The sequence below is a fragment of the Sphingobacterium sp. R2 genome (assembly GCF_040760075.1).
Taxonomy (GTDB): Bacteria; Bacteroidota; Bacteroidia; order Sphingobacteriales; family Sphingobacteriaceae; genus Sphingobacterium.
Genome location: NZ_CP142884.1, coordinates 865,072 through 922,742, shown reverse-complemented (window position 1 = coordinate 922,742; position 57,671 = coordinate 865,072). Strand labels below are relative to the sequence as shown.

At 40.4% G+C, this 57,671-nt stretch carries 41 protein-coding genes, 4 tRNA genes and 1 pseudogene (2 of these 46 only partly in view); 29 read left to right on the top strand and 17 right to left on the bottom strand.

Features of this window, described 5'->3' with window-relative positions:
* The 4 genes from VXM68_RS03795 to VXM68_RS03780 form a co-directional block, all read right to left on the bottom strand.
* Positions 1-51, bottom strand: the 5' portion of a protein-coding gene (locus VXM68_RS03795) for a SusC/RagA family TonB-linked outer membrane protein (protein WP_367210498.1). 3,009 nt of this gene lie to the left of the window's left edge; 51 of the gene's 3,060 nt are visible here — the first part of the coding sequence; the start codon lies at positions 49-51; the stop codon falls past the left edge of the window.
* A 393-nt stretch (positions 52-444) separates the two neighbouring features.
* Positions 445-1,368, bottom strand: a complete 924-nt coding sequence (locus tag VXM68_RS03790) for an EamA family transporter (protein ID WP_367210497.1) — start codon at positions 1,366-1,368, stop codon at positions 445-447.
* Positions 1,369-1,371: 3 nt separating this feature from the next.
* Entirely contained in the window at positions 1,372-1,758 is a 387-nt protein-coding gene (locus VXM68_RS03785) for a RidA family protein (protein WP_367210496.1), read from the bottom strand.
* Between the two features lie 13 nt (positions 1,759-1,771).
* Complete coding sequence (locus tag VXM68_RS03780) at positions 1,772-1,903, bottom strand: DUF6728 family protein (RefSeq protein WP_367210495.1); 132 nt, start codon at positions 1,901-1,903, stop codon at positions 1,772-1,774.
* Between the two features lie 147 nt (positions 1,904-2,050).
* Between VXM68_RS03780 and nagA the strand changes: the two genes are divergently transcribed.
* The 3 genes from nagA (at position 2,051) to VXM68_RS03765 (ending at position 5,579) form a co-directional block, all read left to right on the top strand.
* The gene (gene nagA, locus VXM68_RS03775; RefSeq protein WP_294348398.1) at positions 2,051-3,169 is read left to right on the top strand and encodes an N-acetylglucosamine-6-phosphate deacetylase; all 1,119 of its coding nucleotides are present in this window, start codon (positions 2,051-2,053) and stop codon (positions 3,167-3,169) included.
* A gap of 82 nt (positions 3,170-3,251) precedes the next feature.
* Entirely contained in the window at positions 3,252-4,877 is a 1,626-nt protein-coding gene (locus VXM68_RS03770; RefSeq protein WP_367210494.1) for a glycoside hydrolase family 10 protein, read from the top strand.
* Positions 4,878-5,024: 147 nt separating this feature from the next.
* Positions 5,025-5,579 carry an acyl-CoA thioesterase gene (locus VXM68_RS03765; protein WP_367210493.1) on the top strand — a complete coding sequence of 185 codons (555 nt, stop codon included), beginning with the start codon at positions 5,025-5,027 and terminating at the stop codon, positions 5,577-5,579.
* 18 nt (positions 5,580-5,597) lie between these two features.
* Here VXM68_RS03765 and VXM68_RS03760 read toward each other — a convergent pair.
* Positions 5,598-6,197, bottom strand: a pseudogene (locus tag VXM68_RS03760) (DUF6266 family protein); the annotation flags it as partial.
* 428 nt (positions 6,198-6,625) lie between these two features.
* Between VXM68_RS03760 and VXM68_RS03755 the strand changes: the two are divergent.
* From VXM68_RS03755 to VXM68_RS03675, 17 genes are all read left to right on the top strand, one after another.
* Entirely contained in the window at positions 6,626-9,712 is a 3,087-nt protein-coding gene (locus VXM68_RS03755) for a SusC/RagA family TonB-linked outer membrane protein (protein ID WP_367210492.1), read from the top strand.
* Between the two features lie 3 nt (positions 9,713-9,715).
* A complete protein-coding gene (locus VXM68_RS03750) occupies positions 9,716-11,353 on the top strand; it encodes a SusD/RagB family nutrient-binding outer membrane lipoprotein (protein ID WP_367210491.1) in 1,638 nt (545 codons plus the stop codon).
* 102 nt (positions 11,354-11,455) lie between these two features.
* Positions 11,456-12,103 carry an N-acetylmuramoyl-L-alanine amidase gene (locus VXM68_RS03745; RefSeq protein WP_367210490.1) on the top strand — a complete coding sequence of 216 codons (648 nt, stop codon included), beginning with the start codon at positions 11,456-11,458 and terminating at the stop codon, positions 12,101-12,103.
* A gap of 428 nt (positions 12,104-12,531) precedes the next feature.
* Positions 12,532-13,773, top strand: a complete 1,242-nt coding sequence (locus VXM68_RS03740) for an exo-beta-N-acetylmuramidase NamZ domain-containing protein (RefSeq protein ID WP_367210489.1) — start codon at positions 12,532-12,534, stop codon at positions 13,771-13,773.
* A 52-nt stretch (positions 13,774-13,825) separates the two neighbouring features.
* Positions 13,826-17,317 (top strand): SusC/RagA family TonB-linked outer membrane protein, encoded by a 3,492-nt coding sequence (locus VXM68_RS03735; protein WP_367210488.1) that lies wholly within the window; start codon positions 13,826-13,828, stop codon positions 17,315-17,317.
* 13 nt (positions 17,318-17,330) lie between these two features.
* Positions 17,331-19,172 carry a RagB/SusD family nutrient uptake outer membrane protein gene (locus VXM68_RS03730; protein ID WP_367210487.1) on the top strand — a complete coding sequence of 614 codons (1,842 nt, stop codon included), beginning with the start codon at positions 17,331-17,333 and terminating at the stop codon, positions 19,170-19,172.
* A gap of 172 nt (positions 19,173-19,344) precedes the next feature.
* The gene (locus VXM68_RS03725; RefSeq protein ID WP_367210486.1) at positions 19,345-21,204 is read left to right on the top strand and encodes a PQQ-binding-like beta-propeller repeat protein; all 1,860 of its coding nucleotides are present in this window, start codon (positions 19,345-19,347) and stop codon (positions 21,202-21,204) included.
* A gap of 42 nt (positions 21,205-21,246) precedes the next feature.
* On the top strand, positions 21,247-23,073 hold the full coding sequence (locus tag VXM68_RS03720; protein ID WP_367210485.1) for a glycoside hydrolase family 9 protein: 1,827 nt from the start codon (positions 21,247-21,249) through the stop codon (positions 23,071-23,073).
* Between the two features lie 50 nt (positions 23,074-23,123).
* Positions 23,124-23,768: a polysaccharide deacetylase family protein gene (locus VXM68_RS03715; protein ID WP_367210484.1), complete on the top strand. Its 645-nt coding sequence runs from the start codon at positions 23,124-23,126 to the stop codon at positions 23,766-23,768.
* A gap of 22 nt (positions 23,769-23,790) precedes the next feature.
* Positions 23,791-24,603: an N-acetylmuramic acid 6-phosphate etherase gene (murQ, locus tag VXM68_RS03710; RefSeq protein WP_312330025.1), complete on the top strand. Its 813-nt coding sequence runs from the start codon at positions 23,791-23,793 to the stop codon at positions 24,601-24,603.
* A gap of 39 nt (positions 24,604-24,642) precedes the next feature.
* Entirely contained in the window at positions 24,643-26,133 is a 1,491-nt protein-coding gene (locus VXM68_RS03705; RefSeq protein WP_367210483.1) for a sodium:solute symporter, read from the top strand.
* 118 nt (positions 26,134-26,251) lie between these two features.
* Positions 26,252-27,067: a purine-nucleoside phosphorylase gene (locus tag VXM68_RS03700; protein ID WP_367210482.1), complete on the top strand. Its 816-nt coding sequence runs from the start codon at positions 26,252-26,254 to the stop codon at positions 27,065-27,067.
* A gap of 111 nt (positions 27,068-27,178) precedes the next feature.
* Positions 27,179-29,248: a putative porin gene (locus tag VXM68_RS03695; RefSeq protein WP_367210481.1), complete on the top strand. Its 2,070-nt coding sequence runs from the start codon at positions 27,179-27,181 to the stop codon at positions 29,246-29,248.
* 130 nt (positions 29,249-29,378) lie between these two features.
* A tRNA-Val gene (locus tag VXM68_RS03690) sits at positions 29,379-29,456 on the top strand.
* Positions 29,457-29,465: 9 nt separating this feature from the next.
* Positions 29,466-29,543, top strand: a tRNA-Val gene (locus VXM68_RS03685).
* A gap of 9 nt (positions 29,544-29,552) precedes the next feature.
* A tRNA-Val gene (locus VXM68_RS03680) sits at positions 29,553-29,627 on the top strand.
* A 35-nt stretch (positions 29,628-29,662) separates the two neighbouring features.
* Positions 29,663-29,737: transfer RNA gene (locus VXM68_RS03675), tRNA-Val, on the top strand.
* Between the two features lie 1,556 nt (positions 29,738-31,293).
* On the opposite strand, the gene VXM68_RS03670 is transcribed toward VXM68_RS03675, so the two are convergent.
* On the bottom strand, positions 31,294-32,475 hold the full coding sequence (locus tag VXM68_RS03670; protein ID WP_367210480.1) for an acyloxyacyl hydrolase: 1,182 nt from the start codon (positions 32,473-32,475) through the stop codon (positions 31,294-31,296).
* 262 nt (positions 32,476-32,737) lie between these two features.
* Between VXM68_RS03670 and VXM68_RS03665 the strand changes: the two genes are divergently transcribed.
* Positions 32,738-35,683, top strand: a complete 2,946-nt coding sequence (locus VXM68_RS03665; RefSeq protein WP_367210479.1) for an insulinase family protein — start codon at positions 32,738-32,740, stop codon at positions 35,681-35,683.
* Positions 35,684-35,764: 81 nt separating this feature from the next.
* Here the strand turns inward: VXM68_RS03665 and VXM68_RS03660 are convergent, their stop codons facing one another.
* Entirely contained in the window at positions 35,765-36,286 is a 522-nt protein-coding gene (locus tag VXM68_RS03660) for an NADPH-dependent FMN reductase (protein WP_293957157.1), read from the bottom strand.
* A gap of 226 nt (positions 36,287-36,512) precedes the next feature.
* Between VXM68_RS03660 and VXM68_RS03655 the strand changes: the two genes are divergently transcribed.
* The 5 genes from VXM68_RS03655 to lepB all read left to right on the top strand — a co-directional run bounded on the left by VXM68_RS03655 (position 36,513) and on the right by lepB (position 41,482).
* Positions 36,513-37,310: a ParA family protein gene (locus VXM68_RS03655; RefSeq protein ID WP_367210478.1), complete on the top strand. Its 798-nt coding sequence runs from the start codon at positions 36,513-36,515 to the stop codon at positions 37,308-37,310.
* Between the two features lies 1 nt (position 37,311).
* Positions 37,312-38,247, top strand: coding sequence for a ParB/RepB/Spo0J family partition protein (locus tag VXM68_RS03650; RefSeq protein WP_294185245.1), 936 nt, complete (start codon positions 37,312-37,314; stop codon positions 38,245-38,247).
* A 1-nt stretch (position 38,248) separates the two neighbouring features.
* Positions 38,249-38,971 carry a DUF5683 domain-containing protein gene (locus tag VXM68_RS03645; protein WP_367210477.1) on the top strand — a complete coding sequence of 241 codons (723 nt, stop codon included), beginning with the start codon at positions 38,249-38,251 and terminating at the stop codon, positions 38,969-38,971.
* 182 nt (positions 38,972-39,153) lie between these two features.
* Entirely contained in the window at positions 39,154-39,897 is a 744-nt protein-coding gene (gene dapB, locus VXM68_RS03640; protein ID WP_312330035.1) for a 4-hydroxy-tetrahydrodipicolinate reductase, read from the top strand.
* 16 nt (positions 39,898-39,913) lie between these two features.
* On the top strand, positions 39,914-41,482 hold the full coding sequence (lepB, locus tag VXM68_RS03635) for a signal peptidase I (RefSeq protein ID WP_367210476.1): 1,569 nt from the start codon (positions 39,914-39,916) through the stop codon (positions 41,480-41,482).
* 175 nt (positions 41,483-41,657) lie between these two features.
* Here lepB and VXM68_RS03630 read toward each other — a convergent pair whose 3' ends face one another.
* Positions 41,658-43,193: an IS1182 family transposase gene (locus VXM68_RS03630; protein WP_367210475.1), complete on the bottom strand. Its 1,536-nt coding sequence runs from the start codon at positions 43,191-43,193 to the stop codon at positions 41,658-41,660.
* A 163-nt stretch (positions 43,194-43,356) separates the two neighbouring features.
* Positions 43,357-44,073: a pyridoxine 5'-phosphate synthase gene (locus VXM68_RS03625; protein ID WP_294348332.1), complete on the bottom strand. Its 717-nt coding sequence runs from the start codon at positions 44,071-44,073 to the stop codon at positions 43,357-43,359.
* 60 nt (positions 44,074-44,133) lie between these two features.
* Between VXM68_RS03625 and cdaA the strand changes: the two genes are divergently transcribed.
* Complete coding sequence (gene cdaA / locus VXM68_RS03620) at positions 44,134-44,928, top strand: diadenylate cyclase CdaA (protein WP_209578522.1); 795 nt, start codon at positions 44,134-44,136, stop codon at positions 44,926-44,928.
* Positions 44,929-44,996: 68 nt separating this feature from the next.
* Here the strand turns inward: cdaA and VXM68_RS03615 are convergent, their stop codons facing one another.
* The 5 genes from VXM68_RS03615 to VXM68_RS03595 all read right to left on the bottom strand — a co-directional run bounded on the left by VXM68_RS03615 (position 44,997) and on the right by VXM68_RS03595 (position 49,720).
* Positions 44,997-45,842 (bottom strand): DUF2911 domain-containing protein, encoded by an 846-nt coding sequence (locus tag VXM68_RS03615; RefSeq protein WP_209578523.1) that lies wholly within the window; start codon positions 45,840-45,842, stop codon positions 44,997-44,999.
* A gap of 139 nt (positions 45,843-45,981) precedes the next feature.
* Entirely contained in the window at positions 45,982-47,277 is a 1,296-nt protein-coding gene (locus VXM68_RS03610; protein ID WP_367210474.1) for a sugar MFS transporter, read from the bottom strand.
* A 293-nt stretch (positions 47,278-47,570) separates the two neighbouring features.
* On the bottom strand, positions 47,571-47,996 hold the full coding sequence (locus VXM68_RS03605) for a hotdog fold thioesterase (RefSeq protein WP_293957148.1): 426 nt from the start codon (positions 47,994-47,996) through the stop codon (positions 47,571-47,573).
* Positions 47,962-48,510 (bottom strand): DinB family protein, encoded by a 549-nt coding sequence (locus VXM68_RS03600; RefSeq protein WP_294185259.1) that lies wholly within the window; start codon positions 48,508-48,510, stop codon positions 47,962-47,964. The genes VXM68_RS03605 and VXM68_RS03600 overlap by 35 nt, the downstream gene beginning before the upstream one ends.
* Positions 48,491-49,720 (bottom strand): HAMP domain-containing sensor histidine kinase, encoded by a 1,230-nt coding sequence (locus VXM68_RS03595; RefSeq protein WP_209578562.1) that lies wholly within the window; start codon positions 49,718-49,720, stop codon positions 48,491-48,493. The genes VXM68_RS03600 and VXM68_RS03595 overlap by 20 nt, the downstream gene beginning before the upstream one ends.
* A 120-nt stretch (positions 49,721-49,840) precedes the next feature.
* Between VXM68_RS03595 and gltX the strand changes: the two genes are divergently transcribed.
* A complete protein-coding gene (gltX, locus tag VXM68_RS03590; protein WP_367210473.1) occupies positions 49,841-51,361 on the top strand; it encodes a glutamate--tRNA ligase in 1,521 nt (506 codons plus the stop codon).
* Between the two features lie 177 nt (positions 51,362-51,538).
* On the opposite strand, the gene VXM68_RS03585 is transcribed toward gltX, so the two are convergent.
* Both VXM68_RS03585 and VXM68_RS03580 read right to left on the bottom strand, forming a co-directional pair.
* Positions 51,539-53,116, bottom strand: a complete 1,578-nt coding sequence (locus VXM68_RS03585; protein ID WP_367210472.1) for a hypothetical protein — start codon at positions 53,114-53,116, stop codon at positions 51,539-51,541.
* A 7-nt stretch (positions 53,117-53,123) separates the two neighbouring features.
* Positions 53,124-54,179 (bottom strand): HlyD family secretion protein, encoded by a 1,056-nt coding sequence (locus tag VXM68_RS03580; RefSeq protein ID WP_367210471.1) that lies wholly within the window; start codon positions 54,177-54,179, stop codon positions 53,124-53,126.
* Positions 54,180-54,426: 247 nt separating this feature from the next.
* Here VXM68_RS03580 and VXM68_RS03575 point away from each other — a divergent pair, with 247 nt between their 5' ends.
* Positions 54,427-55,233 carry an AraC family transcriptional regulator gene (locus tag VXM68_RS03575; protein ID WP_293957141.1) on the top strand — a complete coding sequence of 269 codons (807 nt, stop codon included), beginning with the start codon at positions 54,427-54,429 and terminating at the stop codon, positions 55,231-55,233.
* A 14-nt stretch (positions 55,234-55,247) separates the two neighbouring features.
* Here VXM68_RS03575 and VXM68_RS03570 read toward each other — a convergent pair whose 3' ends face one another.
* Positions 55,248-57,671: the 3' portion of a DEAD/DEAH box helicase gene (locus VXM68_RS03570; protein WP_294348314.1), read on the bottom strand. The gene runs 462 nt beyond the window's last position; the window shows 2,424 of its 2,886 coding nt (coding positions 463-2,886); the start codon falls outside the window, past its right edge; its stop codon occupies positions 55,248-55,250.

Genomic DNA, 57,671 nt, shown 5'->3' with positions numbered 1-57,671 from the left:
TGTCGGAACAATACCCAACACTCTCAAAGTAGAGTATAATTTGTTATTCATATAGTATATGTGTTATATTCAGTTTTTTATATACGTATTTTCATAACGGTGAAGTTCTAATGGAGTGGGCTAATTCCATTTAGCATTTTGGTTAGAAGAAGAGATATTGAATAATCGAGGGGCGAAATAAATGATTATTTTTTAATAGTATAAGCTATTCAATACCTAATTTATAGGAAGAAAAAGCGGTGTGATTTCCCTTAATAAAAGTCTAATTTACTATTGTTGGACAAAATTCAAAAATTTTATGCGATGCAAATGTTTCGTATGAACGTTTTTTTGTTTGTAATTTTCTATTAGTCAGTGTTATGTGTGGTTTGTCATTTTTTTTGTGTCTATACCATCTGGCATCCCTTCCATAGCCAAAAATGTGTATTTAGTGGGGCGTTGTGCTTAAACTCGGGATGGTCTGGTAAAAGCCTGTTTAATGTTTGCAGCATTAAATAGGATGATAGCAATAAAGATGATACCGTATGCGATATATTTTATTGGCTGTACAGGTTCTTGAAAGTAGGTCGCTGCCAAAGTAAATGCGATTAGTGGATTAATATACAAAAGAACGCCAGTCGTGGTGGATGAAATCCCTATGAGGGCATACATACTCAAAAAAAGAGGGATGACCGTAAACAGAGATGCGATAAGCACTATGGTGCCCCAAAACAGGGGCTCGTTAGGGATGGTGTGATGATTATAGATGAGTTTGGGTATCACACACAATGCACATATACTGAGTTGAAGAACCAATTGATTGAGCTTGTCAAAGCCTGTCGATACCCGTTGCACGATCAGATAAAATGCGTAACAGGATGCGATAGTAATAGCCCATAGCACATCATTCAATGAACCTCTTGCCAGTAGACATACGCTGCTGAAAGCAATGAAAAGTGCAATTTTTTGCCATCCAGTCAATTTCTCCTTGAGCATGAGATAGGCTCCTGCCGCGGTAATTAGGGGGCAGGTCAGATAGGCCAATGCGGCGGATTGAATGCTGACATGGTTTACTGCATAGATGTAAGTAAACCAGTTCCCAAAGATCAGCGCGGAGGCGAGAATCATAAGTCCCGTTTGACGGAGCTTGTCTGCCCGTGATAGAAGTCCAAATTTACGAATATCAGCTACAAGCATTTTTCTTCGGAAAATAAGCAGGTATACCCAAAGGACCAATAGGGCGGTAATAATTCTAAAATACAGGATATCTTCGGCAGGATAGCCGCGTATCCACCGTACAGGTATGGACATAAATCCCCAAATAAAGGGAGCCAAAAAAGCCGCGAAAAGATATTTTCCGCGGCTTGCTGTTTCGTTGCTATTTTCCACGGACTAATCTTTCCACGCAATGACTGAAATCTCGACATTTACATGCTTTGGCAATGTTTTTACCGCAACACATTCCCGGGCTGGCTGGGCTTCTTTAAAATATTCCGCATAGACTTCATTGACTAAGGCAAAATTGTCCATATCGCTTAGGAAAATGGATGCTTTGACAACATCTTTAAAAGTATATCCAGCATTTGTCAGGATAGCTTCGATATTTTTCAGTACCTGATGCGCCTCGTCTTTTATACCAGATACAATTAACTCCATTGTTTCAGGAACCAGTGGGATTTGCCCAGAGACATATAATGTATTGCCAGCTTTAATTGCCTGATTATAGGGTCCTATTGCAGCCGGAGCTTTGTCCGTATTTAAGATTTCTTTTTTTGACATGGAATTACAGTGTTTAGGAAGTAAAAAATATTTTGTAGATCAGTCCCAATAAAAAGACAATAATGGCCGTTGCATTAACAATATGCATGGCTTTTATATTCCCATTCGTCGGGCGTTCTGCATTGCGCTTTCTAAATAAGTACATGGAACTAAGTTACAACAGTAATTTAGAAAGTTAAAATGAAAAAATCAAAAACTTTGAGCTTACTTTTTTTTAGACTGTGAAACAAATCGTTTACAAGGGACAGTATATTTTCGAATTTTGGTAATTTGGTAAACGAAATAAAAATCTATGAATAAGCTAGCGTTAATTGGAGGTAAGATATATACTGGTGAGGCGATCGTTGAAGAAAAAGCATTACTGATTAATGAAGGTAAAATTGCCGCAATTGTTGATAAGCATGACGTGCCTCTGGATTATACCAGTTATCCAGTCAATGGGTGTAATATTTGTGCAGGACTGATCGATCTGCAACTCTATGGCGACGGATCGGACTTGTATTCCGCCGAGCGTAGTGTAGCCTCTTTGGAACGCATCGCAGAGGGCTTGGTCGGTAAAGGCACGACTTCTTTTATGATGACCCTGGCGACGAATACCATTCCTATATTTAAGGATGCCATTCGGGTGGCAGAAGGCTTCCGGCACGATGCATTTTTAGGGCTACATCTAGAAGGTCCTTTCTTGAATCCTAAAAAACGGGGTGCGCATCCTGCGGAATTAATTATCGAGCCTACGAAGGAAAAGATTGACGATCTTTTGGCAGGAAATCAGGTTGTCAAGATGATGACCATAGCACCTGAATGTATAGCGGACGATGTGTTACAGCACTTACAGAGCTACGATTTGCTGCTCAGTGCTGGACATAGTGATGCTACTTCTAAGGAAGGTACCCATGGTTATGATTTGGGGATTCCAACAAGCACCCACCTGTTTAATGCCATGTCGCCCTTGCATCATCGCGAAGTAGGTTTGGTCGGCGCAATTTTTAATCATCCGACTGCCAAAGCAAGTATTATTGTCGACGGACATCACGTAAGCTTTGAAGCCGTGAAAATTGCAAAGAGTCAGATGGGAGCCCGTCTGTTTATGATTACAGATGCTGTAGCCGCTTGTGATAAAGATATATACCAGCATGTATTGAACGACGGGTATTATTCATTGCCGGACGGGACCATTTCAGGGGCTGCAATCTCCTTGCTGGAGGGGGTAAAAAATGCCGTGCAAAAGGTGGGTATACCACTCGATGAAGCGATCCGAATGGCTACGGTGTATCCGGCAAACCTGCTAAAGCGAGCGGATATCGGAAATCTAAATGCAGGAAGCATAGCAAATGTCATTGTCTTTAATGACGACTTTCAGCTGAAAAAGGTGATCTTTAAAGGCGAGTTAAAGCGCTCATCCATTTCGTAGAAGATTGGCCGATTGTCCAAGATTGACTAATATTATATGTATCTTCGTTCGTTATTTTGAAAAAACACTATTCTATAGATTGATGAAACGTTCCCTATTATTTTTAGCGACAGCACTTTTTGTTTTATCTTCTTGTTCATCCAAGAAAAATAAGAAACACGAGCCTGTCAACACCACAACGACCAATGTCGAAATTGTAAAAAAGGATCCTCCCACATTACCTAAGCGCGAACGGGTGAAAAATACAGTTGAGACAAAAGCGCAGCCAGTTGCAGAGAAAAAGAAGGAAATTGTCGTCAATCTCCCAGCTTTACCCCGTGAGTTTCGTGCAGCTTGGGTGGCCTCTGTTGCCAATATCAATTGGCCGAGCAAAAATAACCTGAGTACAGCACAGCAGCAACAGGAAGCGATCGGCATTTTAGATTTCTTGAAAAATAATAATTTTAATGCAGTAATTTTTCAGGTGCGTCCATCAGCAGATGCATTTTATAAAAGTGATTTAGAGCCTTGGTCATATTTTTTGACAGGAACAGAAGGGCAGGCGCCATCCCCTTATTATGATCCTCTTGATTTCTGGGTAGAACAGGCTCATAAAAGAGGGATCGAGCTTCACGTTTGGCTAAACCCTTACCGCGCGCACCATACTGCTGGTGGCCCTGTTACCTCAGCCTCTATGGCGCGCAAAATGCCCGAATCTGTTGTCAAACTGAAACAAGGATATTACTGGTTTGACCCATCCAAACAATCTACGCAGGACCATGCTGCTCGCGTGGTAATGGATATTGTTAAACGTTATGATATCGATGGCGTACATTTTGACGATTACTTCTATCCTTATGCTGAATATAATGGTGGGCAGGATTTTCCAGATATGGATAGTTACAATGAATACAAACGTAATGGGGGCACGCTTTCCCGAGGTGACTTCCGGAGAAATAGTGTAAACACCTTTATCGAGCGTATCTATAGAGATATTAAAAAGGAGAAGAATTTTGTCAAATTTGGGATCAGCCCGTTCGGCATCTGGAAACCAGGCTATCCGGCAGGAATCCAAGGATCGAGTCAGTATGATATGCTTTATGCGGATGCTAAATTATGGTTGAACAAAGGTTGGATCGACTATTTTGCACCCCAATTGTATTGGCCAATACAACCCGCTAAGCAGAGTTATACCGCGCTGTTAAAATGGTGGGAAAGTGAAAATACCTTGGGACGCCACCTTTGGCCTGGTATCAATACTGTGGGCAAGCGCGGGACAGAATATGTTCAAGAAATTGTGAATCAAGTAGAGGCTGCACGTACACTATTGCCTGATAATCGGGAGGGTGTGATCCACTGGAGTTTGGCAGGACTGACCAAAAACCCGGCCATGACACAGGCTTTGGTTAATGGACCCTACCAGGTGAAAGCGCTGGTGCCAACAAGTCCTTGGTTGAATGCAAATCCTTTGTTGAAACCGACTTTGCTACTGACTCCTCAAGGGGGCAATATCTTTGCGAAATGGCAGCATCAGCAAATTGATCAGGTTGCAAAATGGGTGTTGTATCTTAACTATGGAGGGGTATGGCAATACGAGATTTTGGATCCTGGAGTCACGAGTAAAGAGATCCCAATGACATCGAACAACAAAAAGCTTCAGTATGTTGCGGTAAAAGCTGTCGATCGTCTGAGTAATGAAGGACCGTATGCTGCTGAGCATATAAAATAAGTGGTTTCCATACCATCAGGATTAAAGAAAAGGGATATCTGTATTACGGATATCCCTTTTTTGAGAAATTAACTATCGCTACCTGTGTTTACGAAGTTGTCAATGTTTTGCTTTGAATTGTAACCGATCCGAGTTACATTTATAGGTATGGAAGAGATCTATAAAACCGTAAGCGACTCGGTGATTCGGATGTCACAGCTGATGTTGCCATCCAATGCTAATTTTGGCGGTAAAATTCACGGGGGCTATATTTTGTCCTTGATGGATCAGATCGCTTTTGCTGTCGCTTCTAAATTTTCAGCGCACTATTGTGTAACAGCTTCGGTTGGCAAAGTGGATTTTTTGAAGCCTATTGAAGTGGGCGAACTCGTCACCTTGATCGCTTCAGTGAATTATGTGGGCAACTCTTCTATGGAAGGTGGTATTCGAGTAGAAGCGATGAACATTCAGACGGGCGAAACCAAACATTGTAATTCCTCCTACTTTACGATGGTGGCCAAAGATGAAACAGGAAGGCCAGCCCGCGTACCGAGGTTAATACTGGAGACTGAAAAAGACATATTTCGGTTCTACCGCTGTGTGGTGAAGATGGAAGTTGACAAAGAACGAGATCGTGCCATTCACGACATGGAAACAGACTCTGCTGAGCAACAAGCTTATATTCAGAAGCACTTTGATGTACAGATCAATCTTGCTCCGTAACAGATTGAAGGCTCTTCGCTACCATTCGATAGTACCCAGGTATTTGCTGTCTGTACATTCGTCGCTTCCGTCTGATTTATGGAAGAACACATAGATGTGGTAGGTGCCGATATGCTCTTGTCGTTGAAGTTTTAACGTTTGTGTTTGTTGGAGAAGCGTATTCATGCCCTCATTGGAAAATGCAAGTTCTTCTGGACCAGATAGAATTACTCGACAACTGCTTGTATTGAGGCCAGATGCTGCGCTCAGCTTTGTGTCATAATCCCAGAAGAGGGTGAATGTTTCTGTCTCTTTATCTATCTCAAATCTATAGGAGATAATCGGATTAAGGATTCCTTTACTAATACGGAAGTTTTCAAAGTTGATGGCATAGCCCGTTGCGGTTTTTTCTATAGCATTATTAAGATTGTAGGACATGGCGCTGCTATAAGCATTTTTATTAGGGTTATAGTTTTTAAATCCGATCCGTAATAAATAGAGCATTGAGGGGCTAAATTTTTGGATGAGAGAAAACCGTAAACGAGATTGGATTTGATCCACAGTAGGCTTTTTTGTGCTTTTCTTTGGTAAGCCCCTTGCATAGTTTTTGTTTCCATTTGTAACAAAAACTATCGATCCTGCTTTCCCCGAAACTGGTTTCTATTAGTTATGCAAAATTAGGTAGATACGGAGCGTTTGCGTACGGAAGCTGGTATTATTGGATGACGCATGCTATTGTCGATTTTGTTGTGTTTATGTGTGTATTTTTGTTGTTAAATACAGTTAAAGGGGGCTAATGGATGTTTTTAATAAATGTTTTAGGAGTTTTTAATAGCTATTTTGCTTTTATTTTGCTAAGCTGTGCGTTTTTGTGTCTATTTTGCGGCTCATTTCTAACATTTTTGTTATTGTATTGTGCTTTAATATGATTGTTGGTCTTTATTTTTTAAATAATTGCGCATAAACTTGCATAAATACGATGCTTTTCATACTATTGTGTAGCAATTGAAGAAACCGATGACTGGAACCTCCTGTCACGGGCAATTATTAACAACTAACTAAAAACCATGAATAAAAAATTTCTCTTATTCTGTTCAGGGGTGATGCTGTCAACGAGCTTGTGGGCGCAAACCAAAACTGTAACAGGTAAAGTGACGAATGCTTCTGATGGAGGTAACATGGCCAATGTCACTGTGAGCATCAAAGGTAAAGCTGTCAGTACACAAACGAAGCCCGATGGCAGTTTTACGATCAGTGCAGAACCAGGTGATATTTTAATTTTTAGAGCAGTGGGTTCTCAAGAAAGGCAACAATTAGTTGGCACAAATGCGACGATCAATGTTGCACTTTCTGGTAGTGAGGAAGCTCTCGAAGAAGTTGTTGTGACGGCAATGGGAATCAAGAAGGAAAAGAAGGCGCTGGGCTATGCTGTCCAAGATATTAAATCGGATGAGTTGATGAAGAATAAAAATCCGAATATAATCAATTCATTAAATGGCAAGATTGCTGGTGTAAATGTGACCAATTCGGGAGGAGCGCCAGGAGCATCTGCTTCCATCGTTATTCGTGGCGGTACCTCCCTCGAACGGGATAATCAACCCTTATTTGTTATCGATGGTATGCCAATGGATAATTCCACTGGCCAAGGTGATAATTCCGCTTTTGACGGCAATACGAATATCTCCACCACGAATGGTAATCGTGCGTTAGATTTAAATCCAGAGGATATTGAATCTATATCGGTTTTGAAAGGGCCTGCGGCTGCGGCACTGTATGGATTGCGGGCGGCAGCGGGTGCTATTGTCGTAACCACCAAAAAAGGGAAAGATGGGGCTACTTCGATAGGAATAAATTCACGCTTTGGTGTGAATTGGGTAAATCGCCTGCCGAAGTTACAAGATAAATTTAAGCAGGGTTCTAATTATAAAGGGAATAGGATTACTGATAATACGTATCTGTCTTGGGGAGATGCTTTTCAGCCTGTAGAAACTGTTTATGATAATTTAGGGGACTTCTATCAAAATGCAACAACTTTTGATAACTCATTTAATGTGTCAGGGGGTAATGCAAAGGGTAATTTTTATTTATCTGGCTCGAATTTGGACCAATCAGGTATTGTGCCGACCACCGATTTTAAACGTACTACTTTCCGATTTAATGGCGAACAAAAAGTAGGTGTTTTTACATTTGGCGCAAACGCATCCTACTCGCATAGTACCACGCAGAAAACCTTAACTGGATCTGGTCTTTGGGGAGGTTCGGGGTTGGGGTATATGGAATCCATTCTAGCTTTTCCGCGCAATGTGGACATGAAAAAATGGATAGATCCTAGTGGCAAACAGATTTTACTACTACCGAACGTGGCGCTTCAAGATAATGTTGATAATCCGTATTGGACAATCCATAAAAACCCTCAAAATGACAAGACAAACCGTTTTCTAGGGAATGTATATACGAATGTGAAGATTACGGATTGGTTAGATGCAACTTACAAGTTAGGTGTTGATAATTACACTACGAATTTCAGATCAATTATAACGCCTGGCTCTGCGGTAAAGGAGGCCTGGCAAAATGGTATGCTTTCGGAAAATATTCGTCAATATAATTACATCAATTCCAATTTTATGTTGAATTTCCATAAGCAATTTAAACAGGATTGGGATGTCAATTTCTTATTGGGGACAACAGCTGAGGATACATATCTTCAAGCAAATTCCATGCGTGCCGAGAAATTCTCTATTCCGAATTTTGAAAGCATAAACAATGCGGATGCAAAGAATAAGTATTTCAATGAATCCATCACCAAAAAAAGATTGCTAGGTGTCTATGGGGATTTGCGTATCGGTTATAAAAACCTATTATTCCTAAGTGCTACAGGTCGTAATGATTGGTCTTCTACCTTGCCGATACAAAATCGTTCTTTCTTTTATCCTTCATTTTCTGGGAGTTTAATCTTCACGGAACTCATGGAGAAAAGCGATATTTTGAATTATGGTAAGTTGCGAGCTTCATGGGCACAGGTCGGTAAAGATGCGCCTGCTTATCAAACAGCAACCTATTTGTTTGAACCTCAATTGACCGTTGGAGGTGGGTTTAGAAATTATTGGACGAGGGGTAATGATCAATTGAAACCTGAGACAACGACCTCTTTTGAAGTTGGTACTGATCTGAAGTTATTCAAAAACAAGTTAGGTTTAGAATTTACGTATTATAAAAACAATTCTAAAGATCAAATCTTGCAACCTCGTGTTTCAAATGCAACAGGATATATATTAAGTTTTGTCAATACGGGCGAGATTGAAAATAAGGGAATAGAGGTGTCTATTAATACCTCTCCAATTAAAAAAGAAGATTTTAGATGGGATTTGGCTTTGAATTTCTCTCATAACAAAGGCGTGGTGAAATCATTGCCAGCTTCTCTACCCATTCTGTATGTTACTGACGTGCAGGTAGGAAATGGAAAAGCGGCTTCTTTTGGCAATGGAAATTTCATGGGTATAAGTGGTTCAACCTGGCAACGCGATGCTGACGGGAATTTGTTGTTGGATTGGAAAACAGGATACCCATTGACATCGACAGATGCGACAAAGCCTATTGGTAATAGAGAACCGAGTTTCCTCGGTGGTCTAAATAATACTTTTGTCTATAAAAACTGGGAGCTATCATTCTTATTTGATTTTAGAAAAGGTGGAGATATCTTAAATGGCACAGAGTATCTTTTGGCCTATAATGGCTTAAGTAAAGTAACGGAAAACAGAGGTGATAAACTTTCCTTTACAGGCATGGCGCTTAATCCAGAGACGAAAGCATATGAAATGATTACTAAGGAAGTTGTTGCAACAGAGGAGTATTATCGAGATATTTATGCCTTGCATACACCTCATTTCGTTGAAAATGTAAATTGGTTGCGTCTCCGTTCCTTAAGTTTGACGTATAGCTTGCCTCCTGATTTTTTGAAGCGTTCTAAAATATTTAAAGCGGCATCAGTCACAGCGACAGGAACAAATCTCTGGTTGTGGACAAATTATTCTGGTATGGATCCTGAGGTGAGTGCTGCTGGAGCAGGCGTGATTGGTTCTGGTTCTGTAGGTGTGGATTATGCTGGCGTACCGGCAACTGCTGGAGTAACCTTTGGTTTAAATCTAAAGTTTTAAAAAATGAAAAAGTTTATTTATATAGTAGCTGCAGCCTCAACACTCGCTTTGGGTTCGTGTAGCAAATGGCTTGATGTAAATGAAAACCCTAATTCGGCGAATACGACTGTTCCGACAGCTGTGCAGCGTTTGCCCCCTATACTGGCTCAATTTGCTGATGGGTATGAAAGCGCCGGCACAAGGGCTTCTTTTATTACACAGCAACTGGCTGTGGTAAATGCAAATAGCAATAACTGGAATTTGACAAGATGGAATTTGACCAATGCCGCCGTGGGATGGCCGTGGCAAGCTTGGTATGTCAATACTGCTGTAAATATTCAGCCGATGATTGATGCCGCCGATAAGGTTGGCGCAAATCATTATGTGGGTGTTGGTAAGATTATAAAGGCATGGGGCTTTGGATATATGGTCGACTGTTATGGAATTTTGCCTTATGATGAATTTGATAATAAAGATATTCTTACCCCTAAGTTTGATGACGGAGAATATATCTATGGGAAAGTGTTGCCACTACTTGATGAAGCAATTTTAGATCTTAGTAAAGCACAAGATCAGTATGCACCCTCTTTGAAAGAAGGCGATACCTATAACGGTGGTGATGTACAAAAGTGGATAAAATTGGCCTATGGTCTAAAGGCACGTTTTTTAAACCATTATAGTAAAAAAGCAAATTATAATCCGGATGAAATTCTGTCTTTATTGGCTAAGGCTCCTTCTTCAAGTATTGATGGTACTACGTATCAGTATGTGGATGAAGGTAAAGATGTCAGTGATAATTCTAAAGCTGCACTGCAATGGGCTAATACCGGTACTACTGCAAGAATAACGAAACTGTATTACGACTATATCACCAATAATTATACAGGTGCTCCTACAGGAGGGAATAATATGGTAGACCCTCGCTTGGATCTATTGGTTCCTAGTATGGATAATGGTAAAGGAGTGTTGGTGCGTTCAAAAGTAGTGGATATGCAATCTTCTTTGCCCGCTACAGGTCCTGTAGCAGTGACTTTCAACGAAAAAAATAATCAGTTTTCCCATGCTGATTCTGTTTATGTATCCTTACGAAGCAATACAGCGGCTTCTACTGGACGTGTTTTGTCAACCGGAACATGGTATACGCGAAAAGGAGGAAAAGGTTTATTGTTAACTGGTGCCGAAATGAAATTTATAGAAGCAGAGATACGTTTCAAAAAAGGACAGCTTGCTCTGGCTCTCCAGGCGTATAAAGATGGAATTAAAATTCATATGGAAATAATGGGAGTGGCTAGTGGAGATCTGACAAAGTTCTTGGAGAGTACATCTGTTGTTCAGGATGCTTCCAAGCTGACGTTAAGCCAAATTATGATTCAAAAATATATAGCGCTTTCTTATTCGCAAGAGCAATGGGCAGACTTGCGTAGAATGGATTTTTGCACCGATGCGTCTGGTAATTATAACGAGACAATCGGTATCTATAAAGGTTTCAATCGTCCTAGTCATGTTTTTGCGAATTCTTTTCCTAATCCAACTGATTGGCCAAGGAGATTTGCAATAGCTTCTTACGAAAACAGCTATAATCTTGACCAAGTGAAAAAGGCCGATCCCGATGCAGGTTCGCCAACATATATCACTAAACCCGTATTTTGGGATAAAAAGTAAGTGTATTTACTGATATTATTTTAAGGCTTGAAGGTATATCCTTCAGGCCTTTTTCAATAGCATAATTACTGGCCTAAATTTTTAATTTGTTAGATTTGTATAATGAAATCTATTCTGTTAGTTGTTAATTGCCTTTTGGCGACGATGTTGTTCGCCCAATCTCCCAAGATTATTCAGAAACCAATTACTTGGAATCAGGAACGAATACAGCTTTCCCTGGATTATTTGAAAAATAGACATGGTCTGACCCAGTCAGCCCCGATTATTCATCCTAAAATGGTTGTCGTGCACTGGACTGCAAACAATAGTGTGAAAGCAACGTTCAACACTTTCAATCCGGTAAAACTGCCGGGAAGACCTGAACTGACCAAAGCAAGTGCTTTGAATGTATCTTCCCAATTCGTCATTGATCGTGATGGCACTATTTACCAATTTTTGTCCGATTCTATTTTTGCGCGACATACTATAGGACTCAACTATTGTGCGATCGGTATCGAGAATATCGGCAGCCGCGAACATCCACTAACGCATGCGCAACTGAAAGCTAATGAAGAACTAATTCGCTATCTCAGCAAAAAATACCCGATAGCATTTGTATTGGGCCACCATGAATATCAGCGTTTCAAAAAAACAAGTTGGTGGAAAGAGACAGATCCAAATTATATTACAGGTAAAGACGATCCGGGCGATAAATTCATGAATGAATTGCGGTCCGCGCTGAATGATTTAAAATTAAATTCTCTTCCTTAAATTAAGCCCACAAGCGAGATCCTTTATATCATTTTATTGCTTGCCTTTGCAATATATCTCTAACCTATGCCGAAAATGCACGATGTACGGTTTTGCTGTATTTTGCTATGTTGTTAAATTATGTTAATTGTACTAAAATTGTTATGATTAACCTTCCTATTTGAGTTTTTGTAAGAATATCATTTAGTGTAAGTTTCTACTTAATTTATTGATAATAAGTGATTTGTATTTTTCGTTAATCTCTCTAGTTATTGTTTCTTAATAATGCTTAAGCGTATTTGTTATTTGATAAAAAAGTGAACACTTACTTTCTTTTGCGTTTTTATGACAAGTTTTGTTTTAAAAACGAAAACTTCTACTTACTTTTATCCTGATTTTCAATTATTCATGCATAAAACTGCATTTCTGCATGAGCTAAAAGTCTATTTATGATGAAAACTACCTTATTAAAACTTGCCTTTGCCATTTCCATTGCCGGTTTTACCTCTTGCGGCAGTTCACTAAAGTCTGCTCAGGTCAATGCGACAAATGGGATACGCGTAGCGGGGGCGGCAGAACATGTGATTTTGCCAGGAGCGGATCAGCTCGATTTATATCTGCCTCAATTAAAAGGTAAGAAGGTAGGTATTATGGGGAATCAAACTTCGATTGTTGGTTCCAATAAAAGGCATGTTGTTGATGTATTGATGGAGAACAAAGTTGACTTAAAATTTGCTTTTGCTCCGGAGCACGGTTTCCGTGGTAATGTTGAACGTGGCGAGAAGTTTGGGAATGATTTGGATCAGAAAACAGGTTTGCCTTTGTTTACATTATATGGTGGTAATAAAAAGCAGGATTCCATTGTGAATTCCATTGATGTCATGATTTTCGATCTACAAGATGTAGGTGCGCGTTTTTATACCTATATCACTTCATTGCATCGTGTCATGGAGCTTTGTGCAAAACATAATAAAAAACTGATCATTCTAGATCGCCCAAATCCAAACGGCGATCAAGTAGATGGACCTGTAAGGCATGACGATAAATTTAAATCCGATGTGTCTTGGCATAAGATAGCGATGATTCACGGTCTGACTATTGGAGAGCTTGCGCAGATGATCAATGGAGAACGTTGGTTGGAGAATGGGCGCCAGGCGGATATACAGATTGTGAAGGTGCAAAACTGGGATCACAAGACAATGTATGATTTGCCCGTGGTTCCCTCGCCAAGTCTACCCAATCCACTGTCGGTCCGTTTATATCTTTCATTGTGCCTTTTCGAAGGGACTGATATTTCGGTAGGACGTGGTACAGATTGGCCTTTTCAGGTTTTAGGATATACAAATCCGGTATACGGTTCTTTTACGTTTACTCCCGGCGAACGCCATGGTATGTCGAAGCATGTGGAAGGAAAAGGGGCTACAAATTATGGTATAGACCTACGGGCTTTAGATCCAGCGGGTCAAAAATTTACCTTAAAATATCTATTGGATTTTTATCAAAAGACACCGGATAAATCCACTTTTTTTGCACGGCCTGAATTTTTTGATAAACTGGCAGGCACCGATCAATTACGCAAGCAGATCCTTGCTGGTCAATCCGAGAAACAGATTCGTGCGTCGTGGTCTGATGACTTAAAGGCGTATAAGCAAATGCGTAAAAAGTATTTGCTTTACACTGATTTTGAATAGCAATAACTAACAAATATTAACTAGAATCATTTATTTTAAAACTCTATAATCAATGAGAAAATTTGTACTATTTTCTGTTGCTCTTGGATTGAGTTTTCCTTCTGAATCCTATTCTTTTACAAAAAAAGAAGGTACGTTGAACAGTGGTAATTTAACAAGCGCTCTTCTACGTTCTTCTGCAAAAGGTGCGGTTCAAAATACGGTGCAAGGTACTGTAAAGGATGGAAAAGGTCCAGTCTCTGGGGTAAGTGTATTTTTGATTGGCGGTACTGCGTCAACAAAGACCGATGCTCAAGGACAATTTAAAATTACAGCTGCCGTGGGGAGCAAGTTGCGTTTTTCATCTATTGGATACGTGACGAAAGAAGTTACCGTAACTTCAGGTTCGCTTGATGTGACGCTAGCCGACGATAATCAAGCGTTGGATGAAGTTGTGGTGGTGGGTTACGGTACGCAGAAAAAAGGTAACTTAACTGGTGCTGTTGCGTCGATTAATGTGAAGGAAAACCTACAGAGTCGTCCGATTGCCGATGTTGGAAGGGCAATTCAAGGTACGACGCCAGGTTTTAGTGTTACTGTGCCGAGTGGAGAGGTGGGGTCTGATCCTACTATGCGCATACGGGGTGCAATATCATCAATTCAAGGGAATAGTAGTCCATTGATCTTGGTAGATAATGTGGAGATTCCAAGTATTCAGTATGTAAATCCTGACGATGTGGAGTCTATTACAGTACTAAAAGATGCTGCCTCTTCATCCATCTACGGTGCAAAGGCTGCTTTCGGTGTGGTATTGATTAAGACTAAGACAGGAGGAAGTGCAGAGAAGGTTACGGTAAATTATTCCAATAATTTTTCATTCCAAAATCCATATAAAAAATTGGAAATGGGACGCGTTAATGCTTTAAAATATACCATCGATGCGTTAGAAAGAGTCGGAGGGACAGAGACTGGCGCTTTCTATAAAGTAAATAAAGAGAGTTATGAACGTGCGGTTGAGTGGGATAAAAAATATGGATCTACAATAGGTAAAGATGATCCAACTGTCTATGGTAGAGATTGGTTTGTTGATCCGGGATCACCAACGAAAAAATATGGTGTTAGAACTTATGACCCTTATGACTATATGGTGCGGGAATGGGCGCCCACACAAACGCATAATTTGTCTTTAAATGGTACGGTTAAGAAAACACAATATACTGCTTCATTCGGTTCGTTGAATCAGAGTGGTATGTTAAAGGCAGGGGATTCTGATAAATTTAAACGGTATAATGCTGCGCTAAGACTAAATACCGAACTGAATAAATATTTGACTATTAGAGGCGGGGCTATGTTTGCTCAACGGAACAAGATCTATCCGTATGCAACAAATTCAACAACGGCCGATCCGTGGTTATATATGTATCGCTGGAGTTCGCTTTATCCAATGGGATATGATGAAAATAGAAATCCAATAAGAAGTCCATGGAGTGAAAATGAGGCGGCAAATCAAGCTTCTATGCTTCGTAATTATATTAACTTAAGTGCTGGTGCTACAGTTAATATTATGAAAAATTGGAAAGTAGATGTAGACTATACATTTACCAATGAAGATTATAGTTGGCGAAAAAACGGAACTAGGTATACCGCTGCCAATTCTTGGGTGGCTGCCAAACAAAGGTTTGATGCACAAGGAAATCCTGTTTATGTCAATAAAGAAGGGGTTGTTGTCAATAAGGGAGATGAGGATGCGACTTTAGCTTATGATCTTTCTAATGATATGTATACAGCTAATGGCTCAGCACAAGACCATATCTACATGCGCTCGCAAAATGAACACAAACATACAGTGAATGCATTTACAACATATCAACTTGATTTGAATGATGATCATGACTTTAAATTTATCCTTGGTCTCAATAGAGTGACAAATGATGGTTCTTATCACTGGACGCAGCGAGCTGATTTATTGGATATTACAAATCCACAGTTTGATTTGGCTGTTGGTCAGATTACTGGAAGTGGTGGCGAATACTGGGAATCTCAATTGGGCTATTTTGGGCGCGTGAACTATGCTTATAAGAATAAATATCTGTTTGAAGGAAATATCCGTTATGATGGTTCATCCAAGTTTCCTAAAGATTTGAAATGGCGCTGGTTCCCTTCCTTCTCAGCGGGTTGGGTAGTTTCGGAAGAAAAGTTCATGGACTGGTCAAGATCTACATTAAATCAGTTGAAGTTTAGAGGTTCATGGGGAGTTATTGGAAACCAAACAGTACCTTCTGACCTTTATGTTTCCAACATGGACGCGGGTCAGATTAACTATATTGTCAATGGCGCACTGTTGAATTCAGTTGGTACACCAAAATTGAACTGGCCAAGCGTTACTTGGGAAGATCTTGAAACCCTCGATTTTGGAGCAGATGCTAGATTTTTTAAAAATAAATTAGGGTTTACATTTGATTGGTATCAAAAGAAAACGAAAAACATGTTTGCTCCTTTGGAAGGGACAACATTGACTTTGGGTTCTGCAGCGCCCTGGGGTAACTTTGGTACTTTAACAACTAAGGGATTCGAGCTAGCAATCGATTTTAATCATCGATTCGAAAATGGACTGGGTATTAACTTTAGGGCCAATTTGGATGATTCAAAATCTGTCTTCAATGGCTACACCTCATTACGTACTACAGGTGTAAATTACAATGGTAGGGTTTATGGTGATATTTGGGGATATGAGACTGACCGTTTATACCAATATAGCGATTTTGTATTGGATGAAAAAAATGATCCTCAATTGGTAAAGCCAAATAGCGATATGACTAAATATTACGGAAGTACAGATAATGTCTATCTATTAAAAGAAGGACCAAATGGCGAGAAGCCTGTTTACCAGCCACGATTCCAAAATTCAACTAATTTCTATTTTGGTCCTGGTGATGTTAAATTCAAAGATTTGAATGGTGACGGTGAGATCGATAATGGTGATGGTACTATTGATAATCCTGGTGACATGAAGATCATTGGTAATTCAACGCCTCGTTATCAGTATGGTTTTAGATTTGGTGCTGATTGGAAAGGATTCGATGTTTCGGCATTTTTCCAAGGAGTGGGACAACGTAAGGTTTGGGGAGCGGGATTCTTGGCGATTCCAGGATTTAACACATCAGACGGTGCAATGCCTGCAAGCTTTGTCAACGATTACTGGACTAAAGATAATCAGGGAGCTTTCTATCCTGCTGCATTTAACAATAGTGGTAGTGCAAATGTGAATAATATGCAAGTTCAGTCCCGCTACTTATTAGATATGTCATATCTTAGAATTAAGAACTTAACTCTAGGGTATACAATTCCTCAAAATATTGTACAGCGAGCTAAGATAAATAACCTGCGTGTTTATATATCGTTGGAGAATTTCTTCACTTGGGATAAACTTAGAGGCTTACCGATTGATCCGGAAGAGGTGGAAGGTTTCTCGATTTTTAATGAGACGAATTATAACGGTGGACGTACCGGCGTGGGAACACCAACATTTAAGAGTGCATCGTTTGGTGTTCAGTTAAACTTTTAAACGAATTTGACAGATGAAATTAAATAAGATAAAAATTGGATCTATCATGCTATCTGCAATGTTATTGGGGGTCGGCTGTAGTAAGGATGTTTTGGATAGGCCTGATCAAACTAAAGTAATCGATGAAAACTTTTGGAGAAATGAAGCAGATGTTCGTTTGTATGCAAATGATTTTTATTTAAACTATTTTGTTGGCTATAATACTTTTTTTGGTACCGCTTATGCTCCGTTGGTGGGCTATAACTACGCGGATGATTTTACATCTGAAGGTACACAGGGGGGATTTGAGGCGGTAGTGCCCACGAGTAGAGGATCTAGTAGTGCGACACCAGATATGTTGACTACTTATTCTGGGCCAACCTGGAACTTTTACTGGGTAAGAAAGGCTAATGTGATGTTGAATAGGGTTGATACAAAAGCTAAATCCAAATTGTCTGAAGCGGAGTATAAGCACTGGTCTGCAGTAGCTCGATTTTTTAGGGGCTATGAATACAGTCGGCTAGTTTCTGTATTTGGTGATGTGCCATATTTCGATGTTGAAGTTGATCCGATGGACCAAGCTACAATGTATAAAGAGCGAACCAAGCGTGGAGAAGTGATGGATAAAGTGTATACCGATTTCGAATATGTATTGGATAATATGCGTGCGGACGATGGAAAAGGCTATGTAAATAAGTATGCAGCAGCGGCACTTATTTCTAACCTTATGCTGTTTGAGGGATCATGGGAAAAATACCACGGCTTAGATCAAGATCGAGCAAAGAAGTATCTTACGCTCGCAGTCAAAGCATCCGAAGTGGTTATGAATAGTGGTAAATGGTCTTTTGGAAGTGATTTTAAGAGTTTGTTTGCGTCCGAAGATCTGTCAAGCAATCCTGAGGTAATTTTCTTTAGAACCTATAATGACGCCTTGAAGGTGACTCACTCCGTAGGGTCTTATAGTAATGGTACTGAGGGCCAAAAGGGAGTGAATTTGGATTTGCTTAAATCTTTTATCTGTAATGATGGAAAGGTCTGGCAAAACTCGGTAGTCGCAAATGCCTCGGATTTTTCGATGAAGTCTTTGGCGAAAACGAGAGATCCCCGGTTTGAAGCTTCATTGATGGATACAGTTAATACTGCCTCTTCAACATTTGCTTACGGTCATAAATTTGCTGCAAGAGAAGCTTTGACTTATATCGGAAAAACTTATCCTGCGAAATGGAGCAGCAATACAAATACAAATGATGCTCCAGTTGCGCGTCTTGGAGAAGTTGTGCTGAATTGGATTGAAGCGAGGCAAATTCTAGCTGAGTTTTTTGGTGGAACAGCTATTACCCAAGTTGATTTAGATAAATCGATAAACGCTGTTCGGAGTAGGCCGTTGGATGCAACTGCTATTGCTAAGGGGGTGAAGAAAACTGCACCTTTAATATTGAATTCATTACCGAACGATCCTAGTCGTAGTTCCGATGTGTCGCCTTTGATGTGGGAAATCAGACGTGAGCGGAGAATGGAGTTTGTGTATGAGTATGCGAGATTAAATGATATCCGTCGCTGGAAGAAATTGGAATATATGAATTTTTCGCGAAGTGCCGATTATTCGTTAGGTCCTTGGGTAAATATTAAAAAGGATCTTCCGAATCGTTTGACAAAGGCCTATGAAGGTGTTTTGAAGGTGCGGGATGCAGCTGGAAATACGATTACCTATAATGGTACTAATGGGGATGCTATGGTAGGATATTATGTCGTTCCGAAGTTTGGGAATAGGGTAAGTTTTACTGATCGATCTTATTTGGCTCCCGTCGGACTAAATCAAATTCAACAATACGCAAATTTGGGCTATATCTTGGCGCAGACTCCGGGATGGCAGTAAATAATGATAAATTAAAAAGCCTTTCTGAATCTTTCGGAGAGGCTTTTTTATGCTTTGATAGCGAATACTATTAAGGCGCATCTAAACCAATATTAAACACTAGATTTGCATAAAAACGCATTTCTATTTCTTTTTTATGCATAAAAACGCTATTTTTAAGAAAACATTACGCATGAGGTCTACAATTATTACCTTTTTTATTGCATTATCCTGCATTTTTAATGTCTCGATTGCACAGCAATCCTTCAAATTCGCTCACGTGACCGATACGCATGTTGGCGGTGCAACAGGAGCGGAAGATTTGCGACGTACAGTAAAAGACCTAAATACGGTGAAAGATATCGATTTCGTGATACTGTCTGGTGATATCACTGAGTTTGGTGCTGATCATGAGCTCAAGCTGGCTAAGCAAATTTTGGATAGCTTGCAGCTTCCCTGGTATGTTATTCCCGGGAACCATGATGGAAATTGGTCTGAAAATGGGGCCAATACTTTTCGCACCGTTTTTGGTGGTGAAACTTTTTTCTTTAAGCACAAAGGTTATGCATTTATGGGTACCAATTCCGGTCCGAATATGCGGATGAGCCCCGGTCAGATTCCACGCGAAAATCTGGTCTGGATGGACTCTGTTTTTGCCGCGAACCCGGATAAACAGCTACCATTGATCTATATTAACCACTATCCACAAGATTCATCGTTGAATAACTGGTTTGACGCCTTGAAAAGGGTCAAAACTCGAAATGTTCAGCTGGCGTTTTGTGGGCATGGGCATATCAATAAATTGTACGATTGGGAAGGAATTCCTGGTGTAATGGGGCGTTCCAACCTGCGGGCAAATAGGGAAATTGGTGGTTATAATATTGTAACCATTGCAGACGGTAAGGCTACTTATCAAGAGCGTAACCCGGGAATGGGTACCCAGGAAAAGCCCTGGCTCGTTGTCTCTCTTTTCAATCATCATTTTGAAAATGAAACCGCGACTTACCCACGACCTAGTTATGCTGTCAATACAAAATATGCCAATCAAGTTAAGGTCAATTGGACTTTTGAAGATGCAAGTGATATCGGAGCGGGACTGACGGTTTACAAAAATAGCGTGATTACATCAAACACTGCCGGAGATATCTTTGCGCTCGATTTAAAGACCGGCAGGAAGCTGTGGGCATTCCGTACTGGAGGTAAAGTGTATTCCACGCCAGCAGTTTCGAAAGGAATCGTGGTGGCTGGATCATCGGATCATGCAATTTATGCAGTGGATGCTCGGAATGGTCGATTACTGTGGAAGGTGCAGACAGAGAAGGCGGTTTTGGGATCGCCATTACTATACGATGGCGTCGCTTTTATCGGCGGTTCTGATGGTAAGTTTAGAGCGTTGGATATTAAAACAGGTGCTGTAAAATGGAGTTTTGATCAGGTCAAAGGATTTGTGTCAACATTACCGACCTATTATTTGGGCAATGTAATTTTCGGTTCATGGAGTAATGGGTTTTATGCCCTGAACGCTAAGACAGGTCGTCTTTCTTGGGAATGGAACAATGGACAGTCCAATCGCATGTTTTCTGCTGCTGCATGTAATCCAGTAGGTGTAAATAATCGTGTTTTTGTGGTTGCGCCCGATCGTTTTATGACAGCGCTGGATGCGAAATCAGGAGCGGTTATTTGGCGGGAAAAAAGAGATACGATTCGTGTACGGGAGTCGATGGGGCTTTCCGCGGATCAAAAATTGGTTTATGTGAAAACAATGGATGGTGATCTTTTCGGTATCTCAGTTGCGGGTGAAAGCATGGATGTTGCTTGGACGTCTGCCTTGAAGTTGCCTTATGAGTTGACACCATCGGTTATCAAAACAAACGGCAGATTGGTGTTTGTGCCGAGTCATTCGGGTTTACTGTCTGCAGTAAGCGCAAAAACAGGCGAAGTTGTATGGCAATATAAAATATCGAATGGGATGCTTAATCCGGTTGCAATAAATGGTCAAAAAGGGGTGATTGCGAGTACAATGGATGGTAAAATAGTGTCATTAGCATTTTAAACAATTTGACTAAAACATCTTTTTGAAAATAAATGCCTTGATATGATAAAAAAATGTCTAAACTTCTTAAATTTACGTCAAGCTTTTGTGCTTGTTTTTGCATGTTTTGTTTGTAACTTTGCGAAAGCACAGCAAAATGCTTGGATTAGAATAAACCAATTGGGTTATACTCCAGCAAGTAAGAAGGTTGCAGTATGGGGTGGGAAATCAATCAGGCAGCTTCGTTCTTTTGAGATTAAAAACGCAAAAACAGGTAAAACCGTGTATGTGCATCCTGTCGGAAAAGATTATGGGTCTTACGGTCCTTTTATTCAAAGCTTTCGTTTTGATTTTTCTGCCGTACAAGATACAGGACGCTTCTTTGTTCAGGCTGACGATGTAAAATCAGCAACATTCCGAATTGCACGGGACGTCTATAAAGGGGCCGCAGATTTTGTATTGCGATATATGCGGCAACAACGGACATTGTTCAATCCCTTTCTGCAAGATAGTTGCCATACACACGATGGTTTTACGCTTTACGCCGAAAAGGTGGGAATTCAAGATAGTTCGCGTATCGATGCTGGTGGTGGTTGGCACGATGCTTCTGATTATTTGCAATATGCGACAACTTCGGCAAATGCAACATTTCACTTGCTTGCTGCCTATCGTGATTTTCCAAGAGTGTTTGGTGATCGGAAGCTGGTGAATGGGCTTGATGGTAAAAATGGCCGGGCAGATGTCCTGGATGAAGCAAAATGGGGGTTGGATTGGTTGTTGAAGATGCATCCCAAGGCTAACGAAATGTACAATCAGATTGGAGACGACCGGGATCATGCCAGTATGCGGATGCCCAAGGAAGATCCGTATTATGGACGTGGATTTGAAAGGCCGGTGTATTTTATCGATGGTGAGCCGCAGCAACGCGGTAAGTTTATGAATAATACGACGGGGACAAGCTCCACTGCGGGTAAATTTAGCAGTGCTTTTCGCCTCGGGGCGACGTTGTTTGATAAGGAAGATCGGAAGTATGCCAGATTGCTGGCCAAGAAATCAGCGTCCGCCTATGCCTATGCCAATATTAAACCCGGCGTGACACAGACGGTTTCTGTGAAATCGCCCTATATTTATGCAGAGGACAATTGGGTGGATGATATGCAGTTGGCTGCTGCAATGGGTTTTTCAGCGACAAAGAAAAAGAAATTTGCCCAAGAGGCTTTAAAATATGCCAGACAGGAAAAGGTGACACCTTGGATGATTACCGATACTGCCGCTCACTATCAGTGGTATCCGTTTATCAACCTTGGGCATTATGAACTGGCAAAAGGATTAAAAGGACAAGATCGCGAGGAGATTGTATCTTACTATAAGCAAGGGATTGAGGAGGTTAATCGCAGGGCAGAGTTAAATGCCTTTTATCGGGGAGTCCCCTTTATCTGGTGTAGCAATAATTTGACTGTATCTTTTGCCATCCAATGTTTGTGGTATAAGGAACTGACAGGAGATGCACAATTCGATGAGCTCGCTCAGGCTAATTTTGACTGGTTGTTTGGTACGAATCCCTGGGGAACAAGCATGGTCTATGGTCTTCCATCTTGGGGCGATACACCTGTGGATCCGCATTCGGCGTTTACGTTTCTGGGAAAGCACCCGATCGACGGTGGTTTGGTTGATGGGCCTATTATGGCGTCTACTTATCGCAATTTGATCGGTATCAAGTTGAATAATCCCGATCATTATGCGGAGTTTCAAAGTGATTTGGCAGTCTATCACGATGATTACGGGGACTATAGTACCAATGAGCCGACCATGGATGGAACAGCTTCTCTGATTTATTTGCTTGCTTCAAAAGAGGGTAAGGCCATGGAGGAGCCTATTGGAAAAAAGTAACCCGGGATATTTTTGGTGCTATTGTCCGGGGTGACTCGACAACACAAAAGGTGGCGCTGATTTTTACTGGTCATGATTTGTCGGAAGGTACTGGTGCAGTGTTGGCTGCCTTAAATCGTCATCATGTGAAAGGTTCATTTTTCCTGACAGGTGATTATCTCAGAAATCTGACCTTTAAACCTTATGTGCGTCGAATGTTAAGGGATGGTCACTATGTTTCGGGGCATTCGGATAAGCATCTATTGGTCAGCGACTGGGGAAGTAGAGATGTGCTATTGGTTACACGCGACTCTTTTGTGACTGATGTGAAGGCCAATCTGAATGCATTGCAAAGAGCAGGTATTGATAGCCAGAATCTGTCTTATTATATTCCTTCGTATGAATGGTATACGAGTGAAACGGTCAACTGGGCAAAAGTGTTGGGGCTATCTTCGGTTAATTATACACCCGGAATACGGACAGCGGCCGATTATACGTATCCTGAAATGGGGACTCGTTATTTGTCATCGGAAGTGATTCTCGACAACCTGTGGTCCTACGAGGCACGATTTGGGCTTAACGGGTTTATGCTATTGATTCATATGGGAACGGATGATCGACGTAAAGATAAACTGTATCATCATTTGGATGATATCATTCGCATATTAAAGGGAAAAGGGTATCAACTTGTGGATGTACCCGAATTATTGAAATAAAGAAATACAATACATACTAATAATGGTAAATACAACGGAGAAAGATTCGAATTATCAGGATTTGGACAAGATGTCTGTGCATGAATTATTGACTAATATCAATAATGAGGATAAATCTGTGCCACTTGCTGTAGAGCAGGCTATTCCTCAGATTGAAGCATTGGTCAAGGTCACTGTGGAGAAAATGAAGGCTGGTGGTCGAACTTTTTATATCGGCGCTGGTACGAGTGGTCGTTTAGGCGTTTTAGATGCATCTGAATTACCTCCAACTTACGGTGTGCCATTTGAATGGATCATCGGCTTGATCGCCGGTGGCGATACCGCAATTCGGAAAGCGGTTGAATTTGCAGAAGATGATCTGGAGCAGGCTTGGAAGGATATGGAAGCCTATGATATCGATGAGAACGATGTTGTGATCGGTATTGCGGCTTCTGGCACGACTCCTTATGTGATTGGTGGATTGAAAACTGCCAATGAAAAAGGGCTTGTGACAGGATGTATTGTCTGCAATGGCGGTTCTCCAATTGCGGAGATCGCGCAATATCCTGTTGAAGTAATTGTGGGGCCAGAATTCGTCACTGGATCTACACGAATGAAATCAGGTACAGCGCAGAAACTTGTATTAAATATGTTCAGCACCGCGGTGATGATCCAGTTGGGAAGGGTCAAAGGCAATAAGATGGTCGATATGCAATTGTCAAATCATAAGCTGGTAGGTCGTGGTGTGCGTATCATTATGGATCAAACAGGTGCGCCCGAGGATGAAGCTGCGGCTTTGCTTGAGCAGTTCGGGAATGTGAGACAGGCGATAGAATCCTATCAGGCGGCGCATTGACTATAACCAACTACTAATTACCTATTTTAAAAACAAACTATGTCACCAATAATATTATTATCTTTTATAATAATCTATTTTGCGGTTTTGCTCGCAGTTGCGCACTTTACCTCAAAGGGAGCTTCTGATAACTCTACTTTTTTTGTTGCAAACCGTAATTCTAAATGGTATATGGTCGCCTTTGGGATGATCGGTACCGCACTCTCCGGCGTAACTTTTATTTCAGTTCCCGGTGCCGTCGGTGCTTCCGAATTCAGCTATTTCCAATTCGTTCTTGGCAATGCAGTGGGGTTTGTCATTATTGCCTACGTATTGCTTCCGCTCTACTACCGAATGAATCTGACGTCTATCTATACGTATTTGGAAGAGCGTTTTGGGTACACCACTTATAAAACTGGTGCTGCTATCTTTTTGGTTTCCAGAACGATAGGTTCTGCATTTCGTCTTTATTTGGTCGCTATTGTATTACAGCACTTTATTTTTGATGCCTGGAATGTGCCTTTCGCGATTACGGTCGTTATATGTTTGGTGTTAATCTGGATGTATACCAATAAGGGCGGTTTAAAGACGATTATCGTAACAGATACCCTACAGACTACCTTCTTAGTGACTGCTGTCATTCTTTCCATTTATTTTATGGCAAAAGGACTGGATTTTGGTATTGTAGATACTTTTGAGGCAGTGAAAGAAAGTAGCTACTCCAAAATCTTTTTCTGGGATGATTTTGTGGGCAGTAAAGCAAATTTTTGGAAACAATTCTTGGGAGGAATTTTTGTGACCATTGCGATGACAGGACTCGATCAGGATTTGATGCAAAAGAACTTATCGATGGGGACCATTAAAGAGGCGCAAAAGAATATGATCACTTTTACAAGTGTTTTTGTGGTCATTAATATTTTCTTTTTGGCTGTAGGTGCTCTGTTGTATATCTATGCGGCTAAAAACGGTATTGATGTCACACAGTTGGCCACGCGTGATTATTTATACCCGGAGATCGCATTGAACCATTTGGCTATCGTTCCTGCTATCATTTTTATGATGGGTTTGACAGCGGCTACTTTTGCAACGACAGATAGTGCACTAACAGCCTTAACAACTTCTTTCTGTGTAGACTTTTTGAACTTCAATAAAAAGGAAAACCCCAATGATCCAGCTTTGATCAAACAGCGTAACTATGTGCATTTTGGCTTTTCTATTGTGATGTTATTGGTTATTCTGGTCTTTAAGCTCATCAATGATGATTCGGTCGTCAATGCAATTTTTACTGCGGCGAGCTATACCTATGGGCCGTTGTTGGGCTTATTTGTTTTTGGGATTTTTACAAAATATGCGGTGCGGGATAAGGCTGTACCTTACATCTGTGTGCTTTCGCCAACGATATTATTTCTGCTTAAGACCTATGTTATCGAGGTGTATACGCCTTATGTTATCGGATTGGATCTGATTATTATTAATGGCTTCATTACATTTTTGATGCTTTTGATCAGTACGCCGGGTAAAGCTAGCGAAAAAGCATTGTCCCACAACTAATACATTTTGGCTATAAAAAGTTTCTCCATTGGTGAGAAGATGTAAATACAAGTATTGATTTGATTTGTACGTACAGAAAAATTAAGTTAAGTTTGATATACTTAGTTTTTCTGTACGTATGTATCATAGCATAAATGAGACTACGGAATTTATCCGTAGAAAAATTGGAGATTTTACTCCAGAGTTCGGTATCATCCTAGGTACCGGATTAGGTAAGTTGGTTGATGAGATTGAAGTTGAGTATCAGTTGATGTATTCCAATATTCCTAATTTCCCTATTTCAACTGTTGAATTTCATTCCGGTAAGCTTATTTTTGGCAAGCTGAGTGGCCGTAATGTGGTCGCCATGCAAGGAAGGCTGCATTACTATGAAGGTTACGATATGCAGCAGATTACATTTCCGATCCGTATCATGAAGGTGTTGGGGATAAAAAAATTGTTTGTTTCAAATGCTGCCGGATCGCTAAATCCTGAGGTTAAAAAGGGTGACCTCGGTATTATTGAAGATCACATCAATTTATTGCCCGACAATCCACTTCGCGGACAAAATCTGGCTGAGTTTGGTCCACGATTTCCGGATATGAGTGAGCCGTATAACCAGGAGATGATCGTGCAGGCTCTTGAAATTGCGAGCCAGCATACGATTACTGCACATAAAGTTGTTTATGTTTCTTCTGCAGGTCCCAATTTGGAAACCAAAGGGGAGTATCGCTATATGCGTTTGATCGGTGGGGATGTGGTCGGTATGAGTACGGTTCCGGAAGTTATCGTTGCTAATCATATGGGGCTGCCGGTATTTGCCGTTTCAGTTGTTACGGATGAAGGCTTTCATGAACAGCTTAAACCTGTATCCCTGCAGGAAATTGTTGCTGTTGCAGAGAAAGCAGAACCTAAAATGACATTAATTTTGAAAGAATTAATAGCTTTGCAATAAATTGCATTTTTATATGTCATCTTTTCAGGTAACAGTGTCGGGTTGGTGGGCATTGAAGGCAATTTGTTCATTCCGGTGAATTTAGCTTTTTTGGTTTTTATATAATTTTAGATGAAGTTGTTTGTACGCATTCTTGCCGCATGGTGTTTTTTATTTATTTATTCCATGGATGTCATTGCGCAGAGCAAAGAGGATTGGAGCAGTGCATTGGATTCGGCGCGGGCTAAGGAGGACGGAAAGAAGGATTCTGTTATCCTATCGGCAAAGTATATCCGTTATGCAACATTGGATATGTTAAAAAAAGGCACCTATACACGACAGATTGACACTTCGCATCATAATTACCAATATTATAATCCCCAAAATTTACCCTGGAATCCCAGTGTGAACCTTGGTTCTTATGGTTTGGCTACGCGCGACTTGCTGTTTCAGCCTAAAAAGACCATCGGATTTCAGTCTGGCTTCACTGCATTGGAGCGTTATTTACTAAATCCTGATTCGGTTCAATATTTTAGGGCACGGGCAAGATACTCTGAGTTGTCAGCGGTGGGTTTCTTCTTTAATGATCAGGTTTTTAGGGCTCGAGTAGCGCAAAATATCAATTCCCAATGGAATATGAATGTGGATTTCCATTCGACTAAAACGGATGGTTATTATCTGAATCAGAATTACTCCGATTTAAAGGCTTCGATTGCCTCGTGGTACGAATCAAAAAATAATCGGTATAACCTGTTGATCAATGCGGTATTTAACCGGTTGGATGCCATGGAAAACGGTTCTATTACCGAAGATCGCCCGTTTGCGCCTGAAAACAGGCAGGCTCCAAATCGTTTTAACCCTAAATTTGGCAATTCTGACAAGAATGTGATTCCACGATCCAGATGGTGGGATAAATCATTTTTTCTGAGACAGTCGCTTTATGTGGGGCGATTGGATACCATCGATAAAGGTAAGCCAACTATGGAGATCCGCCCCACCAATAGCATGGCGCACAATACGCGTATTAGAAGGCAAACCTATAACTTCTTCAAGAATACGGATGATCAGTATGCAGTGTTGCCTTATAACAACAGAGCATTAGCGTTAAATAATGATAAGACCCTGATTACGAACGTTTCGAATGAGTTTGAATACAACTTTTTCCTGCGCGGGAAGTCGGTATTTAAGAATGAGGCAAAATTAAACCTGGCCTTTCAGCACGATATGAACTGGGTGGAGCAAAACCAGCTCGATTCCAACCGCTATTATAACAATCGCGCGGCTTATCCGCAGGCCATTAATAAATTGCCGGATAGCACCACGTTTGATCGCTTTTACCAAAATGGCATCGTAAAGGGTGAATTGGGCTATCAGTTTTCCGATCGTCTTGATTTTAGTTTGAAAGCCAATCAGATCGTATTCGGTCACAATTTTGGGGATTTTCTATATGATGCCAAAGCGGATATCGCTATGGGCGATAAAATTGGAAAGGTGACGCTTTCTGCGTATTCACAGAATAAATCCCCCGAGATGATTTTTGAGAATTTAAATTATACGTATGCAAAATGGAATGATTTGGATCTTAAAAAGACTAAAATTCAGAATCTCGGTTTTCAATATGCTAATCCGATGCTTGGTTTTCACGGTAAGGTCGAATATTTCCTGATGAATAATTATACGTATTTCGCAGAGCGACCCAATCCGCAGGACGATCCTAAAAATGACAAATGGATTGTTCCGACGCAATTGGATAAGGCCAATTTATTGAAGGTAACGATCGGACAAAAATTTAAATTCAACCATTTTACTTTTGACAACCTGGTTGTCTATCAAAAGACAGATCAACAGGCTGTATTGGCGGTTCCCGAATTATATACTTGGCATAGTTTGTATTACAGCAATCTTTTCTATAAAGTGATAGATTATAGTATCGGTTTGGATGCGAAGTTTAATACGCCTTATGCAAATCCGAATTATTCGGTTGGGACAGGGCAATTTTACAATGCATATAAGCAAATCGAGTTTTCGACTTATCCAATTATGGATTTGTGGATTACAGCAAACATACAACGGGTAAACATGTTTTTGAGCTATAATTTTTTAAATCAGAACTTCTATCCACACGGATACTACACGGTTCGCCGCTATCCGATGAATACCGCCAACTTTAGGTTTGGTATATCGTGGAAGTTCTATGACTAAAAATTATTTCGGTGTTTCTTAGCTTGTTGTGATCGTTAAGGCATAAATTCTTATAAAATAATTTTGAGAATAGAATTTTTAAGCTATATTTGCACACGCAATTAGGGAACGGCGTTCTTTAAAAAAGTATGGAGGCTTAGCTCAGCTGGTTCAGAGCATCTGCCTTACAAGCAGAGGGTCACAGGTTCGAATCCTGTAGCCTCCACCATACAACGTCGGAGAATTAGCTCAGCTGGTTCAGAGCATCTGCCTTACAAGCAGAGGGTCACTGGTTCGAATCCAGTATTCTCCACCAATCCAAAACGGAGGCTTAGCTCAGCTGGTTCAGAGCATCTGCCTTACAAGCAGAGGGTCACAGGTTCGAATCCTGTAGCCTCCACAAAGCATCATCAAATGGTGCTTTTTTTTTCGTTAGGGGGTTTAGCTCAGCTGGTTTAGAGCACTACCTCGACAAGGTAGGGGTCACTGGTTCGAACCCAGTAATCCCCACAATAAAAAAAGCGTTCATCATGAACGCTTTTTTTATGCATTGAATTGGCTGTAGATTGAAGGAGTCGGCTCTGGGATAAGAGAAAAGAGTATGGACGGCATGAACCTAACTTGGATTGATAAAATTATGCTGAGAAAAAGTACGATAATAGAATCTGTGAGCGACAGACTAAAAAATAATGCTTTTACCAAGTTATATAGCAAAACTGGAAATCTATGTTGATAATTATTACCGCTTAACCTGTCTTTGTGTTTTCAATATAATCTCTTTTAAAAATGAGGTTCGTTATTTTTTTTAAAATACTATACTTTTCTATTCGTTTGAGAATAGACTATTTATTTGTAAATTTATAAATGAATACTTTCAGGGTTAAATAATATTCAACATGTTTTGAATGTTTGAACTTATTAAATAGTGTAATTATAGCCATTATAGACTATCGTACCATCAAGATGGTAGGATATAGTACTATTTCGATGATATAGGTAATTTAGAACCGAGCGCTTCAGATTCAAGTAAAAGCTTCTATTAATTTTAGAAAATTATGTTAGGTAAACTATTATCATTTCTTTTTTTTCGTCTATTTTCTTAACGTTTAATAGTACAAACACATTATTAGCACAGGTTTCTAGTGAACGTGACTTGAAAGAAGCTGGAATAAGTCTGCATGATCTAACGCATTTTTCGACTATCTCTGACTTAGATTTTCCGAGAAAGAGCCCTCTGCCCAGCTATACCTTTTTAAATTGCGATAGATCGGAAATATGGCATTTGAAAGTGAGCAGACATAATGAATCAGAAACAAGACCTCCCAAAGAATTTACGTATAATCAATCACAAGATAAAAGTGGTAGAAAGCCTTCCAAAGAGCTACTTACACGAAAAGAATTAAAGCGGCTGGGGGAAGCTTTGGGGTTATTGTACAATTATCAAACCTAAATGTCGTTGATCCGATTATGTTCAAAGATAGCATCTATTACCCTATCACTTCACTAACATTATCTGGAGATAAGGCAATAGTAAATTTGACTATCTACGATATAAAAAATGAAAACAACAAAATCCGAAAAAGATGGATAAAAAAAGTCAGAAAATTTATGACGATCGATCGATAAGATATGCCTCAAAAAATATATCATTTTTGATCCCCATCCATATCGATTCCTTCCTATGGAGGACTTTTCTCTTCGGAATGCCAGTTTGCTGCTGATTTTATAACCTTTGCTTTGATAAGTACTCCATTTCCAAACCGAAGGTTACGTATTATCGCACGCACTGGCTCGTAGTATTTTAATTCTAACGGCCTCTTTAATTAATCAGCAACGTTTCCTTTCTTAGTGCAGCACATGGCAAATATTTTTAGTATCACACCACAAACGTAAGTTTTAAGCATGCAAGAATAGTAAAATTCCGCAGGGACGTAGGGAAACTGAATCTTTTGCATTGGTGCCTTTGTTTCCTACTATAGCTAGAAATTATAGCGTCTCAGCGGGATAACAGAGCAGACTTTATCAGAAGTCAATTTTATTGGATTGGCACTAAACAAATTTTATTGTCAGCTCTTCTTTTTACCTAGCTTAATGCCGTAACCTGTCGTCCATTCAATAAAGTCTGCTTTACCTCCGTGGGCTTTAATAGAAACGCCAGCAAAGAAATCTTTGTAGACTTTATAGCGTACACCTACTCTAAGGTATATGGGCATGCTCTCGCCATTGAATTTGTTGCGATGCAGGTAGGTCCCCACATTTCCGTTGATGTACAATCTCGAATTTAGAACATGATCTATGTAGACCGCTGGCCCGTAAGAAAATAAGGCTGAAAATTTGCCGGCTTTGTCGCCCGCCACTCTTTCATCATTCCCGCTGGCTGAATAGAATGCATCAACTCCAGCGCCGAGCCGCCATTTGTAGCCCAAATGTCTGCTATAATATGCTCCCAACATCGATTTAAAATATTGGCTATCATGCTCGCGGTCGATCTGCTTGAAACCAAAAGCATAATTGAAATGCAGTTCTTCGGTTTTCTCCATCGGGGGAATACGCGTTTTTCTATAATCAAATGGCTTGTCTGTTGGTGTATACGATACGGATAAGCTCAAAGGGACGAGATTTATCCCTGTATTGGGTAATGCCAGTGCTCCATTGCTAAAGTGGTGAAATGCCGCGCCAGCACCGACCTGAAAATGTTTGTTTAACCGATAGTTGGCCTGGATTCCGAAATCAATAAAAACGTTGTTTTTGCTGCCGATAAGGAGGTTGAAAGGGTTGTCTTCTTCGTTATAGGGGTTGAATCTGCCGGAGAGACCGAGGGCAATCCGATAATTGAAATTCCATCTCGAATTTACTTTTGGTCGAATGGGAATAGCCACAAAGCCGTATGCTGCAAAAGGCTGGCCCAGATGTTCCTGTCCAAAGGTGCTGCTATAGATACCAATACCGTAGATCGGATAGTTGTACAGTTCATTGTAAATGCTTTTTATCGAATCTTGAAACTGGGTCTGAAATCCTACTCTGAAATTTAAGCCGTTATAGTAGGAGTCGGCTAGTGTTTCTTTGGAACGTTCATTAAATTTAAGTTCGCCACCACTTTCATGTTCAAGTTGAAATATCAGTCTTTTCTTGGCTGGGATAAGGCTTTGTAAAGTGTCTGTTGAATTTTCTATTCGGGGTGTAACCTGGGCTATGGTACGAAAGGAGAGCAGGGCCAAGGTCACAAAAGCAAGCATTCTTGATTTCATGAAATAAAACGTTAGCGTTTTTTTAATTTTTTGCAAAAGTAAGCATGATATATCATTGTAACAAGAGCCATTTATACCGTTGGGGAACAAATGGGTTAAAAAATACCATTTTTAGGCAAGGTATCTTACGTGAGCAGTAAGCATTATCGGCTCGCTTAACTTTCACAGTATCAAAATGGTAAATAATCTTCTGTTATATGTTTCATCGTATTGCATATAAAAAGCAACTTATCTAAGTTTGAGCTGAAAAGAAAAAGGAAATATGATTAGAAACCTATTTAGAATAACTGCTGTTACGTTTGTGCTAACAACAGCAGGGGTTGCCTTGTTTGCCCAAAGTGCAAAATTCGATTGGAAAGAAGCATCTGAAGGGGGATACACCTATAAGTACGTAACCAATGACCCCACTCACTCTCGGTTCTATAAGTTAAAAAATGGCTTAACGGTGATATTGAGCCCCACAAAAAAGGAACCGCGTATCCAAACCTACATTGCGACAAAGGCAGGTAGTAAAACCGATCCGAAAGAGCATACGGGTTTAGCGCATTACCTGGAGCATATGCTATTCAAGGGAACGGATAAATTTGGATCTAAAGACTGGGCTAAGGAAAAACCGCTATTGGATCAGATCGATGCGCTGTATGAGAAATACAATAGCACGACCGACGAAGCTGAGCGGAAAGCGATTTATAGGGAGATCGATAAAGTATCTGGAGAAGCTGCCAAATATGCGATAGCAAATGAGTACGATAAATTGATGGCGTCCATGGGAGCAGAAGGAACGAATGCTTTCACTTCATTTGAACAGACTGGTTATCAGGAACAAATCCCTAGCAATGTATTGGATAAGTATCTCGCTGTACAAGCTGAACGGTTTAGAAATCCCGTATTGCGCTTGTTTCATACCGAACTTGAAGCTGTTTATGAAGAGAAAAATATAAGTCTGGATAAAGATAATCGTAAGGCCGTGGAATCGATGTTTTCGGCTGTTTTTCCTGATAATAATTATGGAAAACAGACCACTATTGGGACGGTAGAGCATCTTAAAAATCCGTCGTTGAAGGCCATTCGGGAGTATTTTGATACATATTATGTCCCTAATAATATGGGGGTCATTATGTCGGGTGATTTTGATCCCACTGAGGTCGTTAAAAAAGTGGATAAGAGCTTTGCTTTTATGCAGCCCAAAGAGATTCCTGCTTACACTTTTGATGCTGAAAAGCCGATTTCGACACCTGTTGTCCGTGAGGTCAAAGGTCCGGATGCAGAGTTTATGCTGATGGGATTCCGTTTTCCAGGTGCTGCAACGAAGGATGCCCGCATGCTCAATTTGATGAGTCAGATCTTAACGAACGGATCTGCGGGTCTGATTGATCTGGATTTGGTGAAGAACCAAAAATTGTTAGGTGCCGGTGCTTTTCCTTACATATTAAAAGATTATTCCTTGCTGCTACTACAGGGTAATCCAGGTCAGGGACAGCGCTTGGAAGAGGTAAAGCAGTTGCTGTTGCAAGAATTGGCGAAATTGAGAAAAGGTGATTTCTCGGATGATCTGATAACGGCAATTGTCAATAATGCAAAGAAAGATGAAATTAAACAGAACGAAAGCTATGGCGACCGTGCTGAATCATTGATGGATGCCTTTACTTCTGGTCAAGATTGGGCAGCTGTTGTGGGGTATTCGGATGAGTTGAATAAGATTACCAAGCAAGATGTGGTGGACTTTGCAAACAAATACCTGAACGACAATAATTATGTTGTCGTTTATAAACGTAAGGGAGTGGACAATAGTGTGGTTAAGGTTGTTAAACCAGAGATTACGCCTGTAACGGTCAATCGCGACGACCAGTCTGATTTCTTAAAGTGGGTTGAAGCGATGCCGGAGGATAAAATCCAGCCGGTATGGGTAAATTACGACAAAGCTATTCAAAAAGCTACTGCAAATGGACTGCCTGTGCTTGCTGTAAAGAACTCAGATAATGAGCTGTTTTCACTGTCTTATCGTTTTGACGGCGGAAAATGGAGCAATAAGTTACTGTCTTTAGCTGCGGGGTATCTTGAATTTTTGGGTACAAAGGATAAGTCAAGTGAGCAGTTCAGCAAAGATTTTTATCAATTGGCATCTGATTTCTCTGTATCCGCAGGTAATGAGGAAACCATGGTGTCGATTTCGGGCTTAAATTCAAACTTTACACCAACGCTGAACTTGATTCAAGACTTGTTGCGCAATTGTATTGCTGATGAGGAGGCTTTCAAAATGTATATTTCCCGTGTAAAAAAGGCACGAGCAAATGCCAAAGAAAGCAAGACTGCAATCATGGAAGGTTTAAAATCCTATGCTAAATACGGCGCTAAAAATCCATTTAATAATGTGTTTACAGATGCTGAATTGGACGCTTTAAAAGCGGAGGATCTGGTAAATGTATTGCATGATTTGGCGAATATGAAGCACACGATGCTTTATTTTGGTCCATTATCGGCTACGGAATTTGTAGCGAAAGCGAAGCCTTTAAAACAAAGTGCCGGAACATACACAGTGGCAAAAAAGGCAGTTGTGTTTGAAGAGTTGCCAACAACCAAGAATCAGGTGCTTTTTGCTGATTTTGATATGAAACAGGCTGAGGTGTTTTGGTATAGAAGTTCAGAAGTTTACGACAGTGCCCTGACGCCTACTGTTTCGTTGTTTAATAATTATTTTGGCGGCGGTATGGGAAGTATTGTTTTTCAGACTATCCGTGAGTCAAAAGCGTTGGCGTATTCCACCTACGCTTATTATGGCCAACCGTATAAAAAAGGTAATCGCTATACGGTAGGGGCTTACGTTGGCACACAGGCAGATAAGTTTAACGATGCGATTAAAGGCATGAATGAGTTGTTGGATGTGTTGCCTGAAAGCACTAAAGGCCTGGATATCGCAAAAGTTAGCCTAGAAAAATCAATTGCCAGTGAGCGTGTGTTGAATGCTTCTATCTTAGGGGGTTATTTGGCAGCACAACGTCTGGGGAATGCAACCGATATTCGTAAAGTTGTTTACGAAGAGGCACCGAAATTGACGTATGAAAATCTGCATGCTTTTCATAAGAAGGAAATGAGCCAAAAGCCCTATGTTTATTGTGTCGTAGCGAAAGAAGACAGTCTTAAACCAGCTGATCTCGCCAAATTAGGGGAAGTTAAAAAGCTAAATCTAAAAGAGATTTTTGGGTATTAGCTTAGCCGCTATTCGCATAGTGCCTATACATTTGAGAGAGGCCTTCAGTATCACTGAAGGCCTCTTTTTTGGTAGCCGTTATTAAAATCGGATCATTTCATCAATCTGCTCATTGATGAATTGCAGTGTATCTTCCTTGAATAATTCTCCGTCATCATTCAATTCGTTCTGAACCCCGGGGATAAAAATCTTGAGGGGAAGCACATGCATTCTTAAATAGTGGCATATCCCAGTGAGGTGATCGATCCCACGAAGGTTGCCATAGCGTCCAGAAGATAGTCCGACCAATGCAACTTTCTTGTGATAAAAGCTGATCGGAAATGTGCAGCAGTCGATAAAAAGCTTGAGTGCTCCGGGTATACTTCCGTTGTATTCTGGGGCGATGAAGATAAACAGTTCAGCTTTACTGACCTTTTCTTGGATAGGTTCGAATGCTGCGCTTCTTTTGCCATAAAGATCTGTCTCTAAAATGTTTGCTGGTAGATCTTCCAAAGAAAAAATGTCACTTTCAATTGACTTACGATCAAGTATTTGCTTGTAGCACTTTGCTATTTTTAACGTCTTGCTATTGGGGCGGTTTGTTCCGGATATTATTAAAATCATTGTGTTGTTGGTACTTATAAAAAGCGCAATTTCAAAGTGGATACATATCTCGATTTTTTGTATCTTAGCATCCTGAGGATATGTGCTTTTGCTTTGTCAAAAGTACGAAATATGCTGAACTTGTTCTGTTAATTTGAGTTGCGGATAGAGATTTTGGCAAATTGATCTTCAAAAAAGTGAAATGTGGGATAAAATGACATTTTAATTAAGAAAGATTTTCATTCAGATGGGAAAAGTAATTGCAATTGCAAATCAAAAGGGTGGGGTCGGAAAAACCACGACGTCAATTAATTTGGCGGCAAGTTTGGCGGTTTTAGAATATAAAACATTGTTAGTGGATGCAGATCCTCAAGCAAACTCTACTTCTGGGATTGGCTTTGACCCTCGTACAATCACCGCAAGTGTATATGAATGTTTGGTAAATGATTTGGATCCCCGTGAGGCTATCCAATCGACAGAAACGCCAAATTTAGACCTTTTGCCTGCTCATATCGATTTGGTTGGGGCAGAAATTGAGATGATCAATATGCATGAAAGGGAGTACAAGATGAAAAAAATCTTGGATCAGGTGAAACACGATTATGATTTTATTATCATTGACTGTTCGCCTTCTTTGGGCTTAATTACAATCAATGCACTGTCTGCTTCGGACTCTGTCATCATTCCTGTGCAATGCGAATACTTTGCTTTAGAGGGTCTTGGTAAATTATTAAACACGATTAAGATCGTTCAAAATCGTTTAAATACGAGCTTGGAGATTGAAGGCATTTTGTTAACCATGTACGATGTCCGTTTGCGGCTATCGAATCAGGTGGTCGAGGAAGTAAAAACACATTTCACGGATTTGGTTTTTGATACGATTATTCAGCGGAATACCCGTTTGAGCGAAGCTCCAAGTTTTGGAATTTCTGTCATCATGCATGATGCGTCATGTAAAGGGGCAATCAATTATTTGAATTTGGCGCGTGAGATCTTACAGAAAAACGGGCATTTTAGTGAAATGAATAAAACAGTAACCGCATAATATGGCAGCACATCAGCGTAAAACAGGACTGGGAAGAGGTTTAGGTGCGCTATTAAACGATAGTGTAGAAGTTCCTGCTAAAAGTAATCAGCAAGTGGAAGAGGCTCCTCAAGTAACAACCACTGCTGTAAAGACAACGAAAGAGAATGGCAGTATTAGCCATGTCCGTGTAGAGGAAATAGCTGTCAATCCTTTTCAACCGAGAACAGAATTTGACCCGGTTGCCTTACAGGAACTGTCGGAATCTATTCGTCTACAGGGTTTAATTCAACCCATCACCGTACGTAAAATTTCGGATGGTAATTATCAATTGATTTCTGGCGAGCGTCGTCTCCGTGCCTCTCGTTTGGCTGGCATTACCGAAATTCCAGCATATATCCGTACAGCTAATGACCAGCAGATGCTGGAAATGGCCTTGATAGAAAATATCCAGCGGGAGAATCTAAATGCGATTGAAGTCGCCTTGAGTTTTCAGCGCATGATTGAGGAGTGTAATTTAAAGCAGGAAGAGCTGGGAGAGCGTGTGAGTAAAAACCGTTCTACTGTTACAAATTATCTTCGTTTATTGAAACTTCCGCCTGTCATTCAAGCGGCAATACGTGATGGTGCATTGACCATGGGACATGCTCGCGCATTGATTAATATTCCTGAAGTTGATAAGCAGCTGTATATCTTTAAGCTGATTATAGATCAAGGTTTATCTGTTCGTAAAGCCGAGGAACTGGTTCGTGAACTACAAAAAGGTGGTAAGAAAAAGGCTGCAAAGGATAAGGCTCCGATGTCTTTTCAACTTCAGAAAATTGAAGATGACCTGGCATCTAAATTTTCTTCGCGTGTCAAATTGAATCTCAAGAGTACCAAAGGGAAAGGTGCCATCGAAATTCCTTTTGAATCAGAAGATGATTTAAGTCGCATTCTAGAATTATTAGATTGGTAATATGGCCAAATTAATAAGCTTGATCGTTGCCGTGTTTGTGCTGTCGATAGTGCATGGTCAGACGGTGGATTCCATTGCGAAGAAACAAGTAACACCTGTAAAAATAGATAGCATAAAGCAAAAAGCGGTACAAGATACTGTAAAGAAGGAATCTAGGAAAGAACGTAAAAAGCGGGAGAAAGAGGAAGCTAAGGCAAAGGAGAAGGTGGTGTTCAAAGATTCGACCCGCTTGGCGATTGAAGCAAAAAATAAGCAAGCCTGGAAACGTTCTTTGATTCTTCCTGGATGGGGGCAATATACAAATGGAGGCGTTTGGTGGATAAAGGTCCCTGCAATTTATGGGGGGCTATTGACAACGGTGCTTGTTTTTGATTTTAATAACCGCTATTATAAAGAATTGTTGGGGGTGTTGCAAGATAAGGCTCTTGGAAGGCCAATAGACCCATATTATCTCAACGTTTCCGAGCAGTCTATCATTCGTGCAAAAGATAATGCGCGGCGAGATCGCGATCTCATGGTGCTTCTTACTTTGGGTGTGTATGGCCTTAACGTTGCCGAAGCCTATATCGACTCGATGCTTAAATATCGTTGGAGCATTGGTGATGATAAGCCTAAAAAGACTGCTTTCTTAATTGGACCGACTCTAATGGATGCCAGTGTCGCGTCGGGAACTTATTCGTTTAAACCCACTGTTGGACTTAAATTGACCATGAAATTCAATTAAAATCTGATTTCTTCAACCTCATATTTCGATCTAAAATGACTGTTGATGACGGATGGTATACTTTGAATTTCAGTAATATTAGTTTTACAGGGTCTCTAAGATCAGGGATTATGGTTTTTAAATAGGGGTATTTCATTGAAATTTTTTAATTTTAAAAATAAACTATACTTTTTTCTGAATATATGAACATCATTCTCTTGGGATATGGCAAAATGGGGCAGATTATCGAAAGATACGCACTGAAAAGAGGCCATCAAATTTTTTTAGTTGTGGATGAACATAATCGTCCTAACCTGACTGCTGATGATATAAGAGGAGCTGATGTCGCGATAGACTTTAGTGTGCCTTCTGCAGCATTGGATAATATGAATCTTTGTCTGGAAGCAGGGGTGCCTATTGTGGTAGGGACAACGGGCTGGTATGATCAATTGGAAGATGTTAAGGCGAAGTGTCTGGCGTTTGGAGGTTCGATTTTGTATGGGTCTAACTTTTCTATCGGTGTGAACGTTTTTTTTCATATCAATCGCATGTTGGCAAAGGCATTACAACCCTACAAGCAATATGATGTTCAAGTCGAGGAGATTCACCATATTCACAAACTGGATGCGCCGAGCGGTACGGCAATTACCATTGCTGAAGGGATATTGGACAATAGTGATGTGAAGACCAACTGGGTGAATACTGTCGTTGGCGAGCAAGATGAAATTATTCCAAAGCCCCAAGAGCTATTGATTGAAAGTCATCGCATTGAAGAGGTTCCGGGAACACATACGGTACTTTATAGTTCGGAGGTTGACCAGATAGAATTTAAGCATACTGCACATAGCCGTGATGGCTTTGCTTTGGGTGCTGTTGTTGCCGCGGAATGGTTGAATGGTAAAAAAGGCTTTTATCAAGTTACAGAGATTTTTGATTTTAATAAATAGTACTAATTAGTAGTTTATGGGCTTAATTATATTTGCGGTTTTAACAACAATATCAGGATATGGGTTGTGGCAATTGTTTGTTAAAGCTGGCAGAAAAGGCTGGGAAGCGATCGTTCCATTTTACAGCCAGTATATTCAGGCAAAATTGATGGGGAAACCGTTATGGTGGGTAATATTATTGCTTGTTCCAATTGTCAATGTCTTTATTTTCTATAATCTTTATCTTGATTTTATTCATTGTTTTGGGAAGCGTCGTTTTTGGGAAAATGCGGCTGCAGTTTTAGTGCCTTTTATTGTGTTGCCCATGTGGGCAAAGGATAATAATGTGCGTTTTTTGAATGGTTTATATGCAAAAAAATTAAAGGCAGCTACGCAGGAAGGTATCGAACTGACCGAGGAGAAACGTGCCGAAATAGCCCTTGAATCGTATAAGGAGTATAAAATTAAATATCCATACAAAAAGTCCATGGTACGCGAATGGGCTGACGCTATTGTATTTGCCACTGTTGCAGCATCGCTTATTCGCGGTTTTCTGATCGAAGCTTATATGATTCCAACAGGATCTATGGAACGTACCTTGTTGGTTGGCGATTTCCTATTTGTCAGCAAATTAAATTATGGGCCACGTATTCCTAATACGCCGATTGCTTTTCCTTTTGCGCATCATACCATGCCCATTACAGGAGGGAAAGCATATTCTGAATTGATTGAACTCCCTTATAAACGTCTGCCTGGATTTCAGAAGATTGAGCGCAATGATGTGGTCGTCTTTAATTTTCCCGCTGGTGACACTGTCGCGCTCGAAAACCAAAATGCAAGTTATTATGATCTTGTTCGAGCGTATGGCTGGCAGACCGTGAATTCGCAGTTTACGATTCAGGCAAGGCCGATTGATAAGCGTGAGAACTATATTAAACGTTGTGTGGGATTGCCAGGGGATAAGATTTCCATGAAAGATGCCAAACTTTTTGTGAATGATCAACCGGGATTTGATCCTCCTGAAAGTCAATTGGATTATCTGGTATTAACGGATGGTACACCATTAGATATGGAAAGGCTAAAGGAGTTGAGAATTGAAGCAATAGGTGGCGATCAGCAGCCTGGTGTATATCAGTTGTTCATGACTCAAGATGAGCTGGCCATTGTGAAATCCTGGTCGAATGTCAAAGAGATAAGAAGGAGCCCAGTTGGTGAAGGTGCTTATCCGTACGATCCACAATACAAATGGAATTTTGATAATTTTGGACCGATTTTAATTCCGAAAAAAGGTTGGTCAGTTGCTTTAAATGAGCAGACTTTACCAATTTATGAAAGAGCTATCCGCGTGTATGAGAACAATAAACTTGAAACGCGCGCGGATGGAATCTATATCAATGATGTCAAAGCAGATCACTATACATTTAAAATGGATTACTTTTGGATGATGGGTGACAATCGCCATAATTCCTTGGATTCAAGAGGTTGGGGATTTGTTCCCGAGGACCATATTGTTGGAAAGGCTTTATTTACTTGGATGAGCTGGGATGATATTGGTACGGGGCTCTCGAAAATTCGCTGGAATCGAATCTTTAAGGGAATTCATTAATTTGTGCAAATCAACATGCTAGCCTTCTGATATGAAGGTAATAAAAAGAGGCTGTCTCAAATTTATTTGGGACAGTTTTTTTGTTTAAAAAGTCTATGAGATAGATTTGTGTGTTGTTTGTTGGTTATTTGAAAAAGACTCATATGGAGGGGAGAAATGAACAAAAAGCAGCTTTTTAGGCCGCTTTTTTTCTTAGATTTTGTGCTATTGCCAATAATCCCCATTCTATGGACACTTTTTCTTTACCCCGGAGCATAAATCTTCGGAACCCATGGTTCTGTTTAATGTTTGCAAAGACAGGTTCGACGTCACAACACCTCTGTTTTCGTTTAGCTACACCTACATCGCTGTTGAGCAATTGGTATGCCCTGTTCCTGTAAATCTCAAGTTGCTTATTCACCCCGATGATCCTATTTCCATGTGATTTGTGACAGGCGCCATTCAACGGGCAGTTTGTGCAGTTTTTTGCCTGATACTTTTTGATTTCCTGCCGGAAGCCTGCGGAGGTCTTTTGGCTAAATGTACCTATACAATGCATTTCCTGTCCCATTGGACAGATATAGCAATCTTGTGAAGGATTATAATGTAATTTATCTACAGAAAATGGTTTCTTATCCCCACAGCTCTTTTTCTGTCCTTTGTCAAACATACCATATTTCACATAGCCCTCAATATTTTTTGCTGCCAGTAATGCATAGTTTTCTTCACTGCCATAACCGGCATCCGCGGTAAGGGTTCCCGGTGTTTTTCCAAAGCTGTCCTCATGTTGTTGCAAATGACCGGATAATGTTCTGGTATCTGTGGGATTGGAATGTATGGTGTAATTGACGATGTATTGATTGGACGTGGATATCTGGATATTATATCCTGGTCTGAGCTGGCCATTTTTCATATGATCCTCTTTCATCCGCATAAAGGTGGCATCGGGATCTGTTTTGCTATAACTGTTTCTGTCTCCCAGAGTAGCTTCCTGCTCTTCATATTGTACGATCTTCTCCGGATAGTTTTTGGTTACATAACGCAACTTTGCCTTCATCTTTTTATTTACCGAAGGTTTGTCGGATAAGACTCTGTTCAGCTTATCGACCGTAGCCCGGACTTTTTCGCTGTCAATTGTCGTCAGATCGGGAGGATCCGGGAGGTTGTCCTCCGACTTGGCAATACTTTGGGCGTAGTCCCATATATCTTTTAAGGCAGCTTTCATCTTTTCCTTATTGGTATGGATAGCTTTCTTCCAAACGAAAGTGTATCTGTTTGCATTAGCCTCTATCTTGGTGCCATCGGTGTAGACATCTTCTATGCTTAACAACCCTTCTTCGGCCAGGAGCTTAACAACTTCTTCAAATACACTGCGAAGTGCTTCTTTTAAGCGGACACCACGAAATCTGTTGATGGTATTGTGATCGGGATAGCTCATGCCGCTCAGCCACATGAAGTTGATATTCTCCCGGCAGGCTGTTTCCAGTTTCCGACTGCTGTACACATTGCTTACATAGCCAAACACCAGAACCTTCAACAGCATTTGCGGATGATAACTGGAACAGCCTTTTATCTTGTAGGCATCCAAAAGACCCTGTATGTTGATACGGTTGATCACATCGTTAACAATACGTACCGGATGTCTTTTGGAGACCAATTCGTCCAAAGTTGGGGGAATTGCCATAATCTGATCCTGATAGTAAGGCTTAAAAGTAGGTCTTTGAGATGACATATATCTTTTTTTTGAAATATAAATATATGAAAATCAATTAATTAAATCAAATTAAATGTCATGAAATAACATAAAAAAGAGGCTGTCTTTTTGAGACAGCCTCTTTTTTCTGAAATAACTTGTGCTTACTAATTATAGGTTTCTGTCTTTGCCGAAAGTTGTACTACTTCAAACAGGTGAGGTAACGTTTGATCGTTTCCTCTAATCCTAAATACAGCGCATCAGAGATAAGTGCATGGCCTATGCTTACTTCCAACAGTTCCGGAATATGCTGATTGAAATATTGCAGATTGTTGAGGTCCAGGTCATGGCCTGCATTCAGTCCTAATCCGACTTCACGTGCCTTTAAGGCTGCCTTGAAATAGGGCTTTATAGCAGTTTCTTTATCGAAACCATACTCCGTTGCAAACCCTTCTGTATAAAGCTCAATGCGATCTGTTCCTGTTTCTGCAGCAGCCTCTACCATTTCTTCGACAGGATCAACGAAAATAGAAACACGTATCCCTGCATCTTTAAACAATTTGCACATATCTTGTAGATATGCTTTGTTCTTAATGGTATCCCAGCCATGATTGGAGGTTAATTGACCTTCGGTATCAGGCACTAATGTAACCTGTGCTGGTTTATTGGCCAATACAAGGTCAATAAATTTCTGCTCCTGGCAATTTCCTTCAATATTCAGCTCAGTCTGAATTGCTTCTTTTAAGTCAAATACATCCTGATAGCGGATATGTCTCTCATCTGGTCTTGGGTGAACAGTGATTCCCTGAGCCCCAAAACGCTCACAGGCCAATGCCGCTGAGACTAGATTAGGATTATTCCCACCTCTAGAATTTCTGAGCGTTGCGATTTTATTGATATTTACTGAAAGTCTAGTCATTTTGCTGTATGTTGTGTTGTAAAAATACAAATAATATCTATTTTTTTTTAACTTGCATGTATGGATGGAATCGACTATAGCCTATTTAGCGGCTTTCGCCTCTTGGACGTTATTGATATTATATTGGTAGCGATTATTATCTACTATATTTATAGTTTGATTAGGGGAACCATTGCTGTTAATATCCTGATTGGCGTCGCATTGTTTTATGGCGTTTATATTGTCGTCAAGCAGATGCATATGCGGTTGTTGACAGAAATATTCGGCGGTTTTATATCGGTGGGTTCGATTGCGTTAATTGTCGTATTCCAGCAAGAAATCAGGCGGTTTTTGCTGCATGTTGGGAAGAATATATCGATGAAGCGAAAAAAGGTTTTTTGGTCGTTTATCGGGAATAAGAAGGCTATACAAAAGGATCTGACGGATGATTTAAGACCTGTTATTGAAGCCTGTAGAAGTATGTCGCGTACGCGCACCGGGGCGTTGTTGGTTTTTTCAAAATATTTTGATGAGGAGTATTACCAAAGTAGTGGTGAATATATCGATGCTCATATTTCCAAGCGTTTGATTGAAAGTATTTTTCATAAAAATAGTCCCTTGCATGATGGTGCGGTCGTTATTGTCGATTTTAAGATTATGACAGCATCGTGTGTATTGCCTTTGTCGGATAGTGAGGATCTGCCCTTGCAGTTTGGATTAAGACATCGGGCGGCAATTGGTGTAACGGAAGTCTCCGACGCTATTGCTGTGATTGTCTCGGAAGAGACTGGTGAGATATCTTTTGCGAAAGATGGAAATGTCAATATGAACGTTTCGCCGGAGGAACTTGAGCAGCTACTGAAAGATGAGTTGTAAAAAATGATTATTAAATACAATGCCCCAAAAAGTTAGCTGCTTTTTGGGGCATTGCTGCGTATAGACCGCTATTTTTTTGCAGCATTGATCACTTGTGTATTCAACTTGATGTATTCAGCGTTCTTGTCAGCTGTGGCCACTTCAAGACCTTTCGTCGCAGTTTCTACCGCTCCTTTTTTATCTCCTGCTTTTAATTGAGCTTTTGCTTTCCAATAGAGCACATGTGCAGCTTTGGGTTGGGCTTTAGCAGCTTCATCAAACCAGTTTAAAGCTTTATTCAGATCCAAATTATTAGTAAAGTAATATTGAGCGGCTGCAAAATATGGTTTTTTCTCCCCTTTCATAGCCTCGTCGATTGACGCTAATATTTTATCTTGCTGGTTTACTTTGAGGGCGATTTTTACAGCAGTTTTTTCCCAAGCCAAACTTAAAACCGCATCTGTTGGCGTAACATTGTCAAAAGCGATGGTAAAAGTTTCCACTGGATTGGCTAATGTTTGTGGTTTAACATTGAAACGTAAAGCGTCTTCAGTTTGTTTATACGTGTATGCGCCCCATTGTTTTGTGTTTTTACTGATTATGATGGTCCACTCCGATTTGTTTGGGATCGTAAAAAGCGAATAGGTTCCTGCTGAAAGCTTATTGCCATTTAATGTAACATCTCCTTCAAAGGTTAATGTGGTATTGGTATTTGCTCCTGTACGCCACACCTGATTATAAGGGACAAGATCACCAAAGATCTTACGTCCATTCATACTTGGTCTGCTATAGTTTAGTGTTACATTTTCAATACCTAATCCTTGTGTAATTGTTTGTGAGCTGCTGGCTGCAGGAAGCTTAATTTGAGCGAAAGATTCTCCAGCCGTAAACATCATGGTTGCGGCAATGGCAATTGCAAAAAGATTTTTTTTCATCTGTATCATTGTTTGTTTTGTTATATACGCGTTTTCAACAGTTTCACGCCTCTATCTATCTTCTAAAAATAGGAAGAATTTCACAGAAAAAGGGCATCTATTTTTAGATGCCCTTTCGCTCGTCCGCTATTGTGTTCTACTAAGTGTTTCCTTTTCCAATTTTATGCCCTTTAGTGGCAAAAAATAAGATATACAGGTAGGCCGGAACCATCGCAAAGAGAAACGCATGTTGGAAGTCAACATGTAAAGTGTCCTTCAAATAACCATATATCAACGGCCAGATTGCTCCTCCGGCAATACCCATAATCATAATGCCTGATCCTGTTTTCGTAAAGCGTCCTAGTCCTTTTATACCCAGCGGAAAAATTGCTGGCCACATCAATGCATTAGCGACACCTAATAGGGCTACAAAGATATAAGACGTCAGTCCTGTAGAAAATGCCGAAATTGCCGTAAATGTTATCCCAACAATTGTACAGATACGTAAAGCGGTTTGCTGCGATACAAATTTTGGAATAGAGATGATACCAATGAAATAGCCAACTAACATACATACTAGCGTAAACGTAGTACCATACTTAACAAAAAATGGCGGCAGTGATAATAATCTTCCGTACGTTCCGATGATGTCACCTGCCATTACTTCGACTGCAACGCAGAAGAAAATAGCGAGAAATCCTAAAAATAAATGTGGAAACTGAAAGATACTTGTCTTTTTAGTACTGGTGACAGCAGCAGCATCTGTTGCTTCTTCTTCCTTATTGACATCAACTTCGGGCATTTTTACAGCAAATACGACAATCGCTAGAATCGCAACACCGATAGCCACTCCAATGTAGGGTCCATGAAGCCTTTCAGATAATTCTGCTAACAGTGCATCGTGTTCTGCACCTGCTTTGAGTTCTTTGATTCTACTGGAAATGCTGTCGTAATCTTTTAACAGGATGCTCCCCAAGACTACTGGAACAATCATGCCAGCTGTTTTATTGAAAATCCCTACGATGGAGATCCTTTGAGCGGCACTTTCTATGGGGCCGATTATACTTAAATAAGGGTTAATCGCTGTCTGTAACAGCGCCATACCTGAGGCTTGCACAAAGATAGCGACCAAGAAGAGTTGGTAGCTCAAATTTGATGCGGCAGGAATAATGATAAGGGCGCCTAAAATAATTAACACCAGACTGGCCACTAATCCATTTTTGAATCCTGTTTTCCCTAAAATCCATGAACTGGGTAATGCGAGAAAAAAATAGGCAATATACGACGCGAAAAGAATTAAAAATGCTTGTGTGTCGGTCTCTAAATTAAATGCTAAGCGTACAAAAGGGATCAATGCGCCATTGGCCCAAGTGATATATCCAAGAATAAAAAATAATGCACAGCAAATGAGCATAGGGACTATTGCTGTTTTACCCGAATTAGGATTAGTGGTCATTTTTTTAATTATATTTAGTTAAGTTATCGTTCACGCAGTAGAAATCTGTTGAAAAAGTTGCTTTAAGCAATCGATTGCATGCTATTTTGTTGATTTTTAAACTATCCAACGTACAAGACTACTTAAATTTATTGAATATAGGAAATAAATAAAGGCATATTTTTGCTCAGTTTTGAGAATTAATTCGCGAAAAAAGGAGGATAAATTGTAATTATCCTCCTTTAAGTTTTAATGCTTCGGATTAAAATTTGATGGTTTCGGAATTCGCGTGCTCAAAAGCCCGATAAATTGTATTATTTCGGAACGATCGCTACTGTCAGTCTGGAAATACAATTTAATTTATTGAACCGGTCATACATCTTTATTTCCCAGATATGTGTGGAACGGCCAATATGTATGGGACTGCATTTCGCTGTAATTATTCCGGCGCTTACGGGACGTATATGGTTTGCGTTCACTTCAAGTCCAACGCCGCGATATTTATCTGGATCAACCACCAGGTTAGAGGCAATACTCCCTAGAGACTCTGCCAGGACTACCGAGGCTCCTCCATGTAATATTCCATGCGGCTGCTTGACTTTATCTGTTACAGGCATAGTTGCTGTAATGGTGTTGTCATCTATTTCTGTCGCTTGAATTTCCAAAAGACCTGACAGGTATTTGTTAAAAAATACATTTATTTCCTCAATGCTGTAATGCTGAAACCAAATTTTTGACATCGTCTGAGTTTAAATAACGTTCTTGGATAATAATGCGGTGATGATTGAGGTGTCCCGCAATGACATATAACAGTGCTTTTACACTGGTGAGTCGCTCAGATGCCATTCCTTTACGCTCCAATTCAGCGTCATTGAAACTGTTGAAAAGCATCATATTGGCTTTGCGAAGAAAGGTGAATTCTTTGCTCAAGCTTTCCAAGGTACGGTCATTATAGCGCGAATACTGAATGAGGTAGTCTTGGTCATAACCGGCGAGCTCCTTCAGGTCATTTCGGGAGAAGCGCAACGCACGATAGGCCATGATGCGTTCATTGTCGATGACGTGGCCAACGACTTCTTTGATGGTCCATTTATCCTCGGCGTATCTAAAATTGCCTCTTTCCTCAGGAATTGTGTCCAGAAATGCCGGAAAGGAGAGCGTTTGTTCTTCGAGTGCATCAAACACGTTATCGACGACAGTCTCAATATATGGCGCATAGACTGCTGGATATTCGTCAGATTTGAGTGGCTTCATATTTTAAATTGCTTTTTAAGATTATTCGAAATGTTGTTCCTTTACCTAATTCAGATTCTTTTACAAAGATTTGTCCTTGGTGATACCGCACCATTCTCTTTGTCAGACTAAGCCCGAGCCCCCAGCCTCTCTTTCTTGTTGTGAAGCCTGGCTGGAAAACTGATTCAAAATTAGATCTCGGAATTCCTTTGCCCGTATCGCTAATGTCTATAAAAATTTCTTCTTTCGCAATATTTTCTGAAATATTAACAGTTATCTTTCCTTCTGTACCAATGGCATTTACACCATTTTTCAATAAATTTTCTATAATCCAGTCGAAGAGTGGAATATTGAGCTTTGCTTCAAGATGTTTGTCTCCTTTTAATTCGAAAGTAATTTTATTGCTAGTCCGTATACGGAAATAATCCATGTAATTTTTAATGACCTCGTAGAGGTTGTGATTGGTCAGTACGGGGGTGGACCCTATTTTTGAAAAGCGGTCAGCGACAATCTCAAGCCGCTTTATGTCGTTTTCCATTTCATTTAGGGTATCATCTTCTTCGGCATCAAATTTTATACGAATCAGTTCTAGCCAACCCATCAACGATGAAATGGGGGTCCCCAATTGATGTGCCGCTTCTTTGGTGAGGCCTACCCAAACAAGATTTTGTTCAGATTTTCGGATAGAGTTGAAAACGGTATATGCAATGATAAGGAAGAGCGCAATGAGCGATAGTTGTACGTACGGAAACACCCTTAGCTGTTGCAAAAACCAAGAATCTTTGTAGTATACATGCCATTTTTGCCCATTTTCCAATTCCAAAGTAATGGGGGGATGGCTTTTTTTCATAAATGCCAACTGTTTTTGAAAATAAGCCGGGTCATAATTTAGATGCTTTGTAACACTGTCGTTTTGCCCGGGCTTAATATTGGTCTTCGTAGAATCGAGGTTCCGCCAAAAAATGATATCTTCTTTATCGTCAGTAATAATTGCTGGCAAATTTAGGCTGTCTCTTACAGCGTAGATAAATGTAATGAACTCATCATCTACGTCGGGCATGGTCATGATATTTTTAGTGCTCATGGCCCATACCTCGGCCTTTGAACGTTCGGCGTGAGCAAGATTTCGAACGAGGTAATTGGTGTACACCAAGGAGGCAACAGCAATGACTGCTGCAAAGATGAGCAAGATAAATTTCCAGCGTTGCTGGCTAATCTGATAGGGTTTCATGATTCCGTATTCGTGTCCTTCATCGCAAATTACTGAATAAATGTCTGTTTTCTGCACTTTTATTTCATTGAAGAAGTGGTCGTACCGCCCAAATCAAAAATTTTGTGGTAATTTTGCTTCATGAGTTCAGAAAGAAAAGTCAGAGTGCGTTTTGCACCAAGCCCTACAGGTGGTCTTCACCTTGGTGGGGTACGTACAGCTTTGTTTAATTTTCTCTATGCGCGTCAGCATCAGGGAGATTTTATTTTACGTGTCGAGGATACGGATCAAGCTCGTTTTGTCCCAGGTGCTGAGGAATATATCAACGAATGTTTAGCATGGTGTGGCCTGACGCCAGATGAAAGTCCGCTAAAAGGGGGGAAATATGGGCCTTACCGTCAAAGTGAGCGAAAACCCTCTTACCGGAAATATGCTGAGCAGCTGGTCGCAAATGGGTATGCTTACTATGCTTTTGACACAGCAGAGGAGCTGGATGAGCAGCGTAAGTTGCAGCCTAATTTTCGCTATAGCCACGAGAACAGACTTCAATTGCGCAATTCGCTGAGCCTATCTGCGACTGAAACTCAACAACTGTTGGATGCGGGAACTCCGCATACCATTCGTATAAAAATTCCTACTGATGATACGGTAACATTTACGGATATGATCCGTGGAAAGGTTGCTTTCGATACCAATCTTGTTGATGATAAGGTATTGCTTAAAGCTGATGGTATGCCAACTTATCACCTGGCCGTTGTTGTCGATGATAAAGTCATGGATATTTCGCATGTATTCCGTGGCGAAGAGTGGTTGCCTTCGGCACCTATCCATATCTTGTTGTGGGAATACCTTGGCTGGGGCGATAGCATGCCAAGCTGGGCACATCTTCCGTTAATCCTTAAACCAGATGGAAATGGTAAATTAAGTAAACGCGATGGCGATCGTTTGGGATTCCCTGTTTACGCAATGAACTGGACCGATTCGAACTCTGGCGATACAATAAAAGGTTTTCGTGAGATGGGTTTCTTGCCAGAGGCTTTTGTCAATATGCTTGGGGTGTTAGGCTGGAATGATGGAACTGAACAGGAACTTTTTTCTTTAGATGAATTGATCCAGAAATTCGGCGTTGACCGTATCAGTAAAGCGGGGGCGAAATTTGATTTTGAAAAAGCAAAATGGTTTAATCATGAATGGATCAAACGATCTTCAACAGAATCGCTGTTACCGCAGATCAAAACAGTTTTGGAACATCATCAAGTAGTGGCTGATGACACTTATGTGAGTAAGGTATTGGATGCGGTAAAAGAGCGCCTGACCTTTGTGGAAGATTTTTGGAGCCAAGCGTCGTTTTTCTTCCTGCAACCTGCAGCATATGATTTAAATGCAGTAAAGCCTAAATGGTCTGCTGAAAAAACTGCATTTTTTGAGGGGATTAACCAGTCTTTTGCAGGATTTGATACCTGGAAGGCTGCTGAGTTGGAACCTTTCTTCAAGGATGCGATTCAGGCATCCGGAATGAAAATGGGCGAACTGATGATGCCATTCCGTATTATGTTAGTCGGTGGGAAATTTGGTCCAGATGTCTTTCAGATCGTTGAACTGCTGGGCAGAGATGAAGTGGTAAATCGTGTGAAAAAAGCACTTCAGGAATTTGATGCTTAAATGAACGAAGTATAAAATACTAAAAGAGGCTATTTGCATTGATTTGCGAATAGCCTCTTTTAATATTGTTCACTAGTGGGCATGAGGTTGCTATGCTCCGTTTATGGGAAACGTTTATTTTCTTTGGCTTTAATGGAGTTGCTGAACCTTGTTATATAGGCGCTCCCTCACTTTGATTTACAAGTAAGGTAACCTCAGCCGGATATAGAGGGTTTTGGCTGGACCAAATAAGAATATTATTCCGGTTACAATTAACCCTAGCATTCCAAGGTAAGTAAATATTTCCATATTGCTGATTAGCGATGCTTGCTGACTCAAACTTCCGGAAAGACTTTTACCAACAATACGGTTGGCCACTTGATCGCCATAAAATCCGCTATATTTCTCGATTAATGTGTTCCAATAATTCATTGTTAGCGAATTGCTTGTATTCAGCGTCTGTTCGAGTTGAATATAATGCTTTTTATTTAGTGTATAGCTGATGGTTTGGATAAAGGCAAATCCAATATTGGTACTCCAAAATCGAACAGTTGTACCCATGAGGCCAGCATTGCCTACATGTTGGGATTTGACACCTGTTAAAATGTAAATCACCAACGGTGTGAACAGCCAACCTTGTCCGATGCCCTGAATGAACAATGGGAGCCCGATGGCCCAGATTGTGGTATCAGAATAAAAGGTAGGGACGAAGAGAAAACAGGAGATTGCCAATATCAAAAAGCCAAAACCAAAGCTATATTTCGGCGATACGTTGCATAGAAGTAAGACGCCAGAACTAATAACCCCCAAGATAGTACCTGTGACATTGATGAATTGTACATCAATAATATAGTGCCAGGGCCATTTCCAGACGGTAGCCATTACGGTATAAACATTGTTGAGGCAGCTGCGAATAATATAAAAGAGAAAAAATAGGATAACTCCCAAAATCACATTTTTGTATCTCAAGACCTCAAAGTGAAAAAGAGGTCTTTTGACCAAACTTTGTTTAAATATAAATAGTGCTCCGAACACTAGGAAAAGGGCAAAGTTGATGTTGATATTGGTGTGTTCGAACCAATAGTATTTACGGCCATAGATTAGGACGTAAGCGCCGCAACTCAATGAGAGCAGCAGAAACAGGCAACTTGTGAGATCCAGTTGATAGAGGGGGAATTTTCTACTTAGGCGATTATTGTTGAGTAAGAGCAGGGCTATCGCAATCACAATCAAATGCCAATAGAGTACAACATGGATCATATCTTGCCATCCATAATCCATAATACTTTCTTTGAGCAAAGATGTTGTCAAAGTCGAGCCAGTAAGCATAAATGTATATAGGAAGAAATAGGCAATGGTGCGGCTCTTTGTATGCTTAATCTGGCTCATAACCATTGGAAGGAAACAAGCGCCTTCAAGCACGCAGAAAATACCTTCGGCTACACGCAGAACGCCAATAAGGAATGGATCTTTTGTCAATGAAATGCCGATTAGGATGAGGATGGAAGCACTGCAGGTCAACAGGATATATGTTCTCACCCTGAAATAAGAAAAAAGCCGCTGAAAAATGAGTAAAGCAACTACAATGGCGCCATACATCAAGGAAAGGAAATACTGAATATCTTCGGTTTCGATGTCAAGCGCCGACGCGGTAAATGCCGTATTCGAATGGAAGAGCGACATTAACATGAGATGGGGAAACATCGCTAGTATCATAAGCGGAAGTTTGATCCATTCGGGAACCCAGCTATAGTATACAGATTTGTTGTTAAGCATGGTGAAATTAGGATTGATGGGCAGCATGAATGACAACGTTCATGCCGCCACGTAGCTTTTTAAGATCCTGCTGTGCGTCAAAGACAATTTTAACGGGGATGCGCTGCTCTATTTTTACGAAGTTTCCGGTTGCGTTATCCTGGGGTATCACGGCAAATTTGGAACCTGATGCTGGAGAAAAAGAATGGATCTTTCCTTTAAAAAGAAGGTTGGGAAATGCATCTACCTGTATCGTCACGATAGTGCCTTCTATTAGATCTTCAAGCTGTGTTTCCCTGAAATTTGCATCGATCCATTTCTCCTCGCTAACTACATTTGCCAGTGTCTGACCCTCCTTCACAAATTGTCCGGGTTGTATAGTCCGCTTCCCGACGAAGCCGTCATAGGGCGCGGTTACTACAGTATAGGAAAGGAAAAGCTGGGCATTTGTTCTTGCGGCCTTTTTAATATTAATATTCACTTTTGCAGGTAACTCGTTTGCTTTTTCTTTGCTGGTATTCAGTCGGGCGGAATTATACTCTTCTGCCATAGCATGGAGTTGTGCTAATGCCAAATCGTAAGCTGCTTTGGCATTGTCGTACTGCTGTCTGGTTGCCGCATCGGCCTCATATAGTTTCTTGAATCGACTATAATCTTGTTGCGTCTGCCATACACTTACTTTTGCCACTTCTAATCTTGCCTTTTGAACCGAAATACTATTGGCAGTCGCATTGGCTGTTTTGCTGATTACCTCGGCATTTCTCTGGCTACTTTGGAGTTCGGCATTTGCGATATCTACCTTGGTCTGATATTCACTGGCATCAATGATTAATAGGGTGTCACCCTGATGTACATATTGATTTTCTTCAAATCGGACTTCTTTGATAAAACCGGGGATCCGACTAGCAACAGGGGTCACGTATTGATCTATCTGTGCATCATTGGTAGTTACATATTGATGAGTAAAAATCAGATGCCTGAGCAGGAAGCCAATACCGGTCAATAATAATATACTCGCAAAGAGGACGAGCGCTTTATTAAATCCTTTTGTCTTGTCTTTTTTATCTTTTCTATTCATATTCATTCTAATTGCGCATTTTCCAAATTCTTCAACTTTAGCATTCTGATCCAGATTCGATTCTGAGTTACCTGCTACATCACGATTTGTCAATGCATTTTACTTGAAGGTGGGGGCTAAGTTCCGATCGACTTTCTTATTTGGGAATATGGCCCGCACAAAGATACAGTAGGGTGGAAAGGATTTGTTTTGTATAGTCGGACGGATATTTGTTTATTTGCGCCATATTGTCGGAATAACGTAATTTTGAGGTATGGAAGAGGGCAAACTTACAGCGATTGATGCTGAGCATTACAATTTTTATATCGACCACTTGTATGTCGATCGTATTGATTCTCGCGAGTATAAACATAAAAAAGCGCGCCTGCTTTACGCCGAAGGCGGCATTATTCATGTATTTACAGCAACGAAGCACTGGTATTTGCCGGCAAGATTTTATATGTGGATTCCGGCAAATACCACTTATCATCTGGAAAGTACAAGCTCTCGTATTCCACTGTATAGTTTTTACTTTAAAGAAATGGCGGATATGCCGTCTGTGCTTTCGGTGCCGAATATATTTCTAAGCAATGATTTGATGCGTGAAATGTTTTTATTTGCTCGAGATTGGGCTGGCGGGGTGAGTAAGACGACTAATTATTCTAAATACTGTCTCCTGCGTGCGATGATGGCGATTATTCCAGATACGAGTTCACCAATAGATGCTTTTCCGATGCAGCATCCCTATCCTAAAAGTGAAAAGCTCAAAAGTGTGGCTAGGTATCTCAACAGTAATATCGATCAGTCCTTTACCATTGAACAGATTGCTGAGCGTTTTGGAATGAGTAGCCGCTCCTTATCGAGGCTTTTTAAAGAAGATATGGGCATCAGTTATGTTCGGTTTTTAAGAGCTATACGAATTGCGAAAGCCCTGGAACTCATGTCTGAAAATAACTACACCATTCTCGAAATCGCCATCCGTGTGGGTTACAACGAGCTCTCTTCTTTCAGCAACATTTTTACACGGGTGACGGGTATTCGTCCATCGATTTATATGGCGAAGATTAATGGATACAAATAGCAGTCGCGATTTTATTAGGCTAAAAGCTCTTGCAGATCTTCCTGAGAAAGTGACTTGATAAAGCTTTCTTCGGTTGTGATCAGGCTTTGTGCGATCGATTTCTTTCTATTCTGTAAGGCTAATATCTTTTCTTCAACGGTATCTTTGCTGATAAATTTATAGATAAAGACATTGCGCGTTTGACCGATGCGGTGCGAGCGGTCTACGGCCTGTTGTTCCACAGCCGGATTCCACCAAGGGTCTAGGATAAAAACATAGTCTGCTTCAATAAGATTAAGCCCCACACCACCTGCCTTTATCGAAATAAGGAATAGCTTGGTATCGTTGTTTTTACGAAACTGACTGACCGCTTCATCCCGATTTTTTGTGCCGCCATCCAGGTAGGCATAGTTTATTCCTTTGTGATCAAAATACTGGCGGAAAATATTGAGTTGTTTTACAAACTGGGAGAAAATCAGTACTTTATTGCCTCTCTGCATCACCATTTCTAGGGTTTCAATGACCGATTCGAACTTACCGGAATCGCCCGAGAATTTCTCATCCACCATTCTGGGGTGATTGGCTAACTGCCGCAACTTTGTCAAGCCTTGTAAAAGTGCAATTTGGCTAGATTTTGGTTTGTTTTCCAATTGTCCGTCAAGGATTGCATTGCGATATTCAGATTTAACCTTCTCGTAAAGTTCGGACTGTTTTTCTGTCATCTCACAGTAGAGTACCTGTTCGGTCTTTGGCGGTAATTCTTTTGCCACCTGATCTTTTGTACGTCTTAATATAAACGGTTTAACAATCGCCTGGAGACGTTGTGCTTTTTCTTCGTCTTTTTTCTTTTCTATGGGCTGCACAAACTCCTTCTGGAAATAGGTGTAACTACCCAACAGTCCGGGATTGGTGAAGTGCATCTGAGCCCAAAGATCCGAAACTGAATTTTCGACTGGAGTTCCACTTAAGGCCAGTTTATTTTTACTCTTTAGGCTTTTTATGGCTTTGAAAGATTTGGATGTCGGGTTTTTAATGTTCTGACTTTCATCCAATATAATATAGTTAAAATAATAGCTACTTAAAATCTCTTCATCTATGCGCGCTATTCCGTAAGTGGTTATTATCAAATCATATGTTGAAAATAATGCGGAATCTTTGATGCGATTGTTGCCAGTATGAAGGTGAATATTCAACTGTGGAGCAAATTGATGTGCTTCTTTTTGCCAGTTGTATACTAATGAAGTCGGTAAGACCAAAAGCGAGGTACGTACCTCCTGTTCATTCTGAAGCAGTTCTTTTTGTTGCTGCAACAAGGCTAATGTTTGTATGGTTTTGCCTAAGCCCATATCATCCGCAAGACAGCCCCCAAATTTATACTGCTTTAGAAAATTAAACCAATTGTATCCTGCCTTCTGGTATGGACGAAGATTTCCTTTGAAATGTTTTGGTTCGGGAATATCCGCAATTTCTTCGAAGTTAGCCAGATTTTGAAGTTTTCGGGTAAATACCAGTTGCGTATGTTCGCTAATTTCAAAGAGTAGGCCTATATGTACTTTATTTAATTTAAGTTCATGGCGGTCTGCAGAAAATTGAAATAGGTGATTGTACTGTGCAAACCATTCTTCTGGAATCATGGCTATTTCTCCATTCGGTAAAGTAAATTCCTTAATGTTATTGAGGATATGATTACGCAGCTGAATAAATGGGATTTCGTAAGGGCCAAATTTTGCGATAGCACTGATATCAAACCAATCATTGTCTTCTTCAATGGAGATATCCAGCGAGGTCTGTCCTATGAAGAAACGCTTTTCTTCATTATTTTGTACAATTTGAAAACCAAGTTTCTCCAGTTGTTCTTGGTGATTATTTATCCAGTCAAATATGGAAAGTCGTTTCCCAGCGGCTATCGTTGGTGTCAATAAACCGAGTTGAAGGTCAAAATCCTGTAGCCCCAGCTTTTTTAAGTTTTCATGCTGTTGTTCTTCCCATTGCAAAGATCGTTTGACACGGTGGAAAATATAATGATCGTCTTCCTCCTGATAGACCATGCGGACAGTAACTTTATTTTCGGCACCAGCTGTAAAGGTATGTTTACCGTATTTAAATTGCAGTTGAAGTTGAGAAACTCCATCTTCGATATAAATCAAATGAAGAATAGGAATTGCTTGATGCTGATGGGTTTCAATGTCGAACCCTTCGGCATAAACATGATAGCGTTCTATCAAGCCACAGACAAATGTTTCAAAATATTTTTTTTCAGTGCTTCTACCGACAGAAATATAGCGTTTATTCAGGAAGGGGCTAAGCTTTTTGCCTTCAAGGGGCTGATCGAAATAATAAAGGGTATTATTTAAAAGTAGCCACGCTTGTACATTAGTCAGCACGATAGCGTTTTTGAACATAAACTCCAAACGCTGATTTTCGTATTTGATGGTCGGGAAATAGCGCGTTTCTTCTTC

Excerpts from the sequence above, each read along its gene's own strand:
- VXM68_RS03630 (WP_367210475.1), bottom strand. The coding sequence starts at position 43,193 with ATGTCATCTCAAAGACCTACTTTTAAGCCTTACTATCAGGATCAGATT.
- VXM68_RS03615 (WP_209578523.1), bottom strand. The coding sequence starts at position 45,842 with ATGAAAAAAAATCTTTTTGCAATTGCCATTGCCGCAACCATGATGTTT.
- VXM68_RS03730 (WP_367210487.1), top strand. The coding sequence starts at position 17,331 with ATGAAATTAAATAAGATAAAAATTGGATCTATCATGCTATCTGCAATG.
- VXM68_RS03625 (WP_294348332.1), bottom strand. The coding sequence starts at position 44,073 with ATGACTAGACTTTCAGTAAATATCAATAAAATCGCAACGCTCAGAAAT.
- VXM68_RS03595 (WP_209578562.1), bottom strand. The coding sequence starts at position 49,720 with ATGAAACCCTATCAGATTAGCCAGCAACGCTGGAAATTTATCTTGCTC.
- VXM68_RS03700 (WP_367210482.1), top strand. The coding sequence starts at position 26,252 with ATGTATCATAGCATAAATGAGACTACGGAATTTATCCGTAGAAAAATT.
- dapB (WP_312330035.1), top strand. The coding sequence starts at position 39,154 with ATGAACATCATTCTCTTGGGATATGGCAAAATGGGGCAGATTATCGAA.
- VXM68_RS03765 (WP_367210493.1), top strand. The coding sequence starts at position 5,025 with ATGGAAGAGATCTATAAAACCGTAAGCGACTCGGTGATTCGGATGTCA.
- VXM68_RS03655 (WP_367210478.1), top strand. The coding sequence starts at position 36,513 with ATGGGAAAAGTAATTGCAATTGCAAATCAAAAGGGTGGGGTCGGAAAA.
- VXM68_RS03770 (WP_367210494.1), top strand. The coding sequence starts at position 3,252 with ATGAAACGTTCCCTATTATTTTTAGCGACAGCACTTTTTGTTTTATCT.
- VXM68_RS03780 (WP_367210495.1), bottom strand. The coding sequence starts at position 1,903 with ATGTACTTATTTAGAAAGCGCAATGCAGAACGCCCGACGAATGGGAAT.
- VXM68_RS03720 (WP_367210485.1), top strand. The coding sequence starts at position 21,247 with ATGATAAAAAAATGTCTAAACTTCTTAAATTTACGTCAAGCTTTTGTG.
- VXM68_RS03580 (WP_367210471.1), bottom strand. The coding sequence starts at position 54,179 with ATGAATATGAATAGAAAAGATAAAAAAGACAAGACAAAAGGATTTAAT.
- VXM68_RS03785 (WP_367210496.1), bottom strand. The coding sequence starts at position 1,758 with ATGTCAAAAAAAGAAATCTTAAATACGGACAAAGCTCCGGCTGCAATA.
- VXM68_RS03650 (WP_294185245.1), top strand. The coding sequence starts at position 37,312 with ATGGCAGCACATCAGCGTAAAACAGGACTGGGAAGAGGTTTAGGTGCG.
- VXM68_RS03735 (WP_367210488.1), top strand. The coding sequence starts at position 13,826 with ATGAGAAAATTTGTACTATTTTCTGTTGCTCTTGGATTGAGTTTTCCT.
- VXM68_RS03695 (WP_367210481.1), top strand. The coding sequence starts at position 27,179 with ATGAAGTTGTTTGTACGCATTCTTGCCGCATGGTGTTTTTTATTTATT.
- VXM68_RS03575 (WP_293957141.1), top strand. The coding sequence starts at position 54,427 with ATGGAAGAGGGCAAACTTACAGCGATTGATGCTGAGCATTACAATTTT.
- cdaA (WP_209578522.1), top strand. The coding sequence starts at position 44,134 with ATGGATGGAATCGACTATAGCCTATTTAGCGGCTTTCGCCTCTTGGAC.
- VXM68_RS03605 (WP_293957148.1), bottom strand. The coding sequence starts at position 47,996 with ATGTCAAAAATTTGGTTTCAGCATTACAGCATTGAGGAAATAAATGTA.
- VXM68_RS03645 (WP_367210477.1), top strand. The coding sequence starts at position 38,249 with ATGGCCAAATTAATAAGCTTGATCGTTGCCGTGTTTGTGCTGTCGATA.
- VXM68_RS03740 (WP_367210489.1), top strand. The coding sequence starts at position 12,532 with ATGATGAAAACTACCTTATTAAAACTTGCCTTTGCCATTTCCATTGCC.
- nagA (WP_294348398.1), top strand. The coding sequence starts at position 2,051 with ATGAATAAGCTAGCGTTAATTGGAGGTAAGATATATACTGGTGAGGCG.
- VXM68_RS03705 (WP_367210483.1), top strand. The coding sequence starts at position 24,643 with ATGTCACCAATAATATTATTATCTTTTATAATAATCTATTTTGCGGTT.
- VXM68_RS03610 (WP_367210474.1), bottom strand. The coding sequence starts at position 47,277 with ATGACCACTAATCCTAATTCGGGTAAAACAGCAATAGTCCCTATGCTC.
- VXM68_RS03750 (WP_367210491.1), top strand. The coding sequence starts at position 9,716 with ATGAAAAAGTTTATTTATATAGTAGCTGCAGCCTCAACACTCGCTTTG.
- VXM68_RS03755 (WP_367210492.1), top strand. The coding sequence starts at position 6,626 with ATGAATAAAAAATTTCTCTTATTCTGTTCAGGGGTGATGCTGTCAACG.
- VXM68_RS03660 (WP_293957157.1), bottom strand. The coding sequence starts at position 36,286 with ATGATTTTAATAATATCCGGAACAAACCGCCCCAATAGCAAGACGTTA.
- VXM68_RS03745 (WP_367210490.1), top strand. The coding sequence starts at position 11,456 with ATGAAATCTATTCTGTTAGTTGTTAATTGCCTTTTGGCGACGATGTTG.
- murQ (WP_312330025.1), top strand. The coding sequence starts at position 23,791 with ATGGTAAATACAACGGAGAAAGATTCGAATTATCAGGATTTGGACAAG.
- VXM68_RS03665 (WP_367210479.1), top strand. The coding sequence starts at position 32,738 with ATGATTAGAAACCTATTTAGAATAACTGCTGTTACGTTTGTGCTAACA.
- VXM68_RS03725 (WP_367210486.1), top strand. The coding sequence starts at position 19,345 with ATGAGGTCTACAATTATTACCTTTTTTATTGCATTATCCTGCATTTTT.
- gltX (WP_367210473.1), top strand. The coding sequence starts at position 49,841 with ATGAGTTCAGAAAGAAAAGTCAGAGTGCGTTTTGCACCAAGCCCTACA.
- VXM68_RS03600 (WP_294185259.1), bottom strand. The coding sequence starts at position 48,510 with ATGAAGCCACTCAAATCTGACGAATATCCAGCAGTCTATGCGCCATAT.
- lepB (WP_367210476.1), top strand. The coding sequence starts at position 39,914 with ATGGGCTTAATTATATTTGCGGTTTTAACAACAATATCAGGATATGGG.
- VXM68_RS03670 (WP_367210480.1), bottom strand. The coding sequence starts at position 32,475 with ATGAAATCAAGAATGCTTGCTTTTGTGACCTTGGCCCTGCTCTCCTTT.
- VXM68_RS03585 (WP_367210472.1), bottom strand. The coding sequence starts at position 53,116 with ATGCTTAACAACAAATCTGTATACTATAGCTGGGTTCCCGAATGGATC.